The 53506-nt window shown below is 70.0% G+C and carries 60 protein-coding genes and 1 pseudogene (1 of these 61 cut by a window edge); 26 read left to right on the forward strand and 35 right to left on the reverse strand.

Annotated elements, in window-relative coordinates:
• A pseudogene (locus ABZ906_RS44210) lies at window positions 1-94 on the forward strand (ABC transporter permease); the annotation flags it as partial.
• Between the two features lie 69 nt (window positions 95-163).
• Here the strand turns inward: ABZ906_RS44210 and ABZ906_RS44215 are convergent.
• Together ABZ906_RS44215 and ABZ906_RS44220 are read right to left on the reverse strand one after the other, a co-directional pair.
• Entirely contained in the window at window positions 164-844 is a 681-nt protein-coding gene (locus ABZ906_RS44215) for a response regulator transcription factor (RefSeq protein WP_190083749.1), read from the reverse strand.
• Entirely contained in the window at window positions 841-2100 is a 1260-nt protein-coding gene (locus ABZ906_RS44220) for an ATP-binding protein (RefSeq protein ID WP_361200485.1), read from the reverse strand. The genes ABZ906_RS44215 and ABZ906_RS44220 overlap by 4 nt, the downstream gene beginning before the upstream one ends.
• A gap of 283 nt (window positions 2101-2383) precedes the next feature.
• Here ABZ906_RS44220 and phoU point away from each other — a divergent pair, with 283 nt between their 5' ends.
• The gene (gene phoU / locus ABZ906_RS44225; protein WP_361200488.1) at window positions 2384-3064 is read left to right on the forward strand and encodes a phosphate signaling complex protein PhoU; all 681 of its coding nucleotides are present in this window, start codon (window positions 2384-2386) and stop codon (window positions 3062-3064) included.
• A gap of 88 nt (window positions 3065-3152) precedes the next feature.
• On the opposite strand, the gene ABZ906_RS44230 is transcribed toward phoU, so the two are convergent.
• Window positions 3153-3308, reverse strand: a complete 156-nt coding sequence (locus tag ABZ906_RS44230; protein WP_361200491.1) for a hypothetical protein — start codon at window positions 3306-3308, stop codon at window positions 3153-3155.
• Window positions 3309-3422: 114 nt separating this feature from the next.
• Window positions 3423-4757, reverse strand: coding sequence for an MFS transporter (locus tag ABZ906_RS44235; RefSeq protein WP_361392861.1), 1335 nt, complete (start codon window positions 4755-4757; stop codon window positions 3423-3425).
• Between the two features lie 199 nt (window positions 4758-4956).
• On the opposite strand from ABZ906_RS44235, the gene ABZ906_RS44240 reads away from it, so the two are divergent.
• A complete protein-coding gene (locus tag ABZ906_RS44240; RefSeq protein ID WP_361200496.1) occupies window positions 4957-5718 on the forward strand; it encodes a phosphoglyceromutase in 762 nt (253 codons plus the stop codon).
• 209 nt (window positions 5719-5927) lie between these two features.
• Window positions 5928-6497, forward strand: a complete 570-nt coding sequence (locus ABZ906_RS44245) for a hypothetical protein (RefSeq protein ID WP_361392863.1) — start codon at window positions 5928-5930, stop codon at window positions 6495-6497.
• Between the two features lie 307 nt (window positions 6498-6804).
• On the opposite strand, the gene ABZ906_RS44250 is transcribed toward ABZ906_RS44245, so the two are convergent.
• On the reverse strand, window positions 6805-7593 hold the full coding sequence (locus ABZ906_RS44250; protein ID WP_361392865.1) for a hypothetical protein: 789 nt from the start codon (window positions 7591-7593) through the stop codon (window positions 6805-6807).
• Window positions 7594-9052: 1459 nt separating this feature from the next.
• Between ABZ906_RS44250 and ABZ906_RS44255 the strand changes: the two genes are divergently transcribed.
• Window positions 9053-9742: a DUF3159 domain-containing protein gene (locus ABZ906_RS44255; RefSeq protein WP_361392867.1), complete on the forward strand. Its 690-nt coding sequence runs from the start codon at window positions 9053-9055 to the stop codon at window positions 9740-9742.
• Between the two features lie 40 nt (window positions 9743-9782).
• On the opposite strand, the gene ABZ906_RS44260 is transcribed toward ABZ906_RS44255, so the two are convergent.
• From ABZ906_RS44260 to mshA, 4 genes are all read right to left on the reverse strand, one after another.
• Window positions 9783-10001 carry a hypothetical protein gene (locus ABZ906_RS44260; protein WP_361392869.1) on the reverse strand — a complete coding sequence of 73 codons (219 nt, stop codon included), beginning with the start codon at window positions 9999-10001 and terminating at the stop codon, window positions 9783-9785.
• A 163-nt stretch (window positions 10002-10164) separates the two neighbouring features.
• Window positions 10165-11883, reverse strand: coding sequence for a glycosyl hydrolase family 28-related protein (locus tag ABZ906_RS44265; RefSeq protein ID WP_361392871.1), 1719 nt, complete (start codon window positions 11881-11883; stop codon window positions 10165-10167).
• A gap of 139 nt (window positions 11884-12022) precedes the next feature.
• The gene (locus ABZ906_RS44270) at window positions 12023-12526 is read right to left on the reverse strand and encodes a YbjN domain-containing protein (protein ID WP_361200504.1); all 504 of its coding nucleotides are present in this window, start codon (window positions 12524-12526) and stop codon (window positions 12023-12025) included.
• A complete protein-coding gene (mshA, locus tag ABZ906_RS44275) occupies window positions 12519-13865 on the reverse strand; it encodes a D-inositol-3-phosphate glycosyltransferase (protein WP_361392873.1) in 1347 nt (448 codons plus the stop codon). The genes ABZ906_RS44270 and mshA overlap by 8 nt, the downstream gene beginning before the upstream one ends.
• 201 nt (window positions 13866-14066) lie before the next feature.
• Here mshA and ABZ906_RS44280 point away from each other — a divergent pair, with 201 nt between their 5' ends.
• From ABZ906_RS44280 to ABZ906_RS44290, 3 genes are all read left to right on the forward strand, one after another.
• Complete coding sequence (locus ABZ906_RS44280; RefSeq protein WP_361392875.1) at window positions 14067-14864, forward strand: class I SAM-dependent methyltransferase; 798 nt, start codon at window positions 14067-14069, stop codon at window positions 14862-14864.
• A 294-nt stretch (window positions 14865-15158) separates the two neighbouring features.
• On the forward strand, window positions 15159-16184 hold the full coding sequence (locus ABZ906_RS44285; protein WP_361392877.1) for a C40 family peptidase: 1026 nt from the start codon (window positions 15159-15161) through the stop codon (window positions 16182-16184).
• Between the two features lie 431 nt (window positions 16185-16615).
• Window positions 16616-17974, forward strand: a complete 1359-nt coding sequence (locus ABZ906_RS44290) for a SpoIIE family protein phosphatase (protein ID WP_361392879.1) — start codon at window positions 16616-16618, stop codon at window positions 17972-17974.
• A gap of 88 nt (window positions 17975-18062) precedes the next feature.
• Here ABZ906_RS44290 and ABZ906_RS44295 read toward each other — a convergent pair whose 3' ends face one another.
• The 3 genes from ABZ906_RS44295 to ABZ906_RS44305 all read right to left on the reverse strand — a co-directional run bounded on the left by ABZ906_RS44295 (window position 18063) and on the right by ABZ906_RS44305 (window position 19659).
• Window positions 18063-18398: a DUF2516 family protein gene (locus ABZ906_RS44295; RefSeq protein WP_361392881.1), complete on the reverse strand. Its 336-nt coding sequence runs from the start codon at window positions 18396-18398 to the stop codon at window positions 18063-18065.
• A gap of 145 nt (window positions 18399-18543) precedes the next feature.
• Complete coding sequence (locus ABZ906_RS44300; protein ID WP_361392883.1) at window positions 18544-19167, reverse strand: hypothetical protein; 624 nt, start codon at window positions 19165-19167, stop codon at window positions 18544-18546.
• A 24-nt stretch (window positions 19168-19191) separates the two neighbouring features.
• Window positions 19192-19659: a helix-turn-helix transcriptional regulator gene (locus ABZ906_RS44305; protein WP_361392885.1), complete on the reverse strand. Its 468-nt coding sequence runs from the start codon at window positions 19657-19659 to the stop codon at window positions 19192-19194.
• Between the two features lie 153 nt (window positions 19660-19812).
• Here ABZ906_RS44305 and ABZ906_RS44310 point away from each other — a divergent pair, with 153 nt between their 5' ends.
• Together ABZ906_RS44310 and ABZ906_RS44315 are read left to right on the forward strand one after the other, a co-directional pair.
• Window positions 19813-20187, forward strand: coding sequence for a helix-turn-helix transcriptional regulator (locus ABZ906_RS44310; RefSeq protein ID WP_361200594.1), 375 nt, complete (start codon window positions 19813-19815; stop codon window positions 20185-20187).
• 10 nt (window positions 20188-20197) lie between these two features.
• Window positions 20198-20614 carry a VOC family protein gene (locus ABZ906_RS44315; RefSeq protein ID WP_361200520.1) on the forward strand — a complete coding sequence of 139 codons (417 nt, stop codon included), beginning with the start codon at window positions 20198-20200 and terminating at the stop codon, window positions 20612-20614.
• Between the two features lie 48 nt (window positions 20615-20662).
• On the opposite strand, the gene ABZ906_RS44320 is transcribed toward ABZ906_RS44315, so the two are convergent.
• Both ABZ906_RS44320 and ABZ906_RS44325 read right to left on the reverse strand, forming a co-directional pair.
• A complete protein-coding gene (locus ABZ906_RS44320) occupies window positions 20663-21124 on the reverse strand; it encodes a pyridoxamine 5'-phosphate oxidase family protein (protein ID WP_361200522.1) in 462 nt (153 codons plus the stop codon).
• 83 nt (window positions 21125-21207) lie between these two features.
• Complete coding sequence (locus ABZ906_RS44325; RefSeq protein ID WP_361392887.1) at window positions 21208-22200, reverse strand: helix-turn-helix domain-containing protein; 993 nt, start codon at window positions 22198-22200, stop codon at window positions 21208-21210.
• Between the two features lie 98 nt (window positions 22201-22298).
• Here ABZ906_RS44325 and ABZ906_RS44330 point away from each other — a divergent pair, with 98 nt between their 5' ends.
• Both ABZ906_RS44330 and ABZ906_RS44335 read left to right on the forward strand, forming a co-directional pair.
• Window positions 22299-23189, forward strand: a complete 891-nt coding sequence (locus tag ABZ906_RS44330) for an NAD(P)-binding domain-containing protein (RefSeq protein ID WP_361392888.1) — start codon at window positions 22299-22301, stop codon at window positions 23187-23189.
• Between the two features lie 128 nt (window positions 23190-23317).
• Complete coding sequence (locus tag ABZ906_RS44335) at window positions 23318-24793, forward strand: penicillin-binding protein 2 (RefSeq protein ID WP_361392890.1); 1476 nt, start codon at window positions 23318-23320, stop codon at window positions 24791-24793.
• Window positions 24794-24808: 15 nt separating this feature from the next.
• Here ABZ906_RS44335 and ABZ906_RS44340 read toward each other — a convergent pair whose 3' ends face one another.
• The 3 genes from ABZ906_RS44340 to ABZ906_RS44350 form a co-directional block, all read right to left on the reverse strand.
• Window positions 24809-25666, reverse strand: coding sequence for an SRPBCC family protein (locus tag ABZ906_RS44340; protein WP_361392892.1), 858 nt, complete (start codon window positions 25664-25666; stop codon window positions 24809-24811).
• Between the two features lie 35 nt (window positions 25667-25701).
• A complete protein-coding gene (locus tag ABZ906_RS44345) occupies window positions 25702-26016 on the reverse strand; it encodes a metalloregulator ArsR/SmtB family transcription factor (protein ID WP_361200532.1) in 315 nt (104 codons plus the stop codon).
• A gap of 64 nt (window positions 26017-26080) precedes the next feature.
• Window positions 26081-28168 carry an AAA family ATPase gene (locus tag ABZ906_RS44350; RefSeq protein ID WP_361392894.1) on the reverse strand — a complete coding sequence of 696 codons (2088 nt, stop codon included), beginning with the start codon at window positions 28166-28168 and terminating at the stop codon, window positions 26081-26083.
• A 65-nt stretch (window positions 28169-28233) separates the two neighbouring features.
• On the opposite strand from ABZ906_RS44350, the gene ABZ906_RS44355 reads away from it, so the two are divergent.
• The gene (locus tag ABZ906_RS44355) at window positions 28234-28890 is read left to right on the forward strand and encodes a TetR/AcrR family transcriptional regulator (RefSeq protein WP_361392896.1); all 657 of its coding nucleotides are present in this window, start codon (window positions 28234-28236) and stop codon (window positions 28888-28890) included.
• Window positions 28891-28967: 77 nt separating this feature from the next.
• Here ABZ906_RS44355 and ABZ906_RS44360 read toward each other — a convergent pair whose 3' ends face one another.
• Window positions 28968-29747, reverse strand: a complete 780-nt coding sequence (locus ABZ906_RS44360) for a TetR/AcrR family transcriptional regulator (protein WP_361392898.1) — start codon at window positions 29745-29747, stop codon at window positions 28968-28970.
• 120 nt (window positions 29748-29867) lie between these two features.
• Between ABZ906_RS44360 and ABZ906_RS44365 the strand changes: the two genes are divergently transcribed.
• Together ABZ906_RS44365 and ABZ906_RS44370 are read left to right on the forward strand one after the other, a co-directional pair.
• Complete coding sequence (locus ABZ906_RS44365) at window positions 29868-30878, forward strand: ATP-binding cassette domain-containing protein (RefSeq protein ID WP_361392900.1); 1011 nt, start codon at window positions 29868-29870, stop codon at window positions 30876-30878.
• Complete coding sequence (locus ABZ906_RS44370; RefSeq protein ID WP_361200542.1) at window positions 30871-31617, forward strand: ABC transporter permease; 747 nt, start codon at window positions 30871-30873, stop codon at window positions 31615-31617. Before ABZ906_RS44365 ends, ABZ906_RS44370 begins: the two co-directional genes overlap by 8 nt.
• A gap of 15 nt (window positions 31618-31632) precedes the next feature.
• Here the strand turns inward: ABZ906_RS44370 and ABZ906_RS44375 are convergent, their stop codons facing one another.
• The 3 genes from ABZ906_RS44375 to ABZ906_RS44385 form a co-directional block, all read right to left on the reverse strand.
• A complete protein-coding gene (locus ABZ906_RS44375) occupies window positions 31633-33819 on the reverse strand; it encodes an aminoglycoside phosphotransferase family protein (RefSeq protein WP_361392902.1) in 2187 nt (728 codons plus the stop codon).
• A gap of 197 nt (window positions 33820-34016) precedes the next feature.
• Window positions 34017-34754, reverse strand: a complete 738-nt coding sequence (locus tag ABZ906_RS44380) for an HAD family hydrolase (protein ID WP_361392904.1) — start codon at window positions 34752-34754, stop codon at window positions 34017-34019.
• Window positions 34754-35644: a GntR family transcriptional regulator gene (locus ABZ906_RS44385; protein WP_361392975.1), complete on the reverse strand. Its 891-nt coding sequence runs from the start codon at window positions 35642-35644 to the stop codon at window positions 34754-34756. The genes ABZ906_RS44380 and ABZ906_RS44385 overlap by 1 nt, the downstream gene beginning before the upstream one ends.
• A 125-nt stretch (window positions 35645-35769) precedes the next feature.
• On the opposite strand from ABZ906_RS44385, the gene ABZ906_RS44390 reads away from it, so the two are divergent.
• Window positions 35770-35958: a hypothetical protein gene (locus ABZ906_RS44390; protein ID WP_361392906.1), complete on the forward strand. Its 189-nt coding sequence runs from the start codon at window positions 35770-35772 to the stop codon at window positions 35956-35958.
• A 1-nt stretch (window position 35959) separates the two neighbouring features.
• Here the strand turns inward: ABZ906_RS44390 and ABZ906_RS44395 are convergent, their stop codons facing one another.
• Window positions 35960-36871, reverse strand: coding sequence for a GntR family transcriptional regulator (locus ABZ906_RS44395; RefSeq protein WP_361392977.1), 912 nt, complete (start codon window positions 36869-36871; stop codon window positions 35960-35962).
• Window positions 36872-37088: 217 nt separating this feature from the next.
• On the opposite strand from ABZ906_RS44395, the gene ABZ906_RS44400 reads away from it, so the two are divergent.
• The gene (locus tag ABZ906_RS44400) at window positions 37089-37274 is read left to right on the forward strand and encodes a hypothetical protein (RefSeq protein WP_361200550.1); all 186 of its coding nucleotides are present in this window, start codon (window positions 37089-37091) and stop codon (window positions 37272-37274) included.
• A 170-nt stretch (window positions 37275-37444) separates the two neighbouring features.
• Here ABZ906_RS44400 and ABZ906_RS44405 read toward each other — a convergent pair whose 3' ends face one another.
• Complete coding sequence (locus tag ABZ906_RS44405) at window positions 37445-38422, reverse strand: asparaginase (protein WP_361392908.1); 978 nt, start codon at window positions 38420-38422, stop codon at window positions 37445-37447.
• Between the two features lie 61 nt (window positions 38423-38483).
• A complete protein-coding gene (locus ABZ906_RS44410; RefSeq protein ID WP_361200554.1) occupies window positions 38484-39110 on the reverse strand; it encodes a hypothetical protein in 627 nt (208 codons plus the stop codon).
• Between the two features lie 217 nt (window positions 39111-39327).
• Between ABZ906_RS44410 and dtd the strand changes: the two genes are divergently transcribed.
• Window positions 39328-39765 carry a D-aminoacyl-tRNA deacylase gene (gene dtd, locus ABZ906_RS44415; protein ID WP_361200556.1) on the forward strand — a complete coding sequence of 146 codons (438 nt, stop codon included), beginning with the start codon at window positions 39328-39330 and terminating at the stop codon, window positions 39763-39765.
• A 34-nt stretch (window positions 39766-39799) separates the two neighbouring features.
• Here dtd and ABZ906_RS44420 read toward each other — a convergent pair whose 3' ends face one another.
• The 3 genes from ABZ906_RS44420 to ABZ906_RS44430 are packed head-to-tail and all read right to left on the reverse strand — an operon-like array spanning window position 39800 to window position 41850.
• A complete protein-coding gene (locus ABZ906_RS44420) occupies window positions 39800-40765 on the reverse strand; it encodes a folate-binding protein (protein WP_361392910.1) in 966 nt (321 codons plus the stop codon).
• Window positions 40766-40799: 34 nt separating this feature from the next.
• The gene (locus ABZ906_RS44425) at window positions 40800-41246 is read right to left on the reverse strand and encodes a transcriptional repressor (protein ID WP_361200560.1); all 447 of its coding nucleotides are present in this window, start codon (window positions 41244-41246) and stop codon (window positions 40800-40802) included.
• Between the two features lie 31 nt (window positions 41247-41277).
• Window positions 41278-41850 (reverse strand): FABP family protein, encoded by a 573-nt coding sequence (locus ABZ906_RS44430; protein ID WP_361200562.1) that lies wholly within the window; start codon window positions 41848-41850, stop codon window positions 41278-41280.
• 284 nt (window positions 41851-42134) lie between these two features.
• Between ABZ906_RS44430 and ABZ906_RS44435 the strand changes: the two genes are divergently transcribed.
• On the forward strand, window positions 42135-42497 hold the full coding sequence (locus ABZ906_RS44435) for a DsrE family protein (protein ID WP_361392912.1): 363 nt from the start codon (window positions 42135-42137) through the stop codon (window positions 42495-42497).
• 37 nt (window positions 42498-42534) lie between these two features.
• Window positions 42535-42792 carry a DUF3099 domain-containing protein gene (locus tag ABZ906_RS44440; RefSeq protein ID WP_361200566.1) on the forward strand — a complete coding sequence of 86 codons (258 nt, stop codon included), beginning with the start codon at window positions 42535-42537 and terminating at the stop codon, window positions 42790-42792.
• A 133-nt stretch (window positions 42793-42925) separates the two neighbouring features.
• Here ABZ906_RS44440 and ABZ906_RS44445 read toward each other — a convergent pair whose 3' ends face one another.
• The 7 genes from ABZ906_RS44445 to ABZ906_RS44475 form a co-directional block, all read right to left on the reverse strand.
• Window positions 42926-43213: a DUF1416 domain-containing protein gene (locus tag ABZ906_RS44445; protein ID WP_160505842.1), complete on the reverse strand. Its 288-nt coding sequence runs from the start codon at window positions 43211-43213 to the stop codon at window positions 42926-42928.
• Between the two features lie 44 nt (window positions 43214-43257).
• Complete coding sequence (locus ABZ906_RS44450) at window positions 43258-44103, reverse strand: sulfurtransferase (RefSeq protein ID WP_361200568.1); 846 nt, start codon at window positions 44101-44103, stop codon at window positions 43258-43260.
• A 158-nt stretch (window positions 44104-44261) separates the two neighbouring features.
• Complete coding sequence (locus ABZ906_RS44455; RefSeq protein WP_351007875.1) at window positions 44262-44342, reverse strand: putative leader peptide; 81 nt, start codon at window positions 44340-44342, stop codon at window positions 44262-44264.
• A 203-nt stretch (window positions 44343-44545) separates the two neighbouring features.
• On the reverse strand, window positions 44546-45295 hold the full coding sequence (locus tag ABZ906_RS44460; RefSeq protein ID WP_361392914.1) for a DUF2993 domain-containing protein: 750 nt from the start codon (window positions 45293-45295) through the stop codon (window positions 44546-44548).
• Between the two features lie 136 nt (window positions 45296-45431).
• Window positions 45432-46628, reverse strand: a complete 1197-nt coding sequence (locus ABZ906_RS44465) for a hypothetical protein (RefSeq protein WP_361392916.1) — start codon at window positions 46626-46628, stop codon at window positions 45432-45434.
• An 8-nt stretch (window positions 46629-46636) separates the two neighbouring features.
• A complete protein-coding gene (locus ABZ906_RS44470) occupies window positions 46637-46891 on the reverse strand; it encodes a MoaD/ThiS family protein (RefSeq protein ID WP_249589116.1) in 255 nt (84 codons plus the stop codon).
• Window positions 46891-47778, reverse strand: a complete 888-nt coding sequence (locus ABZ906_RS44475; protein WP_361200576.1) for an alpha/beta fold hydrolase — start codon at window positions 47776-47778, stop codon at window positions 46891-46893. The genes ABZ906_RS44470 and ABZ906_RS44475 overlap by 1 nt, the downstream gene beginning before the upstream one ends.
• Before the next feature lie 233 nt (window positions 47779-48011).
• Here ABZ906_RS44475 and ABZ906_RS44480 point away from each other — a divergent pair, with 233 nt between their 5' ends.
• The 6 genes from ABZ906_RS44480 (at window position 48012) to ABZ906_RS44505 (ending at window position 53485) form a co-directional block, all read left to right on the forward strand.
• Window positions 48012-48824: a response regulator transcription factor gene (locus ABZ906_RS44480; protein WP_361200578.1), complete on the forward strand. Its 813-nt coding sequence runs from the start codon at window positions 48012-48014 to the stop codon at window positions 48822-48824.
• 23 nt (window positions 48825-48847) lie between these two features.
• Entirely contained in the window at window positions 48848-49870 is a 1023-nt protein-coding gene (locus ABZ906_RS44485; RefSeq protein ID WP_361200580.1) for a LacI family DNA-binding transcriptional regulator, read from the forward strand.
• A gap of 129 nt (window positions 49871-49999) precedes the next feature.
• Window positions 50000-51022 (forward strand): trypsin-like peptidase domain-containing protein, encoded by a 1023-nt coding sequence (locus tag ABZ906_RS44490; RefSeq protein ID WP_361392918.1) that lies wholly within the window; start codon window positions 50000-50002, stop codon window positions 51020-51022.
• Window positions 51023-51058: 36 nt separating this feature from the next.
• Entirely contained in the window at window positions 51059-51280 is a 222-nt protein-coding gene (locus tag ABZ906_RS44495) for a hypothetical protein (RefSeq protein WP_361392920.1), read from the forward strand.
• A 61-nt stretch (window positions 51281-51341) separates the two neighbouring features.
• Window positions 51342-52079, forward strand: a complete 738-nt coding sequence (locus tag ABZ906_RS44500) for a response regulator transcription factor (protein WP_361200586.1) — start codon at window positions 51342-51344, stop codon at window positions 52077-52079.
• Window positions 52080-52105: 26 nt separating this feature from the next.
• The gene (locus ABZ906_RS44505; protein ID WP_361392979.1) at window positions 52106-53485 is read left to right on the forward strand and encodes a HAMP domain-containing sensor histidine kinase; all 1380 of its coding nucleotides are present in this window, start codon (window positions 52106-52108) and stop codon (window positions 53483-53485) included.
• Between the two features lie 5 nt (window positions 53486-53490).
• Here the strand turns inward: ABZ906_RS44505 and ABZ906_RS44510 are convergent, their stop codons facing one another.
• A protein-coding gene (locus ABZ906_RS44510) for a DUF2993 domain-containing protein (RefSeq protein WP_361392922.1) crosses the window boundary here: on the reverse strand, window positions 53491-53506 show its 3' end. 1298 nt of this gene lie beyond the right edge of the window; only the last 16 of its 1314 coding nucleotides appear in the window; the start codon falls outside the window, past its right edge; its stop codon occupies window positions 53491-53493.

Genomic DNA, 53506 nt, shown 5'->3' on the forward strand with positions numbered 1-53506 from the left:
CTCGGGGCTCTTCATCCCCTTCGAGGTCATGCCCGACAGGATCGCCTCGATCTGTGAGCTGCTTCCGCTCTCGCCGGTGATCGAGCTGGACCGGGTTCCCGCCCCTCCTGCGTCTGCGCTCTGTGGCTCTGTGCCTCTGTGACTCTGTGCGCAGGGGCGCTCTTTACGGCTCGAACTTGTAGCCGAGGCCGCGCACCGTCACCAGGTAGCGCGGCGCCCCGGGGTCCGGCTCGATCTTGGCGCGCAGGCGCTTCACGTGGACGTCCAGGGTCTTGGTGTCGCCCACATAGTCCGCACCCCAGACACGGTCGATGAGCTGCATGCGGGTCAGGACGCGGCCCGCGTTGCGCAGGAGCATCTCCAGGAGGTCGAACTCCTTCAGGGGGAGGTCGACCTTGGAGCCGGAGACCGTGACGACGTGCCGGTCGACGTCCATCCGGACCGGGCCCGCCTCCAGGGCCTGCGGGGTGACCTCCTCCGGCTCTCCGCGGCGGCGCAGGACCGCGCGGATGCGGGCCACCAGTTCGCGCGAGGAGAAGGGCTTGGTCACGTAGTCGTCGGCTCCTATTTCGAGGCCGACCACCTTGTCGATCTCGCTGTCCTTGGCGGTGACCATGATCACCGGGACGTTGGAGCGGTTGCGCAGCTGGCGGCAGACCTCCGTGCCGGGCAGGCCGGGCAGCATCAGGTCGAGCAGGACGAGGTCGGCGCCGTTGCGCTCGAACTCGTCGAGTCCGTCGGGCCCGGTGGCCGCTATGGCGACCTCGAAGCCCTCCTTGCGGAGCATGTAGGACAGAGCGTCGCTGAAGGATTCCTCGTCCTCGACGACGAGCACTCGGGTCACGGAAGGACCTCCGGGGCAGGAATGGGTTCGTACGCAGTGGTCTCGTCGGGCCGTGCGGTGTCGGCTTCGCTGCCGTCTCCGCCGTGACCGGATCCGCGGTCGCGGGTCGCGGCTGCTTCGGGCAGCCGCAGGGTGAAGGTGGAGCCCTGTCCCTCGGAGCTCCACACGGTGACCTCCCCGCCGTGCGAGGCGGCCACGTGTTTGACGATGGCGAGGCCGAGGCCCGTGCCGCCGGTGGCCCTGGAGCGGGCCGGGTCGACTCGGTAGAAGCGCTCGAAGATGCGCTCCTTGTCCTTGTCGGATATGCCGATCCCCTGGTCGGTGACGGCCACCTCGATGAGGTCTCCTCCCGGTGCGTTGACCCGGCGGGCGGCGATGCCCACCCGGGTGCGCGCGGGCGAGTAGTTCACGGCGTTCTCGACGAGGTTGCCGAGCGCCGCGGCGAGCTGGCCGCGGTTGCCCCATATCTGCAGGTCGGCGGTGCCGCCCGCGGCCATGGTGATCTGTTTGTGGGAGGCCTGGTGACGGCTGCGGTCGATCGCCTCCGCCACCAGTTCATCGACACGGACGGGTTCGGCGTCCTCCAGGGGATCGTCGTTCTGGACCCTGGAGAGGTCGATGAGTTCTTGCACGAGGCTGGTCAGGCGGGTCGCCTCGATCTGCATGCGGCCCGCGAAGCGTTCGACGGCCTCGGGGTCGTCCGAGGCGTCCATGACGGCCTCGGAGAGGAGGGAGAGTGCCCCTACCGGGGTCTTGAGCTCGTGGCTCACGTTCGCGACGAAGTCGCGTCGTACGGCTTCGATACGGCGGGCCTCGGTGAGGTCCTCCACGAGCAGCAGGACCAGGCGGGAGCCGAGGGGCGCCACGCGTGCGGAGACGGCGAGGGCCTCGCCGCGGCCGGTGCCGCGGCGCGGCAGGTCGAGCTCGACCTGCCGTATCTCGCCGTCGCGGCGGGTGTCGCGCGCCATCTGGAGCATGGGCTCGACGGCGAGCTTGCCGCCGCGGACCAGGCCGAGGGCGTACGCGGCGGAGCTGGCCTTGACGACGCTGTCCGCCTCGTCGAGTACGACCGCGGAGGAGCGGAGCACGGAGAGCACCGTGTCGACGCCGGGCGGCAGTACGGGGTCGGTGTGCAGGGAGGTCCGGGTGGGGCGTTTCAGGTCGCGCTCGCTCCAGCGGAACGCCAGCATGGCGATGACACCGGTGCACACCCCGGCGATCGCTGCCGCTGCGGCGACCGCCGCGTTCACGTCCATGCCTCAAGGTTATGCGCCTGATGAGCATCAGCCCCAGCCATCCGGGGCCCCGCTCGAACACTCGTCGCCCAGAGTTCACCGAGGGGACGGTGATGGTTCACTTCGGCCGAACGGGTTACGCCGGTGCACGCCGGAGCGGCCCCCCGGAGCGCACCACGCGTCGCCCACAGTTCACCTCGGTGACAGGGTCGGTTCATCGGGGATGTCGGAAACGGACGCGTCGGAGCCGCACCGTGGGAGCGTGGGGGTCAGCCCCCGGGACGCACTAGAGAGGGACATCCACATGCGGGACGCGTACCACGAGGAACTTGATTCGATCGGTGAAGGCCTGGTCGAGATGGCCCGCCTGGTCGGGTCCGCGATCGGGCGCGCCACCACGGCCATGCTCGACGCCGATCTGAAAATGGCCGAGAGTGTGATCGCCGCTGACCAGAAGGTCGACGATCTTCAGCACGAACTGGAGGCGCGCGCGATAGCCCTGCTCGCGCGGCAGCAGCCGGTCGCCACCGACCTGCGCATCGTCGTCACCTCGCTGCGGATGAGCGCCGACCTGGAGCGCTCGGGCGACCTGGCCCAGCACGTCGCCAAGCTGACCCGGCTGCGTTTCCCGGAGTCGACCGTGCCGCAGGATCTGCACGCGACGATCCTGGAGATGGGTCAGCTCGCGCAGCGCCTGATGGCCAAGGCGGCGGAGGTCATCATCACGAAGGACGTCGACCTGGCGCTCCAGCTGGAGCAGGACGACGACGAGATGGACCTGCTGCACCGCACGCTCTTCCAGCACCTGATGGACGACCGCTGGAAGCACGGCATCGAGACGGCCGTGGACGTGACGCTGCTCGGCCGCTACTACGAGCGCTTCGCCGACCATGCTGTTTCGGTGGCGAAGAGGGTCGTGTACCTGGTCACGGGCGAGCACGCGGACGAGATGCAGCCGACGGGGACGCCGGTGGAGGGCGCCTGAGTCTTCGAGGAGCGCATAGGGGTGGGCCCGCACTGTCGGTGCGGGCCCACCCCTATGCGCTCGCTGTTCCAGCTACGTGCTCGCTGGTTCAGCCGCAGCCTCCGCCGCACTGGCACGTTCCGCCCGACTGGCAGCCACAGCCGCAGCCCGAGCCGCAGCCGCAGGCGCCGAGGAGCACGAGCGCGGGCAGGCCCGGCGTATCGGTCGGCTCGGGGACGGTTTCGGTGATGGGGGACTCGGCCATGGGTCTCCTCCTCGATGGCGTACTGCCTGATGCCCGTTCCATGCCCACTGGGGAGGGGCGCACCAACGGCGCACACGCGCGCGGGTGTCGCGGTACGGGGAGCGAGGCCGGTCGCTACGCGCGGGCGGGCAGGTCGGCGGGGTCGCCGGGGGCGGGCAGGTCGGCTGAGTCGCCGGGGGCGAGCAGTTCGGCTGAGTCGCCGGGGGCGGGAGCGACCGGTGGGGCAGCCGCGCCGACCGTCGTCTCCTCCGCGGGCAGCCCTCGCATCAGCGACCAGTAGCCGAGGGCGGCGACCGTACCGATGACGGCGCAGGTGGCCCAGAGCCACTGGGCCCCGAAGTGGTCGATGACGTAGCCGGACATCAGGGGCGCGACAAGCGCGGCGACGGCCCAGGACAGGGTGTACATGCCCTGGTAGCGGCCCCGGCCGTGGGTCGGCGAGAGGCGTACGACGAGGCCGGTCTGCGTAGGGGCGTTGACGATCTCGGCCAGGGTCCACACGCAGACGGTGAGGGCGAAGACGCCGATGGACCCGGCGAACGCGGTGAGGCCGAAGCCGTAACCGGCGAGCAGTGCGGAGACGACCAGCAGGCGCTGCGGGTCCCGGTGTTCGATGAAGCGCGTGACGGGGATCTGGAGGGCGACGATCAGGACGCCGTTGACGGCGATGGCCACGCCGTAGTCGGCGGGCGTGAATCCGGCCTCGCCCATCGCGACGGGCAGCCCCACGGAGCCCTGCATGAAGATCAGCGCGATGAGGAAGGAAAGACCCACGACGCCCATGAAGCGCCCGTCGCGCAGCACAGTCCCGAGGCCGACGTCCGGCTCCGACTCCTTCTCCAGGGCGGTCCGTACGGGCCGCGACTCCGGCAGCTTCACGAAGACGACGATCGCGCAGACCATGGTCATCACGGCTTCGATGAGGAACCCGGCGAGGTAGCTGTACTCGGCGATGAAACCGGCTCCGGCGGAGGAGATCGCGAACCCGAGGTTGATGGCCCAGTAGTTGAGCGAGAAGGCCCGCACCCGGTCCTCGGGGCGGACGATGTCGGCCATCATCGCCTGGACGGCGGGCCGGGACGCGTTGCTCGCCATGCCGACGAGGAAGGCGACGGCGGCGATGGCCAGGGGGTCCTTCATGAAGCCGAGCAGCGCGACGGTCAAGGCGGTGGAGGACTGGGCGATCAGGAGCGTGGGCCGCCGCCCGAGCCGGTCGGTCATGACGCCTGCGCCGAGCGAGGAGACGACGCCGCCGAGCCCGTGCAGGGCGGCGACAAGACCGGCGTACGTCGCGGAGTAGCCGCGGTCGAGGGTCAGATAGAGCGCCATGAAGGTGGCGACGAAGGCGCCGAGCCGGTTGACGAGGGTGCTGGTCCACAGCCACCAGAACTCGCGGGGAAGGCCGGAGACGGACTCTTTGGCGGCGCGTCTCAGGGCGGCGAGTGGCATCGGGGTCCCCCACAGGATCAAGCAACAGGATCAGCCGGAAATGTAAGCGTCGCTAGCGACTAGCGAACATTACGACCGGCGGTCCGGAAAGAGCCACTGGATTAGCAGAACCCGTCAACTGGCGCCCGGCCCGCGGCCGCACTGTCCGGGCTTCGGGCGGACGCGCGGGGCACCCGGCGGTTCGATTACGCTCAGGGGCATGGCCGACGCACCGTACAAGCTGATCCTCCTCCGTCACGGCGAGAGCGAGTGGAACGCGAAGAACCTGTTCACCGGCTGGGTGGACGTCAACCTCAACGAGAAGGGCGAGAAGGAGGCGGTCCGCGGCGGTGAGCTGCTCAAGGACGCCGGCCTGCTCCCCGACGTGGTCCACACGTCGCTCCAGAAGCGCGCGATCCGCACCGCGCAGCTGTCGCTGGAGGCGGCCGACCGCCACTGGATCCCGGTCCACCGCAGCTGGCGCCTGAACGAGCGTCACTACGGCGCGCTCCAGGGCAAGGACAAGGCGCAGACGCTCGCCGAGTTCGGCGAGGAGCAGTTCATGCTCTGGCGCCGCTCGTACGACACCCCGCCGCCGCCGCTGGACCGCGACGCCGAGTACTCGCAGTTCGAGGACCCGCGTTACGCGACGCTCCCGCCCGAGCTGCGCCCGCAGACGGAGTGCCTCAAGGACGTCGTCGTCCGCATGCTCCCGTACTGGTTCGACGGCATCGTCCCGGACCTCCTGACCGGCAAGACGGTCCTGGTCGCGGCCCACGGCAACTCGCTGCGCGCCCTGGTCAAGCACCTGGACGGCATCTCGGACGAGGACATCGCGGGCCTGAACATCCCGACGGGCATCCCGCTGGCGTACGAGCTGGACGCGGACTTCAAGCCCGTGAAGGCCGGGGGCACGTACCTCGACCCCGATGCGGCGAAGGCCGCGATCGAGGCGGTCAAGAACCAGGGCAAGAAGAAATAGCTTTCGTGATCACGCCCCCGACCTGCGCTAATGGCGCGGATCGGGGGCATTTTCACGGCTTGGGACCTCTCTGGAACCTCAAGCCCCACGTCCTGCGGACAGAGCGCTCGCCTGCTGCGTTCATAGAAAACCGGACGGACGGCGGCCCCATCCGCTACCACTAGGGGGAGTGTCGACCAACCGTTAGTGGGGGATCCGTGGCTTGGGCGATGAGCAACGACTATGCAGCAATCGTGTCTACGCTCGACGTGGCTGTACTGCTGGTTGGGGCAGTTCAGTTCACCAAGGTCTGGGCCAGGATCGGAGACGAGGCAGCCGCCCAAGCGCAGACCCGTCGCGAGCGGATGGGAGCGTTGATCGAGCAACAGCGGCAAGGTATTGAGCCTTCCCGTAGCGAACTGCTCGAAGTGAGGCCCACGGGCTTCGTCCGGTGGTTCTGGCAGAACGCCCTACTCCACGTTGCGGGGCTCATCTGGTTTCTCACCTGCGCAAACTTGATAGTTATCCAGCTCCGCGTGTTGCGCTGGGCAGGAACAGTAGACGCAGGTCCTGACCCCGATCTGGCGCGAGGTGCCTTCACGTGGGTAGCGATTGGGGTGGTCTTGCTGTTCATCGAGGGCTACGTCGGAGGCTTCGTTGGGGCAAGGCGGAAGGCACAGCAAGCCCGGAGGGTGTACAGCCGTCAATACACAGAGGATGAGCGGATCGGGCTGAATCAAAAGGTCCGTGAAGCAACTCGCTCAGAACCAACGCCGAGCACGGCGCCAGCAGACACGTAACGCCGCCATGTCGACTCTTGGCCTCCGACCTGCGCTTATGGTGCAGGTCGGAGGCGTTTTCGGTCTTGAACCTGTGGACCGCGGCAATTTGTACCCCGCCTCTTGCGGCCGGAGCGCCAGCCCGAGTGCCTTCCGGGCCCGGTCCCGACTGCTCGGCATGAGGTGCGCGTACACCTTCAGCCTCTCGGGTGCCAGAGAGCACCGACGCGAGTGTCAGGACCAGATGTCAGCCGGTGTCAGAGCGGGGTGTCAGGGAGCGTGACACCCGCGTCTGCCTAGGGGCTTGGGTGTCAGAGAGCTCTGACTGTCAGACAGTGTCAGGGCCAGGTGGAGCTAGCGTGTGCCGCGCAGCGGTCGTAAACCGTTCACGAGTACGCTCGCGGGCTGCCTGGTTGCGCTTCAACTCGTCCATGAGCGCAGTAGCTCGATCGAGGAACTCTGAGACCTTGTCCATGTCTGCATGCCCTCGGTCCATCGCGGCGTCGACGAGTTCTTGGGCCCGGTCGAAGCTCTCGAAGGCCGCCGCCGCCTCAGGGGGCACCCGCCCGATCTCATCAGTCTCCGCAACCTCCGCAGCAATCTCTCCCATCTGCCTTGTGGCTTCGTCCATGGCCTCCATCGCAGCTCTCATCGCTGGTGCCGCATCGGTCGCCCTGCGCTCGACACTCGGAACGTACGCCTCTGCGAGTTTCAGCAGCTCGGTGGCTATGTCCACATCACGCCGAATGCTGTCGGCAAGCTCTTCCGCCGCCTGGGCGACCTCGGCCGGTCCTAGGATGTCGATCCTCCGAGCGCGCTCTGTCATACGACCAGCAGCGTCTCTCAGCGGGCTGGGCCCCGGTGATTCGGAGTCCCCCAGCAAACCCACGGACTGAACGATGCGAAGACACTCGTCCCAAGCTGCTAGGAATCCTTCGTACGCCTGAAACCGTTGCTGCCGAAGCCAGTGGGCTTGATCGACGTCGGCTTGATCGCGAACTTGCTGCAAGGTGACCTTTGCACTGATCAAGGCCCCCTTCTTTGCGGCCCGCGCACCCACGACGGTGCCGACCAGTCCGAATCCCGCAGCCACCAGGGCGAGAACAAGTTCCTTCATGACCCGACATCTTCGTGGCGCCGGCCGCCTAGCGGAATGGGCGCCATGCTCCTCACCAAGCCAGAGTCCGCGCTAGAGCTAGCACTTGTCGCTTGTCGCGCGCCCCGCACGAACCTCCCTGACGGAGTTGTCGTAAGGGTCGGAAACGGCTTGTGACCTGGGAGGCGACAAGCGACAAGACAAGCGACAAGCGAGACGCCAAGCCGCCGTCACCATCTTCAAGCTGTACGGGGCGGCCTGCGGCTGCACGACCCTTAGTAGCTCGCTCCGCTCGCGCGCGGTAGCCAGCGGGATTCAAGCTCAGTTGCGCCCTAACGGAGAGACGTCCCAGTTAAGAGGCCATCCGCCACGCTGAACGGTGGCCTCTTCGCTCAGCCTGTGAAATTCAGCGTCCGGAACCTCACTCCTCTAAGAGCCGCCCTGACCTGCGAGAAGCTGCTCTTAGAAGCAGGGCACGCCTGGACGCTGCGGACGCTACTGGACGCTAGCCAGATTGTTGAGCGTCCACGCTGAAAGCCAAGCTCAAGGGGCGTGCCCGGAAGTCGTCGGACGCTGCGGACGCTGTTTTCCCTTAACTCTCAGGACGAGAGAGGCAAGAACGGCTTTTCAGGCGGGGCAGGATCGCGGTCCACCCGGTCGTCGCCCCCCCTGCTGAAAAGCCTCGGGGAGCAGTCCAGGGGCGGGGCCCGGCGTCGCTCCCCCGCCCCTGGATTGCCGTCCTGAGGGGCATACAGGCGAGCCGCAAGGGACGAGACCACCCGCACCGACGAGGTGACCTCTTCCAGAGTCGAGCGGCCCCACCCAAGCAAGATGAGCACCACGTGCGGATGCGTGCTCCTCTTGCTGTTCCAGCGAGCGGGCAGCAGTCGCCAACGGCGCGCGGGACGCACGACGAGAGGGCGGCGGAGGTCGCGCGGCCGTAGGCCGCTCCTCTTTGCCCTTCCCCGCGTCGGACTGACGGCCGGGCCCCGCTGCCGTCTTTATCGCTCGATTCCAGACCTGCCCGCGCGGCTCGCTAACCGCTAACGTGCTGGTCACCAGGCAGTTTTGCCGCTAGCAGGGTCGCTAACGTTAGCGACCCTTGCCGCTAGCGATAGCAGCAGACCGGACGCGAGCCGGAACCTCTGTGGAACCTCCGAGGTCAACCAGCAATGACCGACAACGACCACCAACGACTGCTCGACCACAGGTCAGTTGAGGTGCGCACCCTGCTGATCAGCACCGAAAAACGGGCGGTCGAAACCCAGGGCAAGAAGAAGTAGGCAAGCCTCGCTGCTTCAGGCCCCCTACCTGCGGATTCTCCGCTGGTAGGGGGCCTTTTTGCTGTCCGGGGCGGGCAGGGTGGTCGCCGGTCTGAGCGGTGGAGGGGTAGCCAGGAGCGTCACTTAGTGACACGATGTCATCAAGTGATGCAACCGGCATCGCCTCGCCACCAGACGAATCGGGAGAACCGGCCACCATGGAGAACAAGAACGTGAGCTTCCCCGGGACGAAGTCCGACGCGCAGGCAGCGCAGGCGGCACCCCCGCGGCGACCCTCGGTCCTCGACCAGGCGGGCGGCACCAAGGGCGTCGTGTACTCGGCGCTGCCCGTGCTGGCGTTCGTCGTCACCCACAACTTCCGCGGGATCAAGGCGTCGATCATCGCCGCGCTCGCCGTCGCGGTGGCCATCGGCATCGAGCGGCTGGTGCGCAAGGAGTCGGTGCAGCCCGCGATCGGCGGCGTGTTCGGCGTCGCGCTCGCCGCGGGCATCGTCTGGTTCACCGGCTCCGCCAAGGACTACTTCCTCATCGGCATCTGGGCGAGCCTGGCCGGCGCGGTCCTCTTCCTCGCCTCCGTCCTGGTGCGGTGGCCGCTGGCCGGCGTGATCTGGAACGTCGCCACCGGCAAGGGCAACATCTGGCGCGCGGACAAGCGCTCGCGGCTGTACTACGACATCGCCACCCTGGTCCTCGCCGCCGTCTTCGGCGCCCGCTTCGCCGTCCAGCAGTACTTCTACGCCACCGACCAGGTCGGCTCCCTCGGCTTCGCCAAGATCGCAATGGGCTTCCCGCTGCTCGCCCTGGCCCTCCTCGTCGTCGCCTGGGCCGCCCGCCGTTCGAACAAGCGCCTTGTGGCCATCGGCCTGCTGCCCGCCAAGGGCGCCTGACATCCTCCGGTACGCACCGGTCGGGGACAGTCAGGAACGGTCAGGGGTTGGCACCCACATGGGAGATGCCCTGTGCGACGTCGCCCACGGCGTTCATGATTCCGTGCCCGAAGGCGGTCGGGGCGATCAGCACCCCGAAGACCAGGACGACGGCCATCGTCATTCCCGTGTCGAGCCGGGTCCTGGGCTTCACGGCTCTGCGCCACAGGAAAAAGATGATGATGGCCAGCAGGACCGCGAGATCGATTGTCAGCACCACTTGGCAACCCCCCATCACGCACCAACGCCCCCGCATCCCCGCTTTCCTATGTAGCCGAAACACGTGGTGCGGTCACGCAATTACTCACGGTTGGCGACATAGCGCGCATCTTGGCTGGATCGGCTCGTGCCGGACGGGTATGCCAGGTGCATGACGCGGGGGCCTAGGCGAGTCCCCTCTGCGCCTCGTACAGATTCCGTGGCCGCACCACACCGGTGGTCCCGTAGAGCTCGATACGGGAATGCAGGTCTCCGGAGAAGTCCGGTACGTCGGTCTGGTCGAACTCGCGGACCTCGTTGATGCCCACAGTGGCGCTGTACGGGGCCAGGCCGTCGATCTTCATCAGGCCCGCTCGTTCATTGGTGACGCGGATGTTCCAGTGGGTGAAGCGGGCGCCGAAGAGGGGGCCCGCGCTGGCGTCTCCGCCGTGGCGGCCGTTGTTGTCGATCGTGATGTCCGTGCGGACGTTCGCGAAGGGCATGCCTCGGTGACTGTCGAACGTGCCCATCTCCATGTGGCCCCGCGACCAGACGTTGTAAGAGGACAGGCCCTCTACGTTGATGCCGTGGAGCTGGGTGCCCGAGGGGGCGGGGGTCGTGCGCTCGGCGATGTGGAAGTTCTCCGTCAGGTTGTCGTGCGAGCCCTCCCGGCAGAAGTACGGGTGGTGCGCTCCCCTGCCCTCCACGCGCGTGCCCCGCAGCGTGCAGGCCGAGGCGCTCACCAGGCCGAAGCCGTTGTCGACGTGCCGGACCACGACGTCGTCCGCCCAGCAGTCGTACGCGCACTGGAACGTGACCCCGTTGTAGCCCTTGTCCAGGAGGTGCGGGGATTGGGGGGTCTCCAGGGCCTCCAGGGTCAGGGCCTCGACTCCCGCGCCCGTCAGTGCTTTTGCGTGCGTCGTCAGGCGTGGGTCCCACTCCTCGCGTACGTCCAGAGGGAGGGGGCGTTCGAGCGTGACCGTGTTCTTCTTTACCGAAGTGATCCGTACGGGCCACTCGTACGGGACGTACGAGGTGAGTTTCGTCTTGTCGTCCCAGACGTATGACTCCGGGCCTTCTCCGCCGCCCGCCATGTGCTCAAGCAGCGTGTGGTCCGCGTCGTCCGCCAGGCGGAGCAGCACCAGGTCGCCCTGGTGGAGGCGCGAGGTGTCCCCGGCCCGCAGGGTGCGGTCGCCCCGTCTCGCGGGGGCGACCGGCGTCAGCGTCCGCCATTCGTCCCGCTTGTTGCCCGTCCAGCCCTCGAAAGGCCACGCCTTGGCCTTGATCGCCGCCGTCAGGGACTCGTAACGGGCCTGCGGGCAGAGCCAGATGAGGCCGCCGGCCCAGGACCAGCTCGACTTGTCGCCGCCGTAGCGCGATCCGTACGGGCCGATCAGTTCCGTGAGGCTCTTCGTCGCGTGGAGGGTGGTGCGGTTGCTGCCCGCGCCCCTCAGGACCACGTTGTCGTGGGCTATGCGGATGATGCCGTCGACGCGGTAGGTGCCGGGCGGGATGACGACCGTGCCGCCGCCCCGCTCCCCCGCGTCGGCCAGCGCGCGGTTGATCGCGGGGGCCGCGTCCGTCGTGCCGTCCGGCCTCGCTCCGTAGTCCCTGACGTTCGCGACCACCTTGCGGCGCGGGAGGCGACGGCTGCCGGAGTGGGCGCCCGCGCGGGCCACGTAGGGGATCTGGGGGTGCGTGTACGGGGCTGCCGCGAACTCCCGCCACAGGGCGGGGGTTTCACCGGACCTCGCCGATGCCGTCCCGCCGGTCGCCGATGCCGGTCCGCCGGTCGCCGATGCCGTCCCGCCGGTCGCGACCGCTGCCGCCGCCACCGCTATCGCCCCGCCGAGTACGCCACGTCTGCCGGGAAGCTCCATGCCCGTGCCTCTGCCCATGCCCATGCCCGCCGCCTCAATCCATGGATGTGAACGCCATTCACGTCTACGACGGGCGTGAGCATGCCACGGGCGCCCCATACGGGGAAGATGTCGTACGAAGCCTCTTGCCCCTGGGCAGCCCTGCGGTATCAGCGCCGCAGCATCAGCCCTGCGGCTGAGTCAGATGCGTGAACGCGTCAAGGTTCCGCGTGGACTCGCCGCGCGACACCCGCCACGCGTACTCCTTGCGGATCGCCGACGCGAAGCCCAGTTCGAGGAGCGTGTTGAAGGAGCCGTCCGCGTTCTCCAGGACCGAGCCGAGCAGTCGGTCGAGCTCGTCCGGGGTGACCGCCGAGAGCGGGAGCTTGCCGGTGAGGTAGATGTCGCCGAGGGAGTCGATCGCGTAACTCACGCCGTACAGACGGAGGTTCCGCTCCAGGAGCCAGCGGTGGACCGCGGCGTCGTTCTCGTCGGGGTGCCTGATCACGAACGCCGTCAGAGAGAGGGCGTGCTTGCCGAGCCTCAGGGAGAGCGTCGTCGACAGCTTGCGGGTGCCGGGCAGCGTCACTACGTAGGAGCCGCTTTCAGGGCTTTCCCACTGGAGTTCCGCCTCGTCCAGCGTCCGCTCGATGATCGTGGTCGCAGCGTCGTCAGCCTGATCAGCCATGATGCGAGCGTACGCGACGCCTGTGCTCGTGCACCGCCGCCGTGTACACGTCCGCCGTGGCGGAGGCGGCCGTGTCCCAGCCGAAGGACTGCGCGTGCCGGGCAGCCGCCTCGCCCATGCGGTCCACCAAATGCGGGGTCTCGGCGAAGTCGTGCAGCACGCGCGCGTACTGCGCCGGTTCGTGGCCGTCGATCAGGAAGCCCGTCACTCCGTCGCGCACGGCGACCGGCAGACCGCCCACCGACGCAGCGAGGACCGGGGTGCCCGTGGCCTGGGCCTCTATGGCCACCAGGCCGAAGGACTCGCTGTACGAGGGCATGACCAGTACGGAGGCCGCCCTGAACCAGTCCGCGAGCTGTTCCTGGCCCACCGGCGGCTGGAAGCGGACCACGTCCGCGATGCCCAGCCTGGCGGCGAGCTTCTGCAACCCTTCCGGCTTCGCGAGGCCGCTGCCGCTGGGGCCGCCCACCACGGGGACGACGATGTTGGAGCGGAGCGCGGGACGCCGGTCAAGGAGTTCCGCCACCGCACGGAGCAGCACGTCCGGCGCCTTCAGGGGCTGGATGCGGCCCGCGAAGAGCGGGACGAGGGCGTCCTGCGGGAGGCCGAGGCGCTGCCGGGCGGCCGCGCGGCCGTCGGCGGGGCGGAAGCGGTCGAGGTTGACGCCGGGGTGGACGACGGCGACCTTGCCCGCGTCCGCTTCGTAGTGCCGTACGAGTTCGTCGGCCTCTTCGGAGGTGTTGGCGATCAGCCGGTCGGCGGCGCGCACGATCTGCGTCTCGCCGATCACGCGCGCGGCGGGCTCCGGGGTGTCGCCCTCCGCGAGGGCGGCGTTCTTGACCTTGGCCATCGTGTGCATGGCGTGCACCAGGGGCACGCCCCAGCGCTCGGCGGCCAGCCAGCCGACGTGGCCGCTGAGCCAGTAGTGCGAGTGGACCAGGTCGTAGTAGCCGGGGCGGTGACCGGCCCATGCCTGCATGACGCCGTGCGTGAAGGCGCAGAGCTGGGCGGGCAGCTCCTCCTTCGCCAGGCCCTCGTACGGACCCGCGTCCACGTGGCGCACCAGGACGCCGGGGGCGAGTTCGACGGCGGGCGGCAGCGCGCCGGTGGTCGAGCGCGTGAAGATCTCGACCTCGATGTTGATCGCCGCGAGGCGCTTGGCCAGCTCGACGATGTAGACGTTCATGCCGCCCGCGTCGCCCGTGCCGGGCTGGTGCAGCGGGGACGTGTGCACGCTGAGCATGGCCACCCGGCGCGGGCGCCGGTTCGCACCGGGGAGCCGGAGCCTGCTGGGCGCAGCCGGCGAGCGACGGCCGAGCCTGGTCACGTACTGGCTCACGTGGCGGTCCTCCTGGTGTGCGCGCGGGCATGACTAAGCGGGCATGACTCGACGGAGGGCGTGCACGGTCCTCCAGAGGGTGAACATCGGAAGGGACCGCTCCATTTCCTCTTTGCCAAATCATTACCGGCTGCGAATCAACCAATGACCTCACCGGGCTCGCCGAGTACCCCCGCCACCACGGCGCATACCCTTCTGACCATGGCCTCCCGCACCCCTTCCCGCCCCGTGGGATCGGTGACGCGCGGGACCACCAACCCCAACCGCCTGCGCCGCATGGACCGCTGGATCGCCGCCACGCACGGCGCGCGGCTGCGGCGCTCCCCCGATCCCGTCGCCGTCGACCTCGGCTACGGAGCCGCCCCCTGGACGGCCGCCGAACTGCTCGTCCGGCTCCGGGACGCGGCGCCCCACGCGCGCGTGGTCGGCGTCGAGATCGATCCGGCGCGGGTGGCGGCCGCGAAGCCGTACGAGAGGGAGGGGCTCTCCTTCCGGCACGGCGGCTTCGAGATTCCGCTGGCGGGCAGGCCCGTGCTGATCCGCGCGGCGAACGTGCTCCGGCAGTACGACGAGGAGCAGGTCGCCGCCGTGTGGGAACGACTGTGCGGACGGCTCGCGCCCGGCGGGCTGCTCGTCGAGGGGACGTGCGACGAGATCGGGCGGCGGCACGTCTGGGTCGCGCTCGGTCCGCAGGGTCCGCGCACGGTGACCTTCGCGACCCGCCTCGGCTCGCTCGACCGGCCGTCCGACCTCGCCGAGCGCCTGCCCAAGGCGCTGATCCACCGGAACGTGCCGGGCGAGCCGGTGCACGCGTTCCTGCGCGACTTCGACCGCGCCTGGGCCGCCGCCGCGCCCTACGCCTCGTACGGCGCCCGGCAGCGCTGGATCAGGACGGCGCTGGATCTGGCCGCGGACTGGCCCGTGCTCGACCGGGAGCCGCGGTGGCGGCAGGGCGAAGTGACGGTGCGGTGGGAGGCGCTGGCGCCGCGTCAGGGGTGAGATCCGTGGCAGGGGTCAGCACTGCGGCGGAGGCGAGATTCGTGAAACCCCGGGGCGCTTACGGGTGAACTCGCGAGGTGGCGGCGGGTGAACTCCGCGTGCGACGCGCCGCGGGGGGAACGATCTACCGGTGCCGTTCGTCACATGGGGCGGGTGGGGATCGGAGTTGATGTCGCGCTCTGTCGGATTGCGCGTCGGCATGGCACCATCCCCGAGGCAACCGTATGTTACTGACGGTAAATCAGCTCTTGGCTCTTGGGGGAGGCGGACGTGACCGGCAAGCGGAGTTCGACTGTGGCTGGCCTGGCGCTGATCTGCGCGGCAGCGGTGCTGAGCACGCCCGCCGTGGCCTACGCGAGCCCGGCGAAGCCAACGCCCGGCAAGACCAAGTCCCTTGAGGACCTGCGCAAAGAGATAGAGAAGCTCTACCACGACGCGGGCGTCGCCACCGACGCCTACAACGCGGCGGAGGAGAAGAGCGAGAAGCAGTCCAAGCAGATCGTGAAGCTCGCCCGCTCCATCAGCGAGGGCCAGCAGAAGCTGGACAAGCTCAAGTCCCGCGCGGGCGCCGCCGCCCGCGAGCAGTACCGCAGCGGCGGTGTCTCCTCCGAGGCCCGGCTGATGCTGAGCGACGACCCGCAGGAGTTCCTGGACAGCGCGGGGCGGATGCAGCAGGGCCACAAGGCCACCAAGGGCATGCTGACGGAGATGGAGCGGACGCAGGAAGACCTGCGGATCTACGCCAAGGACGCCACCGCCCAGTGGAAGAAGCTGGAGACCAACCGCAAGGCGAAGGCCGCGTCGAAGAAGAAGATCAAGAAGAAGATCGCGGCCGCCGAGAAGATGGAGTCCAAGCTCGAGAAGGAGGAGCTGGAGCGGCTCCGGAAGCTCGAAGAGGAGGCCCAGCTCAAGAAGCAGTCGGCCTGGGTGAGTTCGGGCGTCTTGAAGGACATCAAGGGCAAGGCGAGCGGGCCGGGCAAGAAGGCCATCGAATTCGCCACCGCCCAGATCGGCAAGCCGTACGTCTGGGGCGCCGAGGGCCCGTCCTCGTACGACTGCTCCGGGCTCACGTCCAAGGCCTGGGCCGCCGCCGGCAAGGGAATTCCGCGTACGTCACAGGAGCAGTGGAAGCAGCTGCCGCACATCGACATCAAGAACATGCGCCCCGGCGACCTGATCATTTATCACGCGGACGCCAGCCATGTCGGGATGTATGTGGGCGACGGCGCGATCGTGCACGCGCCCCGGCCGGGACGCGACGTCACCGTCGCGGGCGCGGGCTCGATGCAGATCCTCGGGGTCGTGCGGCCCGACAAGTAGGGGCTTCGGGGACGAGACAGGCCGGGAAACGCCGCTGTCCGGCACCGGGAGGCCGGTTTTCCGGGGCCGGGGAGCGGGATTTCCGGTGCCGGAAGGCCGGATTTCCGGTGCCGGAAGGCCGGATGTCCGGGCCCGGGAAGCAGGCCGCCCGGCCCGGAAAGCGGCGTTTCCCGGCCAGGTCGGCCGCCTTGTGCCGTACGTCATGTGACCCACCGCACCCCTCGGGCCGCCGCTCAACCCTCCGGGCGTGATGTTCGTCATTCCGGTAGGAACCTGACGTGCCCAATTGCGGTCCTTGGTGCGGCATATGACGGTGGCTGTTTTCCGCCTGCCATTCCAATCGGGCCGTGCCTACCGCTATGGTCCCCGTCGGTGGAGCGTTCGACCGTCGACCCACCGTGCCCTCGGGGGGAGGGAAGGAAACCGAAGCCATGCCCGTACCCATACCGCGGCAGAGAGCGATCCCGGCCGCGGAAGGCGGTCAGGCTCACGCTCTGCCGACGTCACCCGCGCCCGCACCCCTGCCGGCGCCCGAAGCCGTGCCCGCATCCGTGGAGCCCGTACGCACGCCCGTGTCCAGGGACACGCGGGACACGGACCAGCAGACGAGCGGACCGGGACTCAGCCTCCTGGTGATCGAGGACGACCCGGTGGGCTCCCTGAGCGTCCCGCAGATGCTCGACTCCGCGGGCAAGCCCATCAGGGTCCGCACCGCCCGCAACCTCACCGAGGCCGAGCGGCTGCTCACCGACGACGTGCACTGCATCCTGCTCGACCTGACCCTTGCGGTCCCCGCCGCATCGCCCGAGGAGGAAGAGGACGAGCTCGCCACGCTCAAGCACGTCCTGCGCCTCGCGCCCCGGCACGCCGTGCTCGCGCTCACCGCGAGCGGCGACACCGAGGGCGGCGCGGAGGCCGTGCGGGTCGGCGCCCAGGACTATCTCTTCCGTGACGAGCTTGACGGGCGCCTCCTGAGCCGCGCGATCCGGTACGCCGTGGAGCGCAAGCGGGCCGACGCCGCCCAGCGCCAGCTGACGGAGTCGCGGCTGCGGGCCCAGGAGAACGCCCGCCTGGAGCGCGGGCTGCTGCCGACGCCGCTGCTCGACGGGTCACCGCTGCGGTTCGCCGCGCGCTACCGCCCCGGTCGTTCGCGGGCGCTGCTCGGCGGCGACTTCTACGACACCGTGCGCACCCCCGACGGCTCCGTGCACGTCATGATCGGCGACGTCTGCGGCCACGGCCCGGACGAGGCGGCGCTCGGCGTGGAGCTGCGCATCGCCTGGCGGACGCTGACCTTCGCGGGCCTGTGCGGCGACGAGCTGCTCGGCACGCTGCAGAAGGTCCTGGAGCACGAGCGCGCCGACGACGAGATCTTCGCGACGCTCTGCACGGTCGACATCGCGCCGGACGGCCGCCGCGCCGGACTCTGTCTCGCCGGGCACCCGGCACCGCTGATCGCCCGCGACGGCCGCCTGGCCGAGCTGCTGCCGTACGAGAACAACGGCCCCGCGCTCGGACTCCTGCCGAACGCCCGCTGGCCCCGGCGCCAGGTGGAGCTCGGCGGCAAGTGGAGCCTGATGCTCTACACCGACGGCCTGATCGAGGGCCGCATCGGCCAGGGCAACCAGCGTCTGGGGCAGGACGGCATGGTGGAGATGCTCCGCCGCCAGATCGCCGCGGGCCTGCGGGGCGACGAGTTGCTCGAAGCGGCGGTGAACGAGGCCCGGGAGCTGAACGGCGGCGACCTGACCGATGACGTCGCCGTGCTGCTGCTCGACCGGGACCGCTAGGCCCGGTGGGACCTGCCAGGCCCGGTGTGACCCGCCAGGCCCGGTGGGGGCTGGTCGCGCAGTTCCCAGCGACCCTTGAGGGGCGCTGCTAGCGACCGCCGTTGTACGGGCCGTACGGGCCGTCGCTGCTGGAGCCGCCCCTGCGGCCGCCGCCACCGCCGGTGATCTGCCGCAGCGCGGGCCGTACGTCGACCATGTAGACGATGGTCGCGATGAGCCCGATGATCGGCAGGAACGACAGGATGTTGAAGATCAGGTTCACGATGAAGGCGAGCCCGAGAATGATCAGCCAGAACGGCTTGGTCTTCTTGTCCGCGGCGCGATAGGCGTCCTCACGCCGGACGGCCGCGTCGACGAGCGCGAAGCCGCTGAAAACGATCAGCGCCAACGACAGCAGCCACATGAAGTTTGCGAACCCCTGCATCAGCACTTCGTCCACCACCAGTTTCGGCTCTTGATTACGCGCACACCGTACCCGCTACCCGCTGAACGGGCCGGACACTTGAAGAGTGCCCGGCCCGACCGGTCCGTCCGCCTGCTCGGCCCGTCCGCCTGCTCGGCCCGTCTGCCTACTTGGCGGGCGGCGTGGTCTTCTTCGCCGCCGGCTTGCGCGCGGCCGGGGCCTTCTTGGCGGCGGGCTTCTTCGCCGGGGCCGCGGCGGCCTTCGGCTCGGACGTCTGCGCCGCGGCCGGCTTGGCCTCGGCGGACGCCGGCTTATCGGCGGCGGGCTTCTCGTCCGCGTCCGGCTCGACGGCCACGGCAAGCTCGTTGATCTCCTCGGCGGCCTCGCCGCGCCAGGTCTTCACGGCCTGCTCGCCGTGCTCGGCGACCTCTTCGTACTTCTCGCGCGCCTTCACCGCGTACTCGGCGGCCACGCCGACCGAGCTGAGGGCAAGGCCCTGAGCGCTCTCGCTCAGCTTCTTCAGGTCGGTGTCGAGCGTGCCGAGCAGCTCGGAGACCCGGGCCTGGATGGTCGTCTGCGCCTCCTTGGCGCGGGCGACGGCCTTGTCCTGGACGGCCTTCGTGTCGGTGTTGCGCACGGCCTCGAAACGGGCCGGCGCCTCGGCGATCAGCTGCTCGATGGCGCCCGGCACCTTCTTCGCCTGCTGGAAGGCCAGATCGGCGGTGCCGACGACGAAGTAGGCGGGGGTGGTGTCGGTGAGGGTGTTGCGCAGGTCGTCCTTGATGGCCATGGTGCTGGTCCTCCCGGATTCGCGTCAGCTTGAGGGGTGGTCCTTGGGGGCGGCATCACTGCCGTCGGCCGTGCGGGGGCCGTCAGCGGTGGCATCCACGTCGTCATCGACGTCGTCGTCCGAGTACTCCGAGTACCCAGTGACCTCGAAGCCGTTCTCTTTTCGGAACGATTCGTAGATCTGCAACAGGACCTGCTTCTGCCGCTCGTTGATGGAGGGGTCGGCGAGGATGACGGCGCGCGTCTCCAGCTCGTCCCGCTCCTTCTCGTCGAGGATCCCGGCCCGGACATACAGCGTCTCGGCGGAGATCCGCAGCGCCTTGGCCACCTGTTGCAGCACGTCGGCACTGGGCTTGCGCAGGCCGCGCTCGATCTGGCTCAGATACGGATTGGACACCCCGGCGGCGTCGGCGAGCTGCCTGAGCGAGAGCTGCGCGTTGCGCCTCTGCTCACGCAAGTACTCACCGAGATTGCCGACGTTGAGTGATGCCATGCGTCGATACTGCCTCGCCCGCGCTAACTATTGCAAGCGCCTGCTTGCAATAGTGCGCTACGCCACTGATCGCGCAGCCCCGGTAACGTATTTCGTGTGTCCGCGTCTCCGTCCCTCTCCGACCTCGTCCGGCTTCGTCAGGCCCGGGACCGGATGGATCGTGACTACGCGGAGCCCCTGGACGTACCGGCTCTCGCCCGGGCCGCGCTGATGTCGCCGGGGCACTTCTCGCGCAGTTTCCGCGCGGCCTACGGAGAGACGCCGTACAGCTACCTCATGACCCGCAGGATCGAGCGTGCCAAGGCGCTGCTGCGACGCGGCGACCTGTCGGTGACCGAGGTCTGCATGGCGGTGGGCTGTACCTCGCTGGGCTCCTTCAGCTCACGGTTCACCGAGCTCGTCGGCGAGAGCCCGAGCGCGTACCGGGCCCGCGACCACGAGCACGGCGCCGTCATCCCGGCCTGCGTCGCGAAAACCCGCACCAGGCCGGTCAGGAACGGAGAAGCGAAACCCGGCGCCGGTACGTAGCGTCGTACGCATGGAAATCAACCTCTCCCAGTGCTTCATCGCCGTCGACGACCACGACAAGGCGCTCGCCTTCTACCGCGACGTGCTCGGCCTCGAAGTACGCAACGACGTCGGCTTCGAGGGCATGCGCTGGGTGACCGTCGCCTCGCCGTCGCAGCCGGACGTCGAGATCGTCCTCGAACCGCCGCTCGCCGACCCGAACGCCTCGCAGGCCGACCGGCAGGCCGCGGCGGAGCTGCTCGCCAAGGGCATGCTGCGCGGCGTCATCTTCCGCAGCACCGACGTCGACGCCACCTTCGAGCGGATCCGCGCCGCGGGCGGCGAGGTGCTGCAGGAGCCGATGGACCAGCCCTACGGCGTCCGCGACTGCGCCTTCCGCGACCCGGCGGGCAACATGCTGCGCTTCAACCAGCCGCGCGAGAAGTAGCGCCGGGCAGACCCCGGAAGCCAGGCCGGCGCCCGGGGCGGCCCCCGGTCACACCACCCACGCCCCGTCCCGCATGAGCACCCTGCCGTGCAGCTCGTGCTCGCCGCGCCAGGCCCGCACCGTTCCCGGCGTCACGCGCAGGTACACGAAGGGCGCCTCCTCCGTGCGCGGGTCCCAGCCGAACTTGGCGGCGAACCCCTCCGCGGCGGCCCGCGGGACGTCGGCGGCCGGGAAGCACTCCGCCTCGCCCTGCACGAGCACCACGTCAGAGGTGTCCGGCAGCGCGAGGCGCACCCGCGGCTCCCGTCGTACGTTGCGGGCCGTCACGGTGGTCTCGCCGGTGCACAGCCACACCGCCCGGCCGTCCCACCAGAACCACAGGGGCACCTGGTGCGGGCCGTGCTCCGGATGGGCGGTCGACAGCCAGATGTCGCGTTCCCGGTCGAGGCGTTCCAGCGTCTCGCGCCTGCGCTCCGGGCCTTCCCGGCGAGTGATCTCCGTGTTCCGCATGGACGCCGAGCCTAAGCAGCACTCCCCCGCCCGCACATGGGGCGCTGGTCCTACTCCCAGCGACCCACCTCCCCGCGGCCCACCTATCCGCGACCCACGCCCGCCCCGAACGCCCGCCGGTAGTCCCCCGGTGACACCCCCACCTGCTTGAGGAAGTGGTGGCGGAGGTTGTTCGCCGTGCCGAGGCCACTCAGTTCGGCGATCTTGTCGATCGGTGCGGCCGTCGATTCGAGGAGGCTCTGGGCGCGGGCGAGGCGCTGGTTGAGGAGCCACTGGAGCGGGGTCGTGCCGGTGGCCGCCTGGAGGCGGCGGTAGAGGGTGCGCGGGCTCATCGCGGCCCGGCGGGCCAGGTCGTCGACCGTCAGGGGGCGGTCGAGGCGGGCCCGCGCCCAGTCGAGCACGGGCCCGAGGCTCTCGTCGTCGGTCGCGGGGACGGAGAGGTCGATGAACTGGGCCTGGCCACCCGGCCGGTGCGCGGGCACGACCATGCGGCGGGCCAGCTGGTTGGCGACGTGCGCGCCCAGGTCACGGCGGACCAGATGCAGGCACAGGTCGAGCCCCGCACTGACGCCCGCGCTGGTCAGGACGTCGCCGTCGTCCACGTACAGGACGGAGTCGTCGACCTCCACCTTCGGGTAGCGGGCGGCCAGTTGCGCCGTGTGCATCCAGTGTGCGGTGGCCCGGCGGCCGTCGAGCAGCCCCGCGTCGGCGAGCGCGAAGGCGCCGGTGCACAGGGAGACCATGCGGGCCCCCGCGTCGTACGCGCGGCGCAGGGCGGCGGCCAGACCGTCCGGCAGCGGGCGGCCCTCCTCCACGCAGGCGTCCGGCACGGACGTGACGATGACCGTGTCCGCCCCGACGATGTCGTCCAGGCCGTACGGGGTGCGCACCGTCATGCCGAAGGCCTCGCCCTCGGCCTCGTACGCGGCACTGCACAGCCGGAAGTCGTACCACTGCTCCGCCAGGTCCGGCTGGGGCTTGCCGAACACCGTGCAGGGGATGCTCAGTTCGTACAGATCCCAGGACGGGATCGCTATCTCCTCGGTCACGACCAGGGCCACGGAACCAGCGCTCATACGGTGAGGCTAAGCCGCCCCGGGGCGTGGCAGGAATTTGGCGGACGCCGTCATCCCTGTCACTGTCCGGCGCCGCCGCCCGCTGCGAGCGTGGGCACATGAGCAGCACGGAGAAGAACGAGAAGACCCCCGTCACCGTCATCGGCCTGGGCAACATGGGCTCGGCCCTGGCCGCCGTCCTCCTGGAGCACGGCCACCCCACCACCGTCTGGAACCGTTCCGCCGCCAAGGCCGAGCCCTTCGCCGAGCGGGGCGCCGTCGTCGCCGCGACCCCCGAAGAGGCCTTCGCCGCGAGCCCGTTGATCATCGTCTGCGTACTGGACTACGACGCCCTGTACGCCGTCATGGACGCCGCCGGGCCCCTCGCCGACAAGTCCCTGGTCAACCTCACGTCCGGCGCCCCGGAGCAGGCCGCCGAAGCGGAGGCCCGGGCCCGTTCGCTGGGCCTCGGCTATCTGGACGGGGCGATCATGACGACGCCGCCGGGGGTCGGGAACCCGGAGATGATGTTCCTCTACAGCGGCTCGGCCGAGGTGTTCGAGACGCACCGCCCCGCCCTCGCCGTGCTGGGCGACCCGCTGTACCTGGGCGCGGAGCCCGGCGGCGCCTCGCTCTACGACGTGGCCCTGCTCGGCCTGATGTGGTCCGCGTTCACCGGCTGGCTGCACGGCACGGCCGTGGTCGCCGCCGACGCGACGAAGGCGACCGCCTTCTCGGACATCGCCGTCCGCTGGCTGACGAACGCCGTCGCCGGGTTCATCAACACGTACGCGGCCCAGGTGGACGCCGGGCGCTATCCGGGCGACGACGCCACCGTCGACGTACAGATCGCGGCCATCGGCCACCTCATCCACGCAGCGGCCGACCGGGGCGTCGACAACGCGCTGCCGGAGCTCCTGAAGGCCACGATGGAGCGGGCGAGCGCCGCCGGCCACGGTTCCGACAGCTACGCCAGCGTGATCGAAGTCCTCCGGAAAGCGCCTCAATAGCGCCTCGATAGCGCCTCAATACGGAGCCCGCATGTGACCATTCAGCAACAACGTGGGCAAGATCCGTAAATACGTGGGCATGATGAGCACTCATCACGTCCTGGTGTCACGGGTCTTGGGGGGACCGTATGAACAGGCCGCTGCGCCGCGTAGCCGTCTTCTGCGGAATACTCACGCTCGCGCTGCTCCTGCGCGCGAACTGGGTGCAATTCGCACAGAGCGAGTCCCTCGCGAAGGACGACAAGAACCGCCGCGTCCAGATCGAGGCCTTCTCGCACCCCCGCGGCGACATCATCGTCGGAGGCAAGTCGATCACCGGCTCGAAGTCGGTCAGCGGCACCGACTTCAAGTACCAGCGGGTCTTCAAGGAAGGCCCCATGTACGCGCCGGTGACCGGCTACTTCTCGCAGGCGCAGGGCGCGACCTTCCTGGAGGGCGTCGAGAACGACGTGCTCAGCGGCGACGACGACCGCCTCTTCATCAAGCGCACCCTGGACATGCTGACCGGCGAGAAGCGCCAGGGCGGCGACGTCGTCACGACCATCGACCCGAAGGCCCAGAAGGCCGCCTACCAAGGCCTGGTGGACCTCGACGCCCGGGGCGCGGTCGTCGCGCTCGACCCGCGCTCCGGGAAGGTGCTCGCCCTGGCAAGCACCCCCTCGTACGACCCCTCCGTCTTCGCCGGGATCTCGCAGAACGAGGGCAAGGAGTTCACGAAGCTCCGCAAGGACAAGGACAAGCCGCTCTCCAACCGGGCGCTGCGCGAGATCTATCCGCCCGGATCCACCTTCAAGATCCTCACCGCGGCGGCAGCCCTCGAACACGGCGTGATCGACGACATCGACGAGAAGACCGGCGCCAAGGCCCCCTACAAACTGCCGCTCAGCTCCACGACGATCGGCAACGACGTGCCGGGCGCCCCCTGCGACAAGGCCTCCCTGAAGGTCGGCATGCAGTGGTCCTGCAACAACGTCTTCCTCGACACCGCGCTCAAGGTCGGCGACGACGACATGCGCGAGACGGCGGAGAAGTTCGGCTTCAACAAGCAGCAGTTCATCCCCGTGCGCTCGTCCGCCAGCAGCTATCCGGACGACCTCGACAAGCCGCAGACCGCGCTGACCGGCATGGGCCAGGGCAGCCTGACCACCACGCCGTTGCAGATGGCGATGGTCGCGGCGGGCCTGGCCAACGACGGCAAGGTGATGAAGCCCTACATGGTCGAGGAGCTGCGCGGACCCGACCTGTCGACGATCGAGACGGGCAGGCCGCAGGAGCTCAGCCAGGCCGTCTCCGAGGAGACCGCGGGCAAGGTGCAGGAGATGATGGAGCACACCGTCGAGGAGGGCACCGCGAACAAGGCGCAGATCGACGGCGTCACGGTCGGCGGCAAGACCGGCACCGCCCAGCACGGCTCGAACGTCGACGACGAGCGTCCGTACGCCTGGTTCGTCTCCTATGCCAAGCAGGACGACGGTTCGTCGCCGGTCGCCGTCGCGGTGTTCGTCGACCCGAAGGACATGAACATCCCGCGCTCCGAGATCGCGGGCGGCAAGCTCGGGGCGCCGATCGCGAAGGCGGTCATGGAGGCCGTGCTCGACAACTGAGGGCCCCGGGGCCCCTCAGTCCTCCAGGAGCTGCCCCGCGAGGCGTTCGATGCGCGCATGCCAGGCGGCGAGCGCCTGTTCCGTGGCCGCGGGGCCGTCGAAGGGGCCGGTCTGCGTCAGGACGAGCCGCGTGCCGTAGCCCGTGCCCTCGCCGAGCTCCCAGCGCACCTCGCCCTTGGGATGCACGGCGTACGTGAGTGCCAGCGGCTCGCGCAGCACGGTGACCGGACCCGCGGAGACGCCGTCCGCGAGGAATCCGTCGGGGGCGGTGTCGCCCGCCAACGGCACCTCGTCCGCGCACAGTACGGCCCACACCGCGCCCGCGGGCTTCACCAGCTGCCGCTCGAAACGGATGCCCTCGTCGGTCACCTCGCCGTGGCCCAGGTCGAACTGCTCCAGATACGCCTCGTGCAGCTCGCCCGCGTCCCGGCTCACCTCGGGCTGCCCGCCGTCCAGGAACTGGCCGAGCGCCGAGATGCACAGCTGCCAGCCCGCGGCGAAGCTCGGGGCGCCGAAGCGGTCGCCGAAGGTGTGGGTGAGCGTGAGCAGCGAGCCTCGGCCGTCGGGTCCTTCCGGGGCGATCTCCCAGCGCAGGTGGTCGTCGCCCCAGCTGAAGGCGAAGAGGCGGGGCTCGTCGGCGTCGGTGACCTCGCCGGTCATGCCGGGGCCCTCGTCGCCGGGGAAGTGGAAGCCCATCGCGCCGCCGGGCCGCAGTTCGAGGGTCACCTCGGAGGGGAACCACTGGGCGAGGTGCTCGGGGCGGGTGATCGCGGCCCAGACCTTGGCGGGCGGATGCGCGAGGCGGCGCTCCATCCGCAGGACGCTGCGGTCGCCTTCCTCGTCGGGGCCGAGGGTGTCGGAGTGCGGGTTCATGAGGGGTCACCGTCCACGTTCATCGTCTTCGTTCATCAGGACTCACCGTCCATGACGTCGAGGTGCCGTTCGAGGGCGTCGAGCCGGCCGGACCAGAGGTGCCGGTAGTGCGCGAGCCAGGCGTCGAGCTCGGCGAGGGGCTCGGGCCGCAGTTCGTACCAGCGGCGCTGCGCGTCCTGCCGCACCCGTACGAGACCCGCGTCGCGCAGGACCCGCAGATGCTTGGACGTGCCGGGCTGGCTCAGACCGAGCCGCTCGGTGAGCTCACCGACCAGATGGGGTCGTTCGAGCAGCAGGTCGAGGATCTTCCTGCGACTGGGCTCGGCGAGGACGTCGAACGGTATGGGCATACTCCGAACATAACCCTGTGGCTATATAACCGCAACGGCATGCACGCGTAGCCGGTGGGCGGGCTCACGCCTCCCACGGCAGCGGCCGACTGTGCAGCACGTCAAGCCGGGAGACCGCCCTGGTCAGAACCACGTACAGGCGGCTGGGCCCGCGCTGTTCCGCCTCCGCGATGGCCGCGGGCTCGACGGCCACGACGTGGTCGTACTCCAGACCCTTCGCCACGGAAGCGGGCAGCACCGTCACGCGCGCGCCGAGGTCGTCCGGGCCCGCGCTTCCGATGTCCGCGGCGGCGAGCGCGTCGCGCAGGCCCGCGACATCGGCGTCGGCGGCGATGACACCGACCGATCCCTCGCGGGCAAGACCGTCGCGCACCGCATCGACGGTGGCCGCACGCACGTCCCGCACCTCCCGCACCCTCAACTCGCCGTCCCCGCGCAGGGACCGGGCGGGCGGTACATCGACGTCGAGCGAGGCGAGGACGCGGTTGGCGAGCCCCACGATCGCCTTCGGGACGCGGAAGCCGGTGGTCAGCGGGGTCACGGTGGCATCGGGTTTGCCGAGGTGGGCGAGGAGTTCGGGCCAGCCGCGCGCGGCCCACGGGGTGGTGCCCTGGGCGAGGTCGCCGAGCACGGTGAGCGAGCCGAAGTCCGCGCGGCGGGCGATCACGCGCGCCTCCATCGGGGAGAGGTCCTGGGCCTCGTCGACGACGATGTGGCCGTAGCCCTCGGGCCGTTCGAGCAGCCCGGCGATCTCGTCGAGCAGGACGAGATCAGCCGCGGACCACTTCGCCGACTTGTACGAGCGCGGCGGCTTGGCCCAGCGGATCGCCCGCTGCTCGTCGGCGTCGAGGATGCCGTCGGCCGCTGCGGCGAGCGCTGCCGGGTCCGCGAGCAGGGCGGCGAGGACTTCCTCGGGCCTGACGCCGGGCCAGGCCGCGTCGACGAAGGCCGAGACGGAGCGGGCGCGGGAGATCTTCTGCAGCCAGGCGTTGTTCACGGGGCCCGCGCGGCGCTCGGCCTGCTCCCGGATGCGCCGGACGGCACGGGTGCGCACGCGCTCGCGGCCGACGCCGTACGGCGGTTCCTCCGCGCGCACGTCCGCGATGATCCGCTCCAGGTCGTCGAGCGCGACCCGCCAGGTGTACGAACCGTCCGGCACCGCGATGGAGTCGACGGGCTGCGCGACGCGGGAGTAGAGCGCGCGGCGCAGGACGGCCGCCATCCGGGCGTCGTGCTTGACGCTCGCTGCGGCCTCGTCGTCCCTGGCCCGCACGGGAGCCGCGGGCCTGGCGATCTCGTCGGCGACGGTGGACTGCCGCACGCCGGTCTCGCCGAGGGAGGGGAGCACTTCCGCGATATAGCGCAGGAAGGTGCGGTTGGGGCCGAGGATGAGCAGTCCGGCGCGCTGCACGCGCTGGGGGTGGGTGTAGAGGAGGTACGCGGCCCGGTGCAGGCCGACGGCGGTCTTGCCGGTGCCGGGGGCGCCCTGGACGCAGACGGATGCGGTGAGTTCACCGCGTACGAGGTCGTCCTGCTCGGGCTGGATGGTGGCGGCGATGTCCCGCATGGGGCCGACGCGGGGGCGCTCGATCTCTCCGGCGAGGATGCGGCTGCCTCCTGCGGGTGGTGTGTCTCCGCCGGGCGGTGCGGCCAGGGGTTCGTCCTCCAGGCCCGTGAGGTCGGCGGAATCGCCCTTGCTGCCGGGGGCCCAGCCGAAGCGGCGGCGGACGGCGACGCCTTGCGGGGTACGGGTCCCGGCCTGGTAGAAGGCGCGGGAGACGGGGGCCCGCCAGTCGACGACGAGGGGCGGGGAGGAGGGGTGTTCGGTGATGCGCAGCCGGCCGATGTGGTAGCTCTGCCCGCGGTGATCACCGGCTTCGGCGGCTTCGGCGGCTTCGGGCCCCTCGGCGGCGAAGTCGAGACGGCCGAAGAAGAGCGGGGCCTCGGGGAGTTCGCGCATCGCTTTGGCGTGACTGCGGAACTGGTAGCCGAGGACTTCGGCGTCGGCGCCGGACGCTGAGACGTCCGCTCCTCTGACGACCTGCTCCTCCGCGCCGTCGACCATGCCGGTGAGGGCGGCGCGGCAGGTGTCGTGGAAGCGGCGTTCCCGGGCCAGGGCTTCGTCGATCGGCGTGATGTCGGGTGGAGTCATACGGCGAGAATAATGTAACCGAGTTAAATTCGTTACCGAGTAACACCATGGACTAGACTGCCCCCATGACGACGGACGAAGAAGTCGGCCTGCGGGAACGCAAGAAGCAGCGGATGTACCAAGCGATCTCCGAGGCGGCGATCACGCTCTTCCTGGAGAAGGGGTTCGAGAAGGTCCCGGTCGCGGAGGTGGCGGCAGCCGCCCAGATCTCCAAGCCGACCCTGTTCCGGTACTTCCCGACCAAGGAAGACCTCGTGCTCCACCGGTTCGCCGACCACCTGGACGAGGCGGCCCGGGTGGTCACCGCACGCCCCGCCAAGCGCTCGCCCCTGGACGCCCTGCAACGCCACTTCCTCGACGGCCTGGAGCGCCGCGACCCGGTGACCGGCCTGTGCGACAACGTCCACGTACTCGCCTTCCACCGACTCCTGTACGGGACGCCGTCCCTGGTGGCGCGGCTGTATGGGTATCAGGAGCAGTCGGAGAAGGTGCTGGGGGAAGCGTTGAGCGAGGCCGCCGCCGGAACGCCGGACGCGGAGGCACCGACCCTCACCGCCCGCCTCGCCGCCGGCCAGATCATCGCCGTACAGCGCATCCTCGCCCTGGAGAACTGGCGCCGGATCGACGCGGGCGAGAGCGCCGAAGCGGTGTGGCCGGACGCGGTGGTGACGGCGAACAGGGCGTTCGGGCAGCTGCGGTCGGGGCTGACGCGATACGCGTGAGGGGCGCAAGGGAGTCCACCTGACCCCACCCCACCCCCACCCCCGAGCCCGCACCACGCGCCCTCACGCCTCACGCATCACGCCTTCCCCGCCCGCCCCTCCACCAGCACGGCCACCCCGTCGAGCACCCGCGCGAGCCCGAACTCGAACTCCGTGTCCTCGGCGTCCGCGACGTCCAGTACGCCCACACCGAGCAGCCGACGCAGCGAGGGGAAGCGTTCCGGCGCCTTCGAGGTGAGCGCGTCGACGGTGCGCGCGTACTGCCGCATGGCCTCGTCGGGCTCCCGGCCGCCGGCCCGCATGCCCTCGTCCAGGTCGGCCATGAGCATGACCTCGTTGCGCACGAAGCCGCCGATCAGCATCAGGACGGACAGCTTCCAGCCCTCCTCCAGGCCGCTCTCGTCGAGCGCCGCGAGGCCCTGCTCCATCCACTCCAGCTGGCGGGGCGTCGCGGGCGGCCCGCTGACGGGGATGCGCACGAGCCACAGGTTGCGCCGGAAGGTCTCGCGCTGGGCCCGCGCCCACCACTCCAGGCGCGCCCGCCACCCCTCGACGTCCGCCGGCATCGCGGGCGGCGACCCCGTGGCGGTGTCCTGCATGAGCACGTACAGCTCGTCCCTGGAGGAGACGTACCGGTAGAGGGACATCGTCGAGACGCCGAGCTCCTTGGCGACGCGCCCCATGGAGACCGCGCCGATCCCCTCCGCCGCCGCGACGGCGATGCCCGCGTCGAGGATCCGGTCCAGGCTCAGCCCCGGCTTCGGCCCTTTCGAGGGGCGCTCGCGCAGCCCCCAGGCGGTTTCGAGGCTCGCCGAAAGCCCCGTCCCCAGATCTTCCGCCCCGTCGTCCGCCGCCATAAACCGCTGCCTCCTTCGCTCCCGGTCCGACCTCCTCTTGACGCACATCGTAGTTCTGCGTAACCCTTACACAGTAATGCGTATGCCTTACGCAATAGAACTGAACGGGGAGAGACACCCATGCCACCCACCCGAGCCCCGGCCGCCGTCAAGGCTCCGGACGCCACCGAGCCCCCGGCCGCCATCGAGGCCACGGCCCTCACCAAGACCTACGGAAGCGGCGACCGCGCGGTGCCGGTCCTGCGCGGCATCGACCTGCACGTCCCGCCCGGCACGGTCTTCGCGCTCCTCGGCCCCAACGGCGCGGGCAAGACGACGGCCGTCCGCATCCTCACCACGCTCACCACGGCCGACACGGGTACGGCGCGCGTGGCGGGCCACGACATCCGTACGGGGCGGCGCGAGGTCCGCCGGTCGATCAGCCTCACCGGACAGTTCGCGGCGGTCGACGAGACGCAGACCGGCGCGGAGAACCTGCGCATGATGGCGAGGCTCGCGGGCCTGCCCCGCGCCGGGGCACACGCGCGGGCCGCGGAACTCCTGGCCCGCTTCGGCCTGACGGAAGCGGGAGACCGCCTGGTCCGCACGTACTCGGGAGGCATGCGCCGCCGCGTCGACCTGGCGGCGGGCCTGGTGGGCGACCCCGAGGTGATCTTCCTGGACGAGCCGACGACGGGCCTGGACCCGCGCAGCCGCCAGGAGATGTGGGAGGTGGTGCGCGACCTGACCGCGGAGGGCACGACGGTCTTCCTGACCACGCAGTATCTGGAGGAGGCGGACCAACTCGCGGACCGCATAGCGGTACTGCACGAGGGAGTCATCGTCGCGGAGGGATCGGCGTCGACCCTCAAGGCGCAGGTCGGGGGCCACCGCCTGGACGCGACGACCAACACCCGCGAGGCCTACCTCCACCTGTCCCCGCAGGCAACGCACCACTCCCCCGAGACCCTGACGCTCGGCTTCCCGACGGACGGCACGGCGGCCGGCGTACGCGACCTGCTCGACGAACTGGACCCGGACCGCACGCGCTTGGCGGCCTTCACGCTGCGCACGGCGACGCTGGACGACGTATTCCTGACGCTCACCGGCTCTCCGATCCACTCCCACACCAAGGGGCTGACCCATGTCTGAAGCCCTGATCATGACCGGCCGGGCGATCCGCATCAGCCGCCGCAACGTCGACGCCCTGATCACAGCCATGGCGCTCCCGGTGATGCTCCTCCTGGTCTTCGTCTACTTCTTCGGCGGCGCGATCAAGACGGACGCCCGGTCGTACGTCATGTACGTGGTCCCCGGCGTGCTGCTCCTCTGCGCCGGCTTCGGCTCCTCGAACACGGCGATCGCCGTCACCGAGGACCTGAAGGGCGGCATCATCGACCGCTTCCGCTCGCTCGACATCGGCGGCACCCAGATCCTGACGGGCCACGTCATCGCCTCCGTGGCCCGCAACCTCGTCGCCACGACCCTGGTCCTCGCCCTGGCCTTCGCGATCGGCTTCCGCACGTCGGCGACGCCCGCGGCCTGGCTCGCGGCAACGGCCGTCCTTCTGGCGTTCATCCTGGCCCTGTCCTGGCTCTCGGCGGCGGTCGGGCTGCTCGCCAAGTCCCCCGAGGCGGCGGGCGGCTTCACCTTCTTCGTGAGCTTCCTGCCCTACCCGAGCAGCGCCTTCGTCCAGACCTCCGACATGCCGTCCTGGCTGCGCCCCTTCGCCGACAACCAGCCGGTCACCCAGGTCATCGAATCCCTCCGGGGCCTGCTCCTGAACCAGCCGGTGGGCACGACCCCCTGGGTGGCCCTGGCCTGGTGCGGAGGAATCCTCGCGGTCTCGGTGGGGGCTTCCGGGGCGCTGTTCAGGCGGCGGACGGCGTAGGCCGCGAGGGCCGGATCACCGGAGTGCCCGGGCAAGGTAGGGGTTGGCCGTCGGGCCGGGCCGCAGTCCCAGCGAGGCCATCGCCGCCGCCAGGGTCATCGCGTACGAGTCCACGGCGCGCCGCACGTTGGGGGCGTCGAGGCCGGCGCCGGTGACCAGGCGGTCCAGGTCCACGTAGGCGGAACGGACCACCTCGATCCAGCGGTAGACCTGCCAGTCGTCCTGCCACCCTTGCGTGCACTCCGGCGGCAGGCAGGCGGCCCAGCGGTCGAACATGCGCTGCCTGATGCCGGGGCGGACGGGGGTGAGATGCATGTGGCGGACCAGGTCGTACAGCGGGTCGCCGATCATCGCCATCTCCCAGTCGATGACGGTGATTCCACCCTGCTGGTCGCGGCGCACCAGGTTCCACGGGTTGAGGTCGCCGTGCAGCAAGGACGGCCGCCGGGGCGTGAGCCGGTGACGTCCGAGGAGTTCCCGGAGCCGGTAGCCGCCCGGCAGGCCGAGCTCTCTGGCCAGCTTCTGTGATTCCTTGGGCAGGGCCGTGACGAGGCGGACCAGTTCGTCGCAGAGCCAGCGGTAGAAGTCCCGCTCACCTGCGGTGGGGTCAAGGGGCCGGTGGTCGATGCGGGCCAGCGCGCCCATCTGGTCGACCAGATGATCGGCCTCGCCGGGGCGCAGGCCGCCCACGGGGTGCTCCGGGGGCAGGTCTCCGGCGCCTCGGCCCTCGTAGGAGTGGATGGCGAACTGGTCCTTCAAGGCGCTCGTCCCCAGGGCCAGTACGCGCGGCGCCCGTACCGGCTCGCCCGATTCCTCGATGACCCGCAGCACGGCGTGCTCGCTGAGGATGCTGCGCTCCCGGCGCTCGGCCGAGGTCAGCTTGCGCCGGACCACGACCGGGAAGCCGACGCCGGGCACCCGTACGACGGTGTTGAGGTGGGCCGTTCCCTTGAAGACCCTGGAGGCGGGGGCCGCCCCCTCCGCCACCAGCGCGTCGAGCACGGCGGACCCCGGAAACGCGGGGTGCTCCTTCACCCGCTGGTCCGGCTCCCACGAGATACGGGTCGCCTGCCGGACCCCCTCGGCGCGCCCGCCGAACCGTGCGGCCCGCCACCGGAACAGGACCCGCTGGATCTCCTCCTCGTCCGGCACGCCCGGCAGCCGCAGCGGGACGGCCGCCGCTTCCAGCGCTTCGCGCACCTGGCGGGCCGCCTCGTCGAGGCCCTTCTGGTCGGGCGGGGCTCCCAGCGACGTGGCGGCGCGCATGACGTCCGGATAGACGGACTGGGCGTGTTCGAAGGCCACGTAGTGGTCCAGGTCCCGGGACAGGCCGTTGACCGCCCCGGGCCTGTGCCGCTCCATGGCCTGCGCCCAGGCCTCGATCACCTCGTGCCACTGGTCTTTCGGGTACCGCATGCGGACCAGGTGCGTGGCCAGGTCGTGCAGCGGATCGCCGTAGGTGGCGAGCTCCCAGTCCACGCAGATCAGCGGCGGTTCACCGGCGTAGGAGAAGATCACGTTGTCGCGGTGCAGGTCCGTGTGGAGCAGGCTGTGGGGGCGGCGGGCCATGCCGGGCACGCGCTCGGCCAGCTTGAGCAGGGCGTCCTCGGGGATGCCGAGGGCCGCGAAGAGACCGCCGAACTCCGCCCAGTTGGGCCGGCGGATCTGACGCTCCGCGAGATGCGCGAGCGTCCGCAGGAACGACGTCCCGCCCTTGTCCGTGCGGGGCCAGTCCGCCGGCAGCGGAGGCAGCGCCTCCCTGCGCACCCGGGTCATCTGCGCGAGCAACTCGGCCAGCGCCTTGATCAGCAAGGAGTCGACCGGTTTGCCGTTCTGGCAGACGCTGGAGAGCGGCACCCCGTCCACATAGCTGTGCACGGCCGAGTCGCCCCACTTGGCCAGGCACTGCGGCACATGGGGCAGCACGCCCTTGATCGCGCGCAGGATCTCCGACTCGTCCTGCCAGGTGCGGATGACGACCGGCAGCGCGTCCTTCCTGCGCATCCGTACGGTGACGGGCTGCCCGGCACGGCGATCGACCAGCCGGGCCATCGGCTCCGTCAGCGCGAGCACGTAATTGCTGTTGTGGTGCCCGCGGCTCGGCTTCCCGTGCTCGATGGCGTGCGCGACGAAGGCGTCGTACGCGGCGGGAGCTCCGCGCCTCTCGTCGGACACCAGGAGAGGACGACCGGGCAGAGTCATGCCCACGGGCTGCTCCTGGATAGTCACGCGAGGAAGGCCAAAGTGCTGCACACCCTAGTGGCGCGGAAGAGCGCGGACGACGCGAGGAGGGAGACGCTGGGCTCAACGGGGTCAGGCACCACTCCTTGGAGGCTTGACCTTCGAGAACGGAGGCGTGACGTTCGAGGACGACGGCGTGACGTTCGAGAACGGTCGGCTCACGCCTGGCCGCGCAACACCTTCAGAAGCGGTTCCATCGAATCCACCACGCATGCCGCGCCCGCGTCCGTCAGGACCCTCGCCTTGCGCTCGTTGCGCCCGTAGCCCAGGAAGGCCACTCCCGCCTTCTCGGCCGCCTCGAAGTCCGTGGGGGCGTCGCCGATCATCAGGGCGTCCGAGGGGTCCGCGCCCATCTCGTCCAGGGCGCGGCGGAGGCAGTGCGGATGCGGCTTGAGGAGGTGGAGGTCCCTGGTGCGGCCGTAGATGTGCGGGGCGAAGCAGTTGCTCAAACCCCGGCTCTCCAGGTAACCGGTCACTGCCAGGGGCGAGTTGTTCGTGGTGACGGCCAGGCGGGCGCCCATGGCGTGCCAGGTCATGATCAGGGGGTCCGCGTACTGGGTGGGCCACGCGGACGCCACCGCCGTCAGCTCCTCTTGGGTGAGCCGTTCCTCCAGCTCGGACACCAATGCGCCGCCGGGGTCCCTGCGGTGGACCGCGCGCAGGACGGCATGCGGGTCGGGCTGCTCCCGCTCCTCCTCGCTCAGCAGGTCCCGCAGCCCCCGCTCCTCCAGCCAGCGGACCTGTTCACCCGCGATCCACTCCGCCGTGTGCCCGGCGAACAGCCGGCAGATGGGGCCGTCGAAGTCGAATAGGACATAACGGGCCCGTTCGATCAGTTCCCGCAGCTTTTCGGTCTCTTCTGCCATCCGCTCGGGCTGCGTCGTATCAGGAGTCATCAAGAGAGTGTCAGCTCCGTCGCGATGGTTGCCCAGAGTGCGTCGAACCATTTCTGGGACTCCTCGACGAACGCCGTGTCACGCGGGGCCGCACCCTTCTCGAAGGAGAACAGGGGCGACTTCAGTCCGGACACGTCGAACGCCTCCATCTCCGCGCTCCCGAAGTCCAGCATGCTGCGCTCGATCGTGTAGTAGGCGAGCAGCGCCTCCCGCCCGTTCAGCAGATACAGCTTCACCGGCGGCGTGAACGGCAGCGCGCGGAACGACACGTCGACCTCGATGCCGTGCGAGGCGCGCAGGGCCCGCAGATTGTGCCGCAGGACCTGCCCCTGCGCGTTGCGCTGCGCCAGCCACCGCCGGTGCACCCGGCCACCGTCGTCCTGCCCCCCGGTCGGCTGGGGGAAGGCGAGCGTGATGTCGCTGCTGGGCAGCAGGATGCGTACGTCGATGGACTCGGGGCGGATACGGCCCTCGTGGATGAGACGCACCGGCTCCCCCAGCGCGATCATCAGCGTCTCCGCCGTGTACGACACCACGTCGATCCGCACCCGCGGCTCCGAGAACGCCGAGGCCAGGCGCGGTGCGAGGCCGACCATGGACGCCTGCGGCTCCGCTCCCGCCGATGACGGACCCTGCGCCTCCGCGGCGATCCTCGGCGGGCTGCCCTTGCTCACGTTGGCAAGCAGTCCGTCGCCCTGAAGCGTCTTCAGCGCCTGGCGCACCGCCCCCCGCTCCACGCCGAACTCCTCCGCGAGCACCGCCTGCGTGGGGAGTCTGTCGCCGGGCCTGAGGTCGCCGGACCGGATGCGGTCGCGAAGTTCGTCCGCGATGTGCTGGGGAGTGAGCTTTCTTTCGCCGTTCACTGCAACGTTCTCCTGGGTCACGACCAGACGATACAACTCCATGCCATCTCAGGGCAGTTGTCGTGAAGTTGTTTATGTTGTGGGACCAAGTGGGGACAACTCAAGTGAAGTTGGTTGCCAACTCAACTGAGGTGGCAGAAGGGGGAACCATCATGGACGTCCTGTCCCTCCTCGCGACCGTACTCGCCCTCGCCTTCGAGCAGTTCGCCCACTGGCGGTACGGGGTCACGGGCCTTCTCGGGCTGCTGATGCTGGCCCTCGGCATCAAGGTGAAGAGCCACGTCTGCAGCTCCATCGGCGCGGTCGTCCTCGCGCTCATGATGACCGGTCCCGCGATCTGAACTAGCCGCGGGCCAGCTCCAGGTCCTGGCTGATCGTGTCCCAGAGCGCGTTGAACCACAGATGCGACTGCTCCACGAACGTCGTGTCCCGCAGTCCGTCGCCCTGGCGGAAGGGGAAGAGCATCGACTGCGCGCCCTGGGCGTCGTACATCTCCAGCTGCTCGTGGTCGAACTCCTCGCTCTGCCTGCTGACCGTGTAGTACGCGAAGAGCGCCTCGGCGCCGTTGAGCAGGTACAACTTCACCGGCGGCGTGAACGGCAGCGCACGGAACGAGACCCGTACGTCGATGCCGTGCGAGCCCCGCAGCGCCAGGAGGTTGTGGCGGAGCACCTGCCCCTGCGCGTTCCGCTGGTCCAGCCAGCGCCGGTGCACATGACCGCCCTCGTCGTCCCCGCTGACCACCGGCGTGGGAAAGGCGAGGTCGATGCTGCGACTCGGCAGCAGCACCCGGACGGTGACTTTGGCCGGATTCCGCAGCCCGGCGTGAATCTGGCGGAGCGGCTCGCCGATCGCCATCGTGAGCGACACGGAGGTCAGGCAGAGCGCGTCGATCTCCACCTCCGGAGCCTCGAACGCGGCGGCGATACGCGGGGCGAGGCCGACCATGGTGGGCTGCGGCGCGATGCCGACGGGCCCCGACAACGCCTGCCGCGACGGCTCGGCGACCGTGGCGGGGCTCCCCTTGGACACATTGGCCAGCAGGTTCTCGCCCTGCAGCGTGCGCAACGCCTCGCGCACGGCACCGCGCTCGACGCCGAACTCGTCGGCCAACTCCGCCTGTGTGGGCATGCGTTGGCCCGGCCGCAGCGTTCCGGATCGAATCCGGTCGCGCAGCTCGTCGGCCACCTCGTGGTGAGTCTTGTGCGGCCTCTTCATCCCGTTGACGGGTGCAGGTTCCGGGCTCACAACCAAACCGTACAACTTCGCGCCATCTTTGGGGAGTTGCAGGGAAGTTGCTCGGAAGGTGGTTATAAATCGAGCCACCGCGGAGATAACTCAGGTGGAGTTGGTAGCCAACTTAGGCAGCCTGGCAGGAACCCTGAGGGGTTGGCCGCCAGCACTCGCCCACCGGATGGCCGCCGGCCTGAGGGGACGGAGCCCGCCGCCTCGTCCCGAAAGGGGGAACGTCATGCCGCTCATCGCTCTCGCGATCGCTGCCGTCGTCATCGGATTCGAGCAGCTCATCCAGTGGAAGTACGGACCGATGGGCATCGTCGCCTTCATCCTGCTCACGGTGGGCATCAAGGCCAGGAGCACCATGATCAGCGGGTTCGGGGCAGCGATCCTCGTCCTGCTGCTCGCCCAATCGGGCTGAACAGAGCTGGTTGACCGGGTTCCCATCCGGAGGGGAGCCGGGAGCCCGGTCAGCCTTGATCGCTCCGGGGCTCCGGGGGGACTACGGACCCCGGGGCCCCGGGGTATCCACGACATCCACAGCGACCACGGCGGCCACAGCGGCCACGGTCCGGAAACACCCGGAACCGCCTAGAACGCCGCCCGGATCTCCCCCACCTCGGAGGCACCGCCGAAGAGAGGCGTGCGGCCGACGCGGGTGAGTATGTCCGCCTCCACGCCCGCCAGCTGCAGCACCCGCGCGAGGACCGGCCCCAGGGCCCGCAGCCCGCCGTCGTCCACCTTGAACGCGAGCGCACGGCCGTCCGGCAGCGCGAACGCCTGGACCGCCTCCGCGCCCATCTTGGAGAGCGCGCCGGGGATCTCCCGCATCAGCCACGTATCGGGGCGCCGCGTGCCCGCCACGTACTCGGGGTGGGCCCGCATCGCGTCCGCGACCCGGCGCTCCGCCGAGCCCTCGGGGGCGAGGACGAAGTGCCGGAAGGCGCGGGCGAGGCCGGTCAGGGAGATCGCCATCAGGGGCGCGCCGCAGCCGTCCGTGCCGACCGCCGCGACGCGCTCGCCCGCCGCCTCCTCGACCACCTGGAGGATCAGCTGCTGGAGAGGGTGCTGCGGGTCCAGGTAGGAATCGGTGGGCCAGCCGTTCAGCTCGCACACCGCGAGCATCGACGCGTGCTTGCCCGAGCAGTTCATCGTTACCCGGTCACGAACGGCACCGGCTGCCAGATATGTCTCGGCCTCGACCGCGTCGAGGGGGAGATCCGGCGGGCACTGCAGATCCGCCGCCGTCAGACCGCGCTCGGCCAGCATCTTCTGCACGAGATCCCGGTGGAACATCTCCCCGGAGTGGCTCGCCGCGGTCAGCGCGAGCCGCTCTCCCGCCAGGTCGAGCCCCGCCCGCAGCACCGCGGCCGCCTGCATGGGCTTGTTGGCCGACCGCGGGAAAACGGGGGCGTCCACGTCCCCCATGGCGAGCTCCACGCTGCCGTCCGCCGCGAGCAGCACCAGGCTCCCCCTGTGACGGCCCTCGACGAAGCCCGAACGTACGACCTCGGCGAGGACCGGGGATATGGCGGGGGTGGTGACGGACTCGGCGGACGTCGAGGTCATCTTCGGCCTTCCGGGGCGGGGGGTGGCGTGAGCGCCGCCCGCGGAGGCCGGGGTCACCGGGTCACGCGAGCAGGTCGTCCACTTGTGCTTCGCCTTCACGGTACCTGCGGGCGATCTCCGCGCTGCAATCGTCCGCCGTGCGCTGCAGCTGCTGGCGGCGCCGGGAAACCTGCTGTTCGTAGCGGGTCAGGCGCCCCATGGCCGTGTGGAGCTCGTCGTCCGTACGGGCGTCCAGGTCGGAGAGCTGCACCTCGGCGAGCATTTCCGTGGCGAGCAGGCCGTACTCCGCGCTGTGCGGCGTGCCGAGCGTCACATGCCGGGCGGAGGAGCGGTGCCGGGCGGGGCCGTCCGTGAGGATCTCGGAGAGCCGGAGCACGAGCGGCGGCCCCTCGGGGCCCGGTGCCGCCGGGTCCTTGCGGCGGGCGACCTCGGCCCGCAGGATGTCGATCCGCCCCTGGAGGAGGCGCCGGACATAGCTCAGGTCCGCCTCGTTCTGCTGCGCGTCCCTGCGCAGCTCGCGCAGCTCCCGCAGCAGCAGCGCGGTCAGGTCGCGCTCGGGCTGCTCGGCGAGCAGCCCGGCGCTGCCCGTGCGCTGCACGGGCGGACGCGGCACGTTCGTACGCCGCGCGGCGCTCATATGGGTCAGCGACGCAGCTCCGGGCGGCTGCCCCGTACTTGGTGTGCTCATGTGGCTCTACCGTCCCCTCGACCGGCGCGGTACACCGCGTGTGAGCATGGTGCCACCACTCGTGGCCGCTATGTGAGCGAGTGGCCCCATTCGGCCCCAGATGGGGGGTTCAGGACAGCCCCACGGGCGGCGCATCCGGCCTCGTCACGGGGCATCCGGCCGTATCCCGGCGCATCCGGCTCAGGGCGGCCGAACGGGGCACGGCATGATGGGCCATATGCGTGCTGTGGTGCAGAGAGTGGACGGAGCGAGCGTCGTCGTCCAGGGCGATGACGGTCCCGAGACGGTCGGCGAGATCACCGGCGAGGGGCTGTGCGTCCTGGTCGGCGTGACCCACGAGGACACCAAGGAGAAGGCGGCCCAACTGGCCCGCAAACTCTGGTCCGTTCGGATGCTGGCCGATGAGAAGTCCTGCTCGGACATCGACGCACCGCTGCTGGTCATCAGCCAGTTCACGCTGTACGGCGACGCGCGCAAGGGCCGCAGGCCCACCTGGAACGCCGCCGCGCCCGGCGATGTCGCCGAGCCTCTGGTGGACGAGGTGGTCGCCCAACTGCGGTCCCTGGGCGCGACGGTGGCGACGGGGCGCTTCGGCGCGCAGATGCGGGTTTCGCTGACGAACGACGGGCCGTTCACCGTACTGCTGGAAATGTGACCGGGTCACACACGCAACCCGGTCACATTCGTTACTACGGCTCGACCACGACCTCCTGCGAGGCCGCCACCGACCCCGCGAGCAGCCCCGCGTCCAGCGGCACGTTCCGCTTCACCAGGGCGAGCGCGATCGGGCCCAGCTCGTGGTGGCGTACGGCAGTGGTGACGAAGCCCAGCTTCCGGCCCTCCTCGCCCTCCGAGGCGAGCCGCAGCTCCGTACCGGCCACCGGCAGATGGACCTCGCTGCCGTCCAGGTGGAGGAAGACCAGGCGGCGCGGCGGCTTGCCCAGGTTCTGGACGCGGGCGACCGTCTCCTGGCCGCGGTAGCAGCCCTTCTGCAGATGCACCGCCGTGCCGATCCAGCCCAGCTCGTGCGGGATCGTGCGGTGGTCCGTCTCGAAGCCGAGCCGCGGCCGGTGCGCCTCCACGCGCAGCGCCTCGAAGGCGAGGATGCCGATCGCGGGGCCGCTCTCCTCGGCGTACGACTCAAGCGACGTACGCGGCAGGAACAGATCACGTCCGTGGGCCGTCTCCCGTACGACGACACCGTCCGGGACCGCGGCGATCGAACCGGCCGGCAGGTGCACGACCGCGAACTCGTCCGTGCGGTCGGCGACTTCGACGCGGTTGAAGAACTTCATGCTCTCCAGGTACGCGACCAGGGCTTCCTGCGTGCCGGGCTCGACGTGCGCCCACACCGTCTCGCCGTCGTCGACGAGGTAGAGCGCGTGCTCGATGTGGCCGTTCGCGGAGAGGATCAGCGCCTCGGTGGCCCGGCCGACGGGCAGCTCGGTCACGTGCTGCGTGAGCAGCAGGTGCAGCCAGCTCAGCCGGTCGGGGCCGGAGACGGTGACGACACCGCGGTGCGAGAGGTCGACGAAACCGGTTCCGTCCGCGAGGGCGCGCTGCTCACGGAACAGATCGCCGTAGTGGGCGGCGACGCCTTCGTCCACACCCTCGGCGGGGACGGCGCCGGGCAGGGACAGGAGGGGGCTCTTCATGTTCACCCACACTACGACCCGGTAGCAGGCGTTCTTATTCCTTGCCGGGGCCGTTCTGTCCGCCGGAGCAGTTCTCGCAGCGGCCGAAGATCGCGAAGTGCTTCAGGTCCGTGTCGAAGCCGAAGGTCTCGCGCAGCTTCGCGGTGAAGTCCGCGGCCACGGAGACATCCGCCTCGATGACGTTCGTGCAGTCCCTGCACACCAGGTGGAGGTGGTGGTGGCGGTCCGCGAGGTGGTACGTCGGGGCGCCGTGTCCCAGGTGGGCGTGGCTGACCAGGCCCAGCTCCTCCAGGAGCTCCAGGGTGCGGTAGACCGTGGAGATGTTGACCCCCGACGCCGTTTTCCGCACTTCGCAGAGGATGTCGTCGGGGGTCGCGTGCTCAAGGGTGTCGACGGCTTCCAGGACCAGCTGACGCTGCGGCGTCAGCCGGTAGCCGCGCTGTCGCAGGTCGCTCTTCCAGTCGAAGTCGGTGCTCGCCACACAGGCAGTCTAGGCCAGCGGGGCAAACGGCCTACTTGAAGAAGGCGATGCCGTCGTCCGGCAGGTCGCCCAGGTTCCGGGCCATCTCGGCGACGTCCTCGGGCGAGACGACCTTCTTCAGCTGCGCCGACATGTACGGACGCAGCGGCACCTCGGGGGTCTGCTTCTCGCCGACCCACATCAGGTCGCCCTTCACGTACCCGTACAGACGCTTGCCGCCGGTGTACGGGCCGGAGGCCGCCGTACGGGCGACCGCGTCCGTGACGATGTCGATCTGGGGCTTCTGGTCGGCGAGCTCGCCGTACCAGACCTCGACGACGCCGTCGTCGCGGACCATGACGGTCTCGACCTTGCGGTCCTTGTCGATGCGCCAGAAGCCCGACTCGGACTCGAGCGGCTTGACCTTGTTGCCCTCGGCGTCGAGCACCCACGTGTGCGAGTGGTACTCGATGAAGTCCCGCCCGTCGTGGGAGAAGGACACTTCCTGCCCGAAGTTCGCCTTCTCGGCGCCGGGGAAGTCGGTGACGCCCGCGCCGGCCCAGTTGCCGAGAAGCCACACGAGGGGCACGAGGTCGGGGTGCAGGTCGGACGGAATCTCGATCATGGGATGCTCAGGCGATCTCTAGGTGGCGTACGGGACGTACGGGGCTCAGCGCTGACCCTGGTACAGCTTCTTCACGGACAGCGCGGCGAACGCGAGAACGCCGACGCAGACCAGAACCAGCAGGGCGGAGAAGAAGGCCTCAAGCACGGGGTGCTCCTCGGTGAGCTATGGGGTGAGCTATGGGGGCAGGTATCAGAGCCGATCCCACTGTAGTCGTGCGCGCCGCTCGCCTCTCTGCGAGGTGGCCTTACGGGTGGCCGCGCGCATGGCCTTACGATGCCGCCATGGCGAAGAAGCTCGTGATCAAGGTGACCGCAGGGGCCGACGCCCCCGAGCGCTGCTCGCAGGCGTTCACGGTGGCGGCGGTGGCCGTGGCCAGCGGCGTCGAGGTCTCCCTCTGGCTGACCGGCGAGTCCGCGTGGTTCGCGCTGCCGGGCCGCGCGGCGGAGTTCGAGCTTCCGCACGCGGCGCCGCTGCCCGACCTGATCGACTCGATCCTGGCGGCGGGCATGGTCACGCTCTGCACTCAGTGCGCGGCGCGCCGCGAGATCACCGAAAAGGACGTGCTCGACGGAGTACGGATCGCGGGCGCACAGGTGTTCGTACAGGAAGCGATGGCGGACGGCACGCAGGCCCTCGTCTACTGATACTGACGGCGGCTCCCTGCGGTCGTACGCTGGAAGCATGCTCGCGCGACGACGCCACGCGTACTTCGCCATGATGGGCACGTGCATCGCCCTGTTCGTCCTGGCGTGGGGAGTCGTGCGTCTCTGGTCCATCCCCGTCGCCGTCGGAATGTGCGTCGTGGCGATGGTGATCCCGCCCCTTGCGGCCATCGTGGCCAACCGCAGAGGCCCGGACGACCGCTGGTGGGACGCTCCGTCGGGCGACTCGAAGTCCGACGAATGGTGGGACGAGCTGGACGGCAAACACCGCCGCTAGCCCCGGCCGCAGCAACAGCATGCACAGCCGTCACGGCCACGACGAATAGACGAATAGCCGAAGGACCGCACCCCGACCCGGTGGCGTCCAACCCCCTGGGGTGCGGCCCTTGGCCGTCAGTGATCCGCTGCCGTCAGACTGCGATGGCCACCTCCGCGAGGCCGCCCGTCTGGGCCACGACCGTGCGGTCGGCCGTGCCGCCCGGGATCAGGGCGCGCAGGGTCCACGTGCCCTCGGCCGCATAGAAGCGGAACTGGCCGGTCGCCGAGGTCGGGACCTCGGCGGTGAACTCGCCGGTCGAGTCGAGCAGACGCACGTAGCCGCTGACGGGCTCGCCGTCGCGGGTCACCTGGCCCTGGATGGTGGTCTCGCCGGGCTTGATCGTCGAGGCGTCGGGTCCGCCGGCCTTCGCTCCACACATATGCGTTCGTCCTTAGCTGGTCACTGCGGGTCGGGAAGAGGGGGTTACTTGTTGGCGCCGAGCTCGATCGGCACGCCGACGAGGGAGCCGTACTCGGTCCAGGAGCCGTCGTAGTTCTTGACGTTGGTCTGGCCGAGCAGCTCGTGCAGGACGAACCAGGTCAGGGCCGAACGCTCACCGATGCGGCAGTACGCGATGGTGTCCTTCGCCAGGTCGACCTGCTCGTCCTCGTAGAGGGCCTTGAGCTCGTCGTCCGACTTGAAGGTGCCGTCGTCGTTGGCGTTCTTCGACCACGGGATGTTGCGCGCGGACGGGACGTGGCCCGGACGCTGCGACTGCTCCTGCGGCAGGTGCGCGGGGGCGAGCAGCTTGCCGCTGAACTCGTCGGGCGAGCGCACGTCGACCAGGTTCTGCGAGCCGATCGCGTTGACGACGTCGTCGCGGAAGGCGCGGATCGAGGCGTCCTGGGGCTTGGCCTTGTAGTCGGTGGCGGGGCGGCTGGGGACCTCGGAGCCGTCGACCAGGTCGCGGGAGTCGAGCTCCCACTTCTTGCGGCCGCCGTCGAGGAGCTTCACGTCCTGGTGGCCGTAGAGCTTGAAGTACCAGAAGGCGTAGGACGCGAACCAGTTGTTGTTGCCGCCGTAGAGGACGACGGTGGTGTCGTTCGCGATGCCCTTGGCCGAGAGGAGCTTCTCGAAGCCCTCCTGGTCGACGAAGTCACGGCGGACCGGGTCCTGGAGGTCGTCGGTCCAGTCGATGCGGATCGCGTTCTTGATGTGGTTCTTGTCGTACGCGGAGGTGTCTTCGTCGACCTCGACGATGGCGACCTTCGGGTCGTCGATGTGGGCCTCGACCCAGTCGGCGTCTACCAGGACGTCGCTGCGGCTCATACTTCTTCTCCTCCGGGGCAGTTACGGCGGGGCTTTGGTGCTGTGCGAGGGGCACGTGCCGGGTACGGGCCGTGATTGCGCGATCGCGCGGCGTACGCGGCACGGGGTGGCCCTGACGAGGTCAACGGGCCGGGAGATGCGGGAGTCGGAGCTCCCGCTCAGAAGGTGCGACAGAGCATGGCGGCGACGCGGCACAGGTCTACTGCCCGCCGCTTCGTGAGGTCCGCCTGTCGCTGCATGCGTCCGATCGTAAGGACGCAAGGGCGGCCGTGTCACCGGGGTGTCGAATGGTGAGACGCGATCATCCACGATGTGGGATCGATAAAGGATTCACGGAACGACGAAGCCGTCCGCGCGGGGGCGGAGGCGCATGTTCACCCCTGCCACATCCATCGCGCGGACGGCTTCGTCTCGTACTGCGGAACGCGGGTCCTTACCGGCCTCAGCCCGCGAGCTTCACGTTCGTGCCCTTGACCGAGATCTCCACGCCGTCCTTCGCCGGCTCCACCTCGTCGATCTTGATGCCGCCCGGCAGACCGGTGACCTTCTCCTCGAAGTCGGTCACATCGCGCACCAGCCCCTCGGGGAGGGGAATCGATACGCCCATGACCTCGAACTTCTTCGGGATCTCGTCGGCGTTCACCTTGATCGTGTCGTTCTCGACCTTGACCGAGCTCATCACGTGCACCGGCTTCGGCAGCTTCGCGCCGCCCTTGCTGACCTCGACCTCGACCTTGATCTTGTTGCCGCCGCCGTCCGAGAGCCCGACCACCTTGCCGGTGGCGCCGAGCGGCAGCTTCACCGGCTCGCCCTGCGCCTGCTTGAGCAGCTCGTCGTACGAGATCAGGGCCGTACCGGTGGCCTCGTCGGCGGTGGCGGAGCTGTAGTCGCCGGAGAACTCGACGCCCTTCATCTCGGCGTTCAGATCGGCGATGCGGATCTTGTCGGAGCCGGACGTGGCGTCGTAGTTCTCGATGCCGATCTCGACGTCGTCGAGCGTGCCCCCGGCGACCTGGGTCAGGAACGGAAAGCCCTTGATGGAGACGTCGGGCGTCTCGCTGAGCCCCTCGCTGGTACGCAGCTTCTCCGCCGCCTCGTCCTCCGCGAAGCCGACCGCCAGGCGGTCGGCGGCCACGAAGAGGCCCCCCAGGATCACGACGAGGATCAGCAGTATTCGTACGGCGCGCTTCATGTCCGGTGTTCCCCCACCTTGTCCCCCGACTCAACTGACGTTTGCCGCGAGCCTAAAGGACAGGTCCCCGGCGGGAGCTCCCGGCCGGGGACCTGTCGATCAGCTGTGACGATCAGCTGTGCGGTCGGCTGTGCGGTCAGCCGATGGCCCGCCCCAGGAGGTAGACCGCCGGGGCCGCCGCCGCGAGCGGCAGGGCCACGCCCGCCGTCATGTGCACGAAGCGCGACGGGTAGTCGTAGCTGGCGACCCGGTGGCCGATCAGCGCGCAGACACCGGCACCGAGGCCGAGCAGCGCGCCCTTGCTGCCGAAGTCCGTCATGCCGCCGACGGCGATCCCCGCCCCGGCGGCCGCGAGCAGCGCGACGACGACGGACGCGGGCGTCGGCAGGGGCAGCGCGCGGGCGATCACGGCGACGGCGACGGCGATGCCGCCCGCCGTCACGGCGTCGGCCGTGGCCGCGAGGTGCCCGGTCGCGATGATCGCGAGCGCGGAGGACGCCACGGTCGCCATGAGACCGGCCATCCGCTCGTCCGCGGAGGCGCGGCTGCGCAACTGGAGGACCAGGACGAGCAGCACCCAGACGCCGAGGGTGCCGAGGATCGCGGCGGGCGCGTTCTCCTTGCCGGTGGCCAGCAGCGCGATGTCGGCGACGACACCGCCCAGGAAGGCGAGCGCGATGCCCTGCCGGGCGGGCCACATCCCGTTGAGCCGGAACCATCCGGCGGCGGTGACGGCTTGCAGAAGGATCAGCGGTACGAGGAGTGCGTACTGCCCGACGGCGGCGGTACCGGCGAGCAGCAGCCCGAGGATCGCGGTCAGGGCGGCGGGCTGGATCCCCGGCTCTATGATCGGCGACCGCCCTTCGGCCCGGGCGCGCTGGGCGTCGGTGACACGGGGGTTGCCGGTGGTGGTGGCGGGGCCGTAGGTGGCGGACGATTCGCTGTCGTCCGCTGCCATGGGCGCGCGCCCCTCGGGTCGGGGCGCCGGGGAGGGCTCCCCGTACCCCTGCGGGGGCAGATACGCCGTCTCCGTCACGTCCACCACGGGTGAGGGCTGGACCTGCGTGTCCCAGGTCTGCCCCTCCCACTGCTGGGTGTACGCGTCGTGGGCGTACGGCTGCTGCGGCTGCTGCGGGTACTGCTGCGGCTGCTGGTACTGGTACTGCTGTTGGGCGTACTGCTGCTCAGGGGCGTACTGCTGCTGCGGCTGCTGCTGTGCCTGCTCGGGCGGATAGGGCTGCTGCCCCTGCTCAGGGGGATATCCCTGCTGGTAGGGGTCATGGTCCCCGTACCGCTGATACCCCTCGTACCCCTCATAGCGCGGATCGCTCATATCGCTGCTCACCCTCCTGCGAACGGCGGGAGCACCTCGACCGTGCCGCCCTCGGCCAGCCGTACCGTCTCATGCCCGCGGGTACCCACGGGGTCGCCGTCGATGAGGAACGAGCATCGCTGCAGTACACGGACGAGCTCACCGGGGTGTCGCTCGCGTGCCGCGTCCAGCGCCTCGGCCAGTGTCGTCGCGGCGTACGGCTCCTCCGCGACGCCTGCGGCTGCTTTGGCCGCGGCCCAATAACGAATGGTGCCGTTCACCATCACAGCTCCTCTCCTTCGGCGATCGCCGACCCTTCGGCGATTGCCGACGTCCATGATGCCGTGGCCCACTCGGCGATCCGACCGAGCAGTGCGTCGTCCGCCGCGTTCTCCGCGTGCCCCATGCCCGCCTCCAGCCAGAGCTCGGCCCCGCCCTCCGCCGCGGCGGCCAGCATCCGGGGATGATCCACGGGGAAATACGGGTCCCGGTCGCCGTGCACGATCAGGAGCGGCGTCGGCGCGATCAGCGGGACCGATTCCACCGGCGAGAGGGGGACGGGGTCCCACTCGTGCGGGTGGATTCGCGTGCGCAGGCCGAAGCGGCCCACCGCGCGTCCCAGGGGCCGCGTCACCACCCAGTGCAGCCGCCGCATCGGCGCCGTCCCCCGGTAGAACCAACGGGCCGGAGCGCTCACGGCCACCACCGCGTCAACCCGCGCTTCCGTGCGCCCCCCGTGCGCGGCGCCGGCCAGGGCCGCGTGCCGGAGCACCACGGAACCGCCCATCGAGAAACCCACGGTCACCACCCGCGTATGGCCGAAGGACCGCGCCCACTCCACCGCGGCCGCCAGATCGAGCACCTCGCGGTCGCCGACCGTGGAGAGCCCGCCGGACGCCCCGTGCCCCCGGAAGGAGAACGTGATCACGGCCGCACGCTGCGCGAACACACCGGCCGCGCGGCGCACGTGCGGCCGGTCGACGCCGCCCGTGAAGCCGTGCGCGAGCACGATCGCGAGCTCTCCGGCCGGGTCGGGACCGGGCTTGTACTCGGCCTCGACGGCGACTCCGTCCTGTGTACGGAGCGTGGCGCGGCGTTGAACGCGGGGCGGAGTGCGAGTGATCGGTGGCACAGAAGATCCCGCCGCTTGGCCTGCCGAACCGGAAGTCATGTGGGCTATTCTCCTTGGCAGAGGATCCGGGCAGCGAAGCCCCCGGGTCCTTTCGTGCTTTCAGGCACGTTGTCCACGACGGCGTGCAGGGCCCCGGGCGCGGGCCCGGGAACCACGGCAGTAATCAGTACGAAGCAGTGCCGTAAACGTCCTCGCAGGGACCGAGGAGGAACCGACGTTATGGGCGAGCGAACCGTGCACCACCGTAGGACGACCCAGGCGGGTGAGCAGCGATGAGTTCTCTGCTGCTCCTTACCAATGCCCTTCAGCCGTCGACGGAGGTGCTTCCCGCTCTCGGCCTGTTGCTGCACAACGTGCGGGTCGCCCCCGCCGAAGGCCCGGCCCTCGTCGACACCCCCGGTGCCGACGTCATCCTGATCGACGGCCGCCGTGACCTGCCGCAGGTCCGCAGCCTCTGCCAGCTTCTCCGCTCCACGGGACCCGGCTGTCCGCTGGTCCTCGTCGTCACGGAGGGCGGCCTCGCGGCCGTCACCGCGGACTGGGGCATCGACGACGTACTTCTCGACACGGCGGGCCCCGCCGAGGTCGAGGCGCGGCTCCGCCTGGCGATGGGCCGCCAGTCGATCACCGCCGACGACTCCCCCATGGAGATCCGCAACGGCGATCTCTCCGTGGACGAGGCGACGTACAGCGCGAAGCTGAAGGGCCGGGTCCTCGACCTGACCTTCAAGGAGTTCGAGCTGCTCAAGTATCTGGCGCAGCATCCGGGGCGCGTCTTCACGCGGGCCCAGCTGCTCCAGGAGGTCTGGGGCTACGACTACTTCGGCGGCACGCGCACGGTCGACGTCCACGTACGACGGCTGCGCGCGAAGCTCGGCGTCGAGCACGAGTCGCTCATCGGCACCGTCCGGAATGTCGGCTATCGCTTCGTCACTCCGGAGAAGGTCGAACGTGCGGCCGACGAGAAGAAGGCGAAGGCCGCGGCCCCGAAGGCCGAGGGCGAGCGCGAAGGTGCCTCCGTCGAGAAGGCGGCCGCGGCCGTGATCGCGCCGAAGGAAGCTGCCGTACGCCCTGCCCAGCGGTAGTTCCATCCGCGTAGACTCCGCGCGTGGCCAAGGTGACTCGGGATGACGTTGCACGACTTGCGGGTACTTCCACCGCCGTCGTCAGCTACGTCATCAACAACGGACCTAGGCCGGTTGCCCCGGCCACGCGCGAGCGTGTACTCGCCGCGATCAAAGAGCTGGGGTACCGGCCCGACCGGGTCGCCCAGGCCATGGCGTCGCGGCGGACCGACCTCATAGGCATGATCGTGCCGGACGCGCGCCAGCCGTTCTTCGCGGAGATGACGCATGCCGTGGAGCAGGCGGCTTCCGAGCGCGGAAAAATGGTCCTCGTCGGCAACACGGACTACGTGGACGAGCGCGAGGCCCACTATCTGCGGGCGTTCCTCGGCATGCGGGTCTCCGGTCTGATCCTCGTCAGCCATGGTCTGACGGATCAGGCCGCCGCGGAGATCGACGCATGGGACGCGCGGGTCGTGCTCCTTCACGAGCGGCCCGAGGCGATCGACGACGTCGCCGTCGTCACGGACGACCTCGGTGGCGCCCAGCTGGCCACCCGGCACCTTCTCGAACACGGGCACGAGTGGGTGGCCTGCGTCGGCGGCACCGCCGAGACCCCGACCGTCGGTGACCCCGTCTCCGACCACGTCGAGGGGTGGCGGCGGGCCATGCGGGAAGCCGGGCGGTCGGTGGAGGGGCGGCTCTTCGAGGCTCCGTACAACCGCTATGACGCGTATCAGATGGCGCTGAAGCTCCTGGCCAAGCCCGACCGGCCGACGGCCGTCTTCTGCTCCACCGACGACCAGGCGATCGGTGTGCTGCGGGCCGCGCGGGAGCTGCGTATCGACGTGCCGGATCAATTGGCCGTCGCCGGGTTCGACGACGTCAAGGAGGCGGGGCTCACGGACCCGCCGCTGACGACGGTGGCCTCGGACAGGCCCGCGATGGCGCGGGCGGCGGTCGACCTCGTCCTGGACGACGGTCTCCGGGTGGCCGGGTCGCGCCGGGAGCGGCTGAAGCTGTTTCCGTCGCGTCTGGTGGTCCGGCAGTCCTGCGGTTGCAGCTGAAACAAAGGGTGGGCGGGTGGGGGAGATCCGCCGCCCAACGGCGCGCTTTATATGGGGCATACGCACTTCTATTGGCGTTCTCAGGGCACACTCAGCCCGCTCTCATGAAGCCCCCGCAGCCTAGAACCCATGACCGACACCTTCCGCCACAGCGGCGAGTACCCCCAGCAGCAGCAGTCGTCAGCGCCTGTTCACCATGGCGGTACGCAGGGCGCGTACCCGCCCCCGCCCGCTTTCGCACCGGAAGCGCCCCCGAAGCCCCCGCGCCGGCGGGCCAAGGGCCCCCTCGCCCTCCTCGCCGCCGTCGCCATCGCGGCAGCGGCGGTGGGCGGCGGCACCGCGTACGCCTTCCAGGAGCTGACCGGCAAGGACGGCACGTCGACCAGCGCCACCAACACGAACGTCGTGCCCACCAGCCAGAAGGGCACCGTCTCCGGCGTCGCTCAGGCGGTCAGCCCGAGCATCGTGGAGATCAGCGCGAAGTCGGACTCCGGTGAGGCCACCGGCTCCGGCGTGATCATCACGGACGACGGCGAGATCGTCACCAACAACCACGTGATCTCCGGCGCCACGTCGGTCAAGGTGACGACGAACGACGGCAAGTCGTACGACGCCAAGGTCGTCGGCACCGACAGCAAGAAGGACCTGGCGCTGATCAAGCTCCAGGACGCCTCCGGCCTCAAGGCCGCGAGCCTCGGCAACTCCGACAACGTCAAGATCGGCGACAACGTCGTGGCGATCGGCTCCCCCGAGGGCCTGACCGGCACCGTCACCAGCGGCATCATCTCCGCGCTCGACCGCGACGTCACCGTGTCGACGGACGAGGACCAGGGACAGCAGCAGCAACAGCAGGGCGGCGGCTGGCCCTTCGAGTACGGCGGCGAGCAGTTCAACGGCGACACCGGGTCGTCGAAGACCACGTACAAGGCACTCCAGACCGACGCCTCGCTCAACCCGGGCAACTCCGGCGGCGCGCTCATCGACATGAACGGCAACATCATCGGCATCAACTCCGCGATGTACTCGCCCAGTTCGTCGTCGCAGAGCGGCGCGCAGGCGAGCTCGTCCGGCAGCGTGGGCCTCGGCTTCGCCATACCGATCAACACCGTCAAGGCCGATCTGGACACCCTGCGGGCCGGCTCGACCGACTGACCCCCGACCACTCCCCCGGAGCACCTGGAGGCCGCCATGCCCGGACCACTGATCACCGTCAACCGCGCCCGGCACGCCCTCGCCGTCACCCTCGGCTGGGGCCGGCCCGACACCGACCCTGCGGGGCTCGGCCTCCCGCTCGCCGTGGCCCGCGAACTGCACGGCGCCTCGCCCTCGCAGGGGCGCGCGCCCGAAGTGGCCACGGCGGCGTCCCGGCCCGCCGCACGCCGCAAGCCCCGCGCGCGCGTGCGAGGCTGATACCGGCCCCGTCCGACCGTCCGACCCGCGCCCGGACCCGTACCCGAGGAAGTCACAGCCGATGAGCCCCGCCGAAGGCGAGCAGCAGCAGCGCATCTTGATCGTCGACGACGAGCCCGCGGTGCGGGAGGCGCTTCAGCGCAGCCTCGCCTTCGAGGGCTACGGCACGGAGGTCGCCGTCGACGGCGCCGACGCCCTGGAGAAGGCGGCGGCCTACCGCCCCGACCTCGTCGTGCTCGACATCCAGATGCCCCGCATGGACGGCCTCACCGCCGCGCGGCGGCTGCGCGCGACCGGCTCCCTGACGCCCATCCTGATGCTCACCGCGCGCGACACGGTCGGTGACCGCGTCACGGGGCTCGACGCGGGCGCCGACGACTACCTGGTCAAGCCCTTCGAGCTCGACGAGCTCTTCGCCCGCATCCGGGCCCTGCTGCGGCGCAGTTCGTACGCCGCGACCGCCGGACAGGCCGAGGAGGGCGACACGCTCGCCTTCGGTGACCTGCGGATGGACCTCGCGACCCGCGAGGTCACTCGCGGGGCGCGCACGGTGGAGCTGACCCGCACGGAGTTCACCCTCCTCGAGATGTTCCTCGCGCATCCCCGCCAGGTGCTCACGCGGGAGCAGATCCTGAAGGCGGTCTGGGGCTTCGACTTCGAGCCGTCCTCCAACTCCCTCGACGTGTACGTCATGTACCTGCGCCGCAAGACGGAGGCGGCCGGCGAACCCCGCCTCGTTCATACGGTGCGGGGTGTGGGGTACGTCCTCCGGCCGGGTTCTGGCGGGGGCGCCGAGTGAGCAGGTTCTTCCAGCGGTACAGCTCGATGCCGTTGCGCTCGCGGCTCGCGTTGCTCGTGGCGTGCGCGGTGGCCCTCGCGGTGGCCGCCGTCGCGGTGTCGTGCTGGCTCCTGACCCGCTCGCAACTGCGGGAGCAGATGGACGCCTCGTTGCGCAGCCTCAACGTCGGTGCGCCCTACCTGGCGGACACGGTCGCCCCCTGCCGTGACACGCACAGCTCTCCCAACGACAAGACGGCGCCCGGCACCACGACGGTGTTCGTGCAGGTCGTCCAGGTGGACGGCACGCGCTGCGTGGGACGCGGCTCCACACCCGTGGTGGTGGAGCAGAGCGATCTGCAGGTGGCCCAGGGCATTCGCGAGCAGTCCCTGCACGACGGCGAGACCGACGACGGCCAGTCGGTACGCGTCCTGACGCAGGTGCAGGGCAACTTCGTGGTGTCCCTATCCCGCCCGCTCTCCGAGGTCGACACCCCCCTGAACAAGCTCGCGCTGCTGCTCGCGGCAGCGGCCGGCATCGGCGTACTCGGCGCAGGCGCCGCCGGTCTCTGGGTGGCCCGGACCGGGCTTCGCCCGGTGGACGAGCTGACCGCGGCCGTCGAGCACGTGGCCCGCACGGAGGATCTGAACCTCAGAATCCCCGCCGAGGGCGACGACGAGATCGCCCGGCTTTCCCGCTCCTTCAACTCCATGACCGCCTCGCTCGCCTCGTCCCGCGACCTCCAGCAGCAGCTCATCGCGGACGCGGGCCACGAGCTACGCACCCCCCTGACCTCGCTGCGTACGAACATCGAGTTGCTCGCCCGCAGCGAGGAGACGGGACGGGCCATCCCTCCCGACGACCGCAAGGCCCTGCTCGCCTCCGTCACGGCGCAGATGACCGAACTGGCGGCGCTGATCGGCGATTTGCAGGAGCTGTCGCGCACGGACGCGGGACAGAACGGCAAGGTGCAGGTCGTCGCCCTGCACGAGATCGTGGAGACCGCCCTGGAGCGGGCCCGGCTGCGCGGCCCCGAGCTGACGTTCGCCGCGGACCTCGCCCCCTGGTACGTACGTGCCGAGCCCCCGGCCCTGGAGCGGGCCATCGTGAACATCCTGGACAACGCCGTGAAGTTCGGGCCCCCCGGCTCCGCGGTCGAGGTGGCCCTGAAGGACGGCGCGCTGACCGTACGCGATCACGGCCCCGGCATCCCGGCCGACGAGCTCCCGTACGTCTTCGACCGGTTCTGGCGTTCTCCGTCGGCCCGCAGTCTCCCCGGTTCGGGCCTCGGCCTGTCGATCGTGGCGCGGACCGTGCACCAGTCGGGCGGCGAGGTCACGCTCCGGCGGGCCGAGGGCGAGGGCGGGACCGTGGCCACCGTCCGTCTGCCGGGGGCGCCCACCCCGCCCCCCGCCGCCACCGCGTAACCCCGCTACTTGCCGATGCTC

This window comes from Streptomyces sp. NPDC046925, from assembly GCF_040644915.1.
In the GTDB taxonomy this organism is placed as follows: Bacteria; Actinomycetota; Actinomycetes; order Streptomycetales; family Streptomycetaceae; genus Streptomyces.

Excerpts from the sequence above, each read along its gene's own strand:
- ABZ906_RS44220 (WP_361200485.1), bottom strand. The coding sequence starts at position 2,100 with ATGGACGTGAACGCGGCGGTCGCCGCAGCGGCAGCGATCGCCGGGGTG.
- phoU (WP_361200488.1), top strand. The coding sequence starts at position 2,384 with ATGCGGGACGCGTACCACGAGGAACTTGATTCGATCGGTGAAGGCCTG.
- ABZ906_RS44230 (WP_361200491.1), bottom strand. The coding sequence starts at position 3,308 with ATGGCCGAGTCCCCCATCACCGAAACCGTCCCCGAGCCGACCGATACG.
- ABZ906_RS44235 (WP_361392861.1), bottom strand. The coding sequence starts at position 4,757 with ATGCCACTCGCCGCCCTGAGACGCGCCGCCAAAGAGTCCGTCTCCGGC.
- ABZ906_RS44240 (WP_361200496.1), top strand. The coding sequence starts at position 4,957 with ATGGCCGACGCACCGTACAAGCTGATCCTCCTCCGTCACGGCGAGAGC.
- ABZ906_RS44245 (WP_361392863.1), top strand. The coding sequence starts at position 5,928 with ATGAGCAACGACTATGCAGCAATCGTGTCTACGCTCGACGTGGCTGTA.
- ABZ906_RS44250 (WP_361392865.1), bottom strand. The coding sequence starts at position 7,593 with ATGAAGGAACTTGTTCTCGCCCTGGTGGCTGCGGGATTCGGACTGGTC.
- ABZ906_RS44255 (WP_361392867.1), top strand. The coding sequence starts at position 9,053 with ATGGAGAACAAGAACGTGAGCTTCCCCGGGACGAAGTCCGACGCGCAG.
- ABZ906_RS44265 (WP_361392871.1), bottom strand. The coding sequence starts at position 11,883 with ATGGGCATGGGCAGAGGCACGGGCATGGAGCTTCCCGGCAGACGTGGC.
- ABZ906_RS44270 (WP_361200504.1), bottom strand. The coding sequence starts at position 12,526 with ATGGCTGATCAGGCTGACGACGCTGCGACCACGATCATCGAGCGGACG.
- ABZ906_RS44280 (WP_361392875.1), top strand. The coding sequence starts at position 14,067 with ATGGCCTCCCGCACCCCTTCCCGCCCCGTGGGATCGGTGACGCGCGGG.
- ABZ906_RS44290 (WP_361392879.1), top strand. The coding sequence starts at position 16,616 with ATGCCCGTACCCATACCGCGGCAGAGAGCGATCCCGGCCGCGGAAGGC.
- ABZ906_RS44295 (WP_361392881.1), bottom strand. The coding sequence starts at position 18,398 with ATGCAGGGGTTCGCAAACTTCATGTGGCTGCTGTCGTTGGCGCTGATC.
- ABZ906_RS44300 (WP_361392883.1), bottom strand. The coding sequence starts at position 19,167 with ATGGCCATCAAGGACGACCTGCGCAACACCCTCACCGACACCACCCCC.
- ABZ906_RS44305 (WP_361392885.1), bottom strand. The coding sequence starts at position 19,659 with ATGGCATCACTCAACGTCGGCAATCTCGGTGAGTACTTGCGTGAGCAG.
- ABZ906_RS44310 (WP_361200594.1), top strand. The coding sequence starts at position 19,813 with ATGGATCGTGACTACGCGGAGCCCCTGGACGTACCGGCTCTCGCCCGG.
- ABZ906_RS44315 (WP_361200520.1), top strand. The coding sequence starts at position 20,198 with ATGGAAATCAACCTCTCCCAGTGCTTCATCGCCGTCGACGACCACGAC.
- ABZ906_RS44320 (WP_361200522.1), bottom strand. The coding sequence starts at position 21,124 with ATGCGGAACACGGAGATCACTCGCCGGGAAGGCCCGGAGCGCAGGCGC.
- ABZ906_RS44325 (WP_361392887.1), bottom strand. The coding sequence starts at position 22,200 with ATGAGCGCTGGTTCCGTGGCCCTGGTCGTGACCGAGGAGATAGCGATC.
- ABZ906_RS44330 (WP_361392888.1), top strand. The coding sequence starts at position 22,299 with ATGAGCAGCACGGAGAAGAACGAGAAGACCCCCGTCACCGTCATCGGC.
- ABZ906_RS44335 (WP_361392890.1), top strand. The coding sequence starts at position 23,318 with ATGAACAGGCCGCTGCGCCGCGTAGCCGTCTTCTGCGGAATACTCACG.
- ABZ906_RS44340 (WP_361392892.1), bottom strand. The coding sequence starts at position 25,666 with ATGAACCCGCACTCCGACACCCTCGGCCCCGACGAGGAAGGCGACCGC.
- ABZ906_RS44345 (WP_361200532.1), bottom strand. The coding sequence starts at position 26,016 with ATGCCCATACCGTTCGACGTCCTCGCCGAGCCCAGTCGCAGGAAGATC.
- ABZ906_RS44350 (WP_361392894.1), bottom strand. The coding sequence starts at position 28,168 with ATGACTCCACCCGACATCACGCCGATCGACGAAGCCCTGGCCCGGGAA.
- ABZ906_RS44355 (WP_361392896.1), top strand. The coding sequence starts at position 28,234 with ATGACGACGGACGAAGAAGTCGGCCTGCGGGAACGCAAGAAGCAGCGG.
- ABZ906_RS44360 (WP_361392898.1), bottom strand. The coding sequence starts at position 29,747 with ATGGCGGCGGACGACGGGGCGGAAGATCTGGGGACGGGGCTTTCGGCG.
- ABZ906_RS44365 (WP_361392900.1), top strand. The coding sequence starts at position 29,868 with ATGCCACCCACCCGAGCCCCGGCCGCCGTCAAGGCTCCGGACGCCACC.
- ABZ906_RS44370 (WP_361200542.1), top strand. The coding sequence starts at position 30,871 with ATGTCTGAAGCCCTGATCATGACCGGCCGGGCGATCCGCATCAGCCGC.
- ABZ906_RS44375 (WP_361392902.1), bottom strand. The coding sequence starts at position 33,819 with ATGACTCTGCCCGGTCGTCCTCTCCTGGTGTCCGACGAGAGGCGCGGA.
- ABZ906_RS44380 (WP_361392904.1), bottom strand. The coding sequence starts at position 34,754 with ATGACTCCTGATACGACGCAGCCCGAGCGGATGGCAGAAGAGACCGAA.
- ABZ906_RS44390 (WP_361392906.1), top strand. The coding sequence starts at position 35,770 with ATGGACGTCCTGTCCCTCCTCGCGACCGTACTCGCCCTCGCCTTCGAG.
- ABZ906_RS44400 (WP_361200550.1), top strand. The coding sequence starts at position 37,089 with ATGCCGCTCATCGCTCTCGCGATCGCTGCCGTCGTCATCGGATTCGAG.
- ABZ906_RS44405 (WP_361392908.1), bottom strand. The coding sequence starts at position 38,422 with ATGACCTCGACGTCCGCCGAGTCCGTCACCACCCCCGCCATATCCCCG.
- ABZ906_RS44410 (WP_361200554.1), bottom strand. The coding sequence starts at position 39,110 with ATGAGCACACCAAGTACGGGGCAGCCGCCCGGAGCTGCGTCGCTGACC.
- dtd (WP_361200556.1), top strand. The coding sequence starts at position 39,328 with ATGCGTGCTGTGGTGCAGAGAGTGGACGGAGCGAGCGTCGTCGTCCAG.
- ABZ906_RS44420 (WP_361392910.1), bottom strand. The coding sequence starts at position 40,765 with ATGAAGAGCCCCCTCCTGTCCCTGCCCGGCGCCGTCCCCGCCGAGGGT.
- ABZ906_RS44430 (WP_361200562.1), bottom strand. The coding sequence starts at position 41,850 with ATGATCGAGATTCCGTCCGACCTGCACCCCGACCTCGTGCCCCTCGTG.
- ABZ906_RS44435 (WP_361392912.1), top strand. The coding sequence starts at position 42,135 with ATGGCGAAGAAGCTCGTGATCAAGGTGACCGCAGGGGCCGACGCCCCC.
- ABZ906_RS44440 (WP_361200566.1), top strand. The coding sequence starts at position 42,535 with ATGCTCGCGCGACGACGCCACGCGTACTTCGCCATGATGGGCACGTGC.
- ABZ906_RS44445 (WP_160505842.1), bottom strand. The coding sequence starts at position 43,213 with ATGTGTGGAGCGAAGGCCGGCGGACCCGACGCCTCGACGATCAAGCCC.
- ABZ906_RS44450 (WP_361200568.1), bottom strand. The coding sequence starts at position 44,103 with ATGAGCCGCAGCGACGTCCTGGTAGACGCCGACTGGGTCGAGGCCCAC.
- ABZ906_RS44455 (WP_351007875.1), bottom strand. The coding sequence starts at position 44,342 with ATGCAGCGACAGGCGGACCTCACGAAGCGGCGGGCAGTAGACCTGTGC.
- ABZ906_RS44460 (WP_361392914.1), bottom strand. The coding sequence starts at position 45,295 with ATGAAGCGCGCCGTACGAATACTGCTGATCCTCGTCGTGATCCTGGGG.
- ABZ906_RS44465 (WP_361392916.1), bottom strand. The coding sequence starts at position 46,628 with ATGAGCGATCCGCGCTATGAGGGGTACGAGGGGTATCAGCGGTACGGG.
- ABZ906_RS44470 (WP_249589116.1), bottom strand. The coding sequence starts at position 46,891 with ATGGTGAACGGCACCATTCGTTATTGGGCCGCGGCCAAAGCAGCCGCA.
- ABZ906_RS44475 (WP_361200576.1), bottom strand. The coding sequence starts at position 47,778 with ATGACTTCCGGTTCGGCAGGCCAAGCGGCGGGATCTTCTGTGCCACCG.
- ABZ906_RS44480 (WP_361200578.1), top strand. The coding sequence starts at position 48,012 with ATGAGTTCTCTGCTGCTCCTTACCAATGCCCTTCAGCCGTCGACGGAG.
- ABZ906_RS44490 (WP_361392918.1), top strand. The coding sequence starts at position 50,000 with ATGACCGACACCTTCCGCCACAGCGGCGAGTACCCCCAGCAGCAGCAG.
- ABZ906_RS44495 (WP_361392920.1), top strand. The coding sequence starts at position 51,059 with ATGCCCGGACCACTGATCACCGTCAACCGCGCCCGGCACGCCCTCGCC.
- ABZ906_RS44500 (WP_361200586.1), top strand. The coding sequence starts at position 51,342 with ATGAGCCCCGCCGAAGGCGAGCAGCAGCAGCGCATCTTGATCGTCGAC.
- ABZ906_RS44505 (WP_361392979.1), top strand. The coding sequence starts at position 52,106 with ATGCCGTTGCGCTCGCGGCTCGCGTTGCTCGTGGCGTGCGCGGTGGCC.